General features: G+C 63.2%; 38 protein-coding genes and 1 other RNA gene. 11 read left to right on the forward strand and 28 right to left on the reverse strand.

Annotated features, from left to right (window positions below):
• Positions 1-521: ABC transporter substrate-binding protein (locus DF196_RS10250; RefSeq protein ID WP_241519696.1), on the reverse strand; the 521-nt coding region annotated here is incomplete at its 3' end.
• A gap of 451 nt (positions 522-972) precedes the next feature.
• Between DF196_RS10250 and DF196_RS10255 the strand changes: the two genes are divergently transcribed.
• Complete coding sequence (locus DF196_RS10255; RefSeq protein WP_109057735.1) at positions 973-2,106, forward strand: ROK family transcriptional regulator; 1,134 nt, start codon at positions 973-975, stop codon at positions 2,104-2,106.
• A 150-nt stretch (positions 2,107-2,256) separates the two neighbouring features.
• On the opposite strand, the gene DF196_RS10260 is transcribed toward DF196_RS10255, so the two are convergent.
• From DF196_RS10260 to DF196_RS10280, 5 genes are all read right to left on the reverse strand, one after another.
• Positions 2,257-3,189 (reverse strand): ROK family protein, encoded by a 933-nt coding sequence (locus DF196_RS10260; RefSeq protein WP_109057736.1) that lies wholly within the window; start codon positions 3,187-3,189, stop codon positions 2,257-2,259.
• Positions 3,190-3,387: 198 nt separating this feature from the next.
• On the reverse strand, positions 3,388-5,640 hold the full coding sequence (gnpA, locus tag DF196_RS10265; protein WP_109057737.1) for a 1,3-beta-galactosyl-N-acetylhexosamine phosphorylase: 2,253 nt from the start codon (positions 5,638-5,640) through the stop codon (positions 3,388-3,390).
• A gap of 221 nt (positions 5,641-5,861) precedes the next feature.
• The gene (locus tag DF196_RS10270) at positions 5,862-6,821 is read right to left on the reverse strand and encodes a carbohydrate ABC transporter permease (RefSeq protein WP_109057738.1); all 960 of its coding nucleotides are present in this window, start codon (positions 6,819-6,821) and stop codon (positions 5,862-5,864) included.
• On the reverse strand, positions 6,818-7,789 hold the full coding sequence (locus DF196_RS10275) for a carbohydrate ABC transporter permease (RefSeq protein ID WP_109057739.1): 972 nt from the start codon (positions 7,787-7,789) through the stop codon (positions 6,818-6,820). Before DF196_RS10275 ends, DF196_RS10270 begins: the two co-directional genes overlap by 4 nt.
• Positions 7,790-7,968: 179 nt before the next feature.
• Positions 7,969-9,291 carry an ABC transporter substrate-binding protein gene (locus DF196_RS10280; RefSeq protein ID WP_109057740.1) on the reverse strand — a complete coding sequence of 441 codons (1,323 nt, stop codon included), beginning with the start codon at positions 9,289-9,291 and terminating at the stop codon, positions 7,969-7,971.
• Positions 9,292-9,672: 381 nt separating this feature from the next.
• Between DF196_RS10280 and DF196_RS10285 the strand changes: the two genes are divergently transcribed.
• The 3 genes from DF196_RS10285 to DF196_RS10295 all read left to right on the forward strand — a co-directional run bounded on the left by DF196_RS10285 (position 9,673) and on the right by DF196_RS10295 (position 13,320).
• Entirely contained in the window at positions 9,673-10,887 is a 1,215-nt protein-coding gene (locus DF196_RS10285; RefSeq protein WP_109057766.1) for an ROK family transcriptional regulator, read from the forward strand.
• A 68-nt stretch (positions 10,888-10,955) separates the two neighbouring features.
• Positions 10,956-11,852, forward strand: coding sequence for a carbohydrate kinase family protein (locus DF196_RS10290; RefSeq protein ID WP_109057741.1), 897 nt, complete (start codon positions 10,956-10,958; stop codon positions 11,850-11,852).
• 241 nt (positions 11,853-12,093) lie between these two features.
• On the forward strand, positions 12,094-13,320 hold the full coding sequence (locus tag DF196_RS10295; protein WP_109057742.1) for an MFS transporter: 1,227 nt from the start codon (positions 12,094-12,096) through the stop codon (positions 13,318-13,320).
• Positions 13,321-13,634: 314 nt separating this feature from the next.
• On the opposite strand, the gene ssrA is transcribed toward DF196_RS10295, so the two are convergent.
• The 13 genes from ssrA to mraZ all read right to left on the reverse strand — a co-directional run bounded on the left by ssrA (position 13,635) and on the right by mraZ (position 28,554).
• Positions 13,635-14,031, reverse strand: a transfer-messenger RNA (tmRNA) gene (gene ssrA, locus DF196_RS10300).
• Between the two features lie 92 nt (positions 14,032-14,123).
• Entirely contained in the window at positions 14,124-14,996 is an 873-nt protein-coding gene (locus tag DF196_RS10305; RefSeq protein WP_241519697.1) for a cell division protein FtsQ/DivIB, read from the reverse strand.
• A gap of 551 nt (positions 14,997-15,547) precedes the next feature.
• Positions 15,548-17,077 (reverse strand): UDP-N-acetylmuramate--L-alanine ligase, encoded by a 1,530-nt coding sequence (gene murC / locus DF196_RS10310; RefSeq protein WP_193852575.1) that lies wholly within the window; start codon positions 17,075-17,077, stop codon positions 15,548-15,550.
• Positions 17,078-17,167: 90 nt separating this feature from the next.
• Positions 17,168-18,346: a UDP-N-acetylglucosamine--N-acetylmuramyl-(pentapeptide) pyrophosphoryl-undecaprenol N-acetylglucosamine transferase gene (locus DF196_RS10315; RefSeq protein WP_109057744.1), complete on the reverse strand. Its 1,179-nt coding sequence runs from the start codon at positions 18,344-18,346 to the stop codon at positions 17,168-17,170.
• Between the two features lie 16 nt (positions 18,347-18,362).
• On the reverse strand, positions 18,363-19,580 hold the full coding sequence (gene ftsW / locus DF196_RS10320; protein ID WP_109057745.1) for a putative lipid II flippase FtsW: 1,218 nt from the start codon (positions 19,578-19,580) through the stop codon (positions 18,363-18,365).
• On the reverse strand, positions 19,567-21,012 hold the full coding sequence (gene murD / locus DF196_RS10325) for a UDP-N-acetylmuramoyl-L-alanine--D-glutamate ligase (protein ID WP_109057746.1): 1,446 nt from the start codon (positions 21,010-21,012) through the stop codon (positions 19,567-19,569). The genes ftsW and murD overlap by 14 nt, the downstream gene beginning before the upstream one ends.
• A 54-nt stretch (positions 21,013-21,066) precedes the next feature.
• Entirely contained in the window at positions 21,067-22,173 is a 1,107-nt protein-coding gene (gene mraY / locus DF196_RS10330; RefSeq protein WP_109057747.1) for a phospho-N-acetylmuramoyl-pentapeptide-transferase, read from the reverse strand.
• 42 nt (positions 22,174-22,215) lie between these two features.
• On the reverse strand, positions 22,216-23,682 hold the full coding sequence (locus DF196_RS10335) for a UDP-N-acetylmuramoyl-tripeptide--D-alanyl-D-alanine ligase (protein WP_109057748.1): 1,467 nt from the start codon (positions 23,680-23,682) through the stop codon (positions 22,216-22,218).
• A 114-nt stretch (positions 23,683-23,796) separates the two neighbouring features.
• Positions 23,797-24,666: a hypothetical protein gene (locus DF196_RS10340; RefSeq protein WP_109057749.1), complete on the reverse strand. Its 870-nt coding sequence runs from the start codon at positions 24,664-24,666 to the stop codon at positions 23,797-23,799.
• A gap of 26 nt (positions 24,667-24,692) precedes the next feature.
• A complete protein-coding gene (locus tag DF196_RS10345) occupies positions 24,693-26,495 on the reverse strand; it encodes a peptidoglycan D,D-transpeptidase FtsI family protein (RefSeq protein ID WP_109057750.1) in 1,803 nt (600 codons plus the stop codon).
• Positions 26,496-26,942, reverse strand: coding sequence for a cell division protein FtsL (ftsL, locus tag DF196_RS10350; protein ID WP_170115046.1), 447 nt, complete (start codon positions 26,940-26,942; stop codon positions 26,496-26,498).
• Positions 26,942-28,033 (reverse strand): 16S rRNA (cytosine(1402)-N(4))-methyltransferase RsmH, encoded by a 1,092-nt coding sequence (gene rsmH / locus DF196_RS10355; protein WP_109057751.1) that lies wholly within the window; start codon positions 28,031-28,033, stop codon positions 26,942-26,944. The genes ftsL and rsmH overlap by 1 nt, the downstream gene beginning before the upstream one ends.
• Complete coding sequence (mraZ, locus tag DF196_RS10360) at positions 28,033-28,554, reverse strand: division/cell wall cluster transcriptional repressor MraZ (RefSeq protein WP_109057752.1); 522 nt, start codon at positions 28,552-28,554, stop codon at positions 28,033-28,035. The genes rsmH and mraZ overlap by 1 nt, the downstream gene beginning before the upstream one ends.
• 305 nt (positions 28,555-28,859) lie before the next feature.
• On the opposite strand from mraZ, the gene DF196_RS10365 reads away from it, so the two are divergent.
• Both DF196_RS10365 and serA read left to right on the forward strand, forming a co-directional pair.
• Positions 28,860-31,139, forward strand: coding sequence for a HelD family protein (locus DF196_RS10365; protein WP_109057753.1), 2,280 nt, complete (start codon positions 28,860-28,862; stop codon positions 31,137-31,139).
• 11 nt (positions 31,140-31,150) lie between these two features.
• Positions 31,151-32,350 (forward strand): phosphoglycerate dehydrogenase, encoded by a 1,200-nt coding sequence (serA, locus tag DF196_RS10370; RefSeq protein WP_109057754.1) that lies wholly within the window; start codon positions 31,151-31,153, stop codon positions 32,348-32,350.
• 147 nt (positions 32,351-32,497) lie between these two features.
• Here serA and nrdR read toward each other — a convergent pair whose 3' ends face one another.
• Together nrdR and DF196_RS10380 are read right to left on the reverse strand one after the other, a co-directional pair.
• Entirely contained in the window at positions 32,498-32,953 is a 456-nt protein-coding gene (gene nrdR, locus DF196_RS10375) for a transcriptional regulator NrdR (protein ID WP_109057755.1), read from the reverse strand.
• Between the two features lie 51 nt (positions 32,954-33,004).
• On the reverse strand, positions 33,005-33,478 hold the full coding sequence (locus tag DF196_RS10380; protein ID WP_241519694.1) for a LysM peptidoglycan-binding domain-containing protein: 474 nt from the start codon (positions 33,476-33,478) through the stop codon (positions 33,005-33,007).
• A gap of 90 nt (positions 33,479-33,568) precedes the next feature.
• Here DF196_RS10380 and lexA point away from each other — a divergent pair, with 90 nt between their 5' ends.
• Positions 33,569-34,297 (forward strand): transcriptional repressor LexA, encoded by a 729-nt coding sequence (gene lexA, locus DF196_RS10385; RefSeq protein ID WP_109057756.1) that lies wholly within the window; start codon positions 33,569-33,571, stop codon positions 34,295-34,297.
• 150 nt (positions 34,298-34,447) lie between these two features.
• The gene (locus DF196_RS10390; protein ID WP_109057757.1) at positions 34,448-35,389 is read left to right on the forward strand and encodes a cation diffusion facilitator family transporter; all 942 of its coding nucleotides are present in this window, start codon (positions 34,448-34,450) and stop codon (positions 35,387-35,389) included.
• A 275-nt stretch (positions 35,390-35,664) separates the two neighbouring features.
• On the opposite strand, the gene DF196_RS10395 is transcribed toward DF196_RS10390, so the two are convergent.
• Together DF196_RS10395 and hflX are read right to left on the reverse strand one after the other, a co-directional pair.
• Positions 35,665-36,627: an L-lactate dehydrogenase gene (locus DF196_RS10395; RefSeq protein WP_109057758.1), complete on the reverse strand. Its 963-nt coding sequence runs from the start codon at positions 36,625-36,627 to the stop codon at positions 35,665-35,667.
• A 173-nt stretch (positions 36,628-36,800) separates the two neighbouring features.
• Positions 36,801-38,309, reverse strand: coding sequence for a GTPase HflX (gene hflX / locus DF196_RS10400; RefSeq protein ID WP_109057759.1), 1,509 nt, complete (start codon positions 38,307-38,309; stop codon positions 36,801-36,803).
• 216 nt (positions 38,310-38,525) lie between these two features.
• Between hflX and DF196_RS10405 the strand changes: the two genes are divergently transcribed.
• From DF196_RS10405 to DF196_RS10415, 3 genes are read left to right on the forward strand one after another with little or no spacing between them, the layout of a single operon-like run.
• Positions 38,526-39,182, forward strand: coding sequence for a class I SAM-dependent methyltransferase (locus tag DF196_RS10405; RefSeq protein WP_109057760.1), 657 nt, complete (start codon positions 38,526-38,528; stop codon positions 39,180-39,182).
• Entirely contained in the window at positions 39,172-43,311 is a 4,140-nt protein-coding gene (gene hrpA, locus DF196_RS10410; RefSeq protein WP_109057761.1) for an ATP-dependent RNA helicase HrpA, read from the forward strand. Before DF196_RS10405 ends, hrpA begins: the two co-directional genes overlap by 11 nt.
• Entirely contained in the window at positions 43,245-44,366 is a 1,122-nt protein-coding gene (locus tag DF196_RS10415) for a hemagglutinin (protein ID WP_421728484.1), read from the forward strand. Before hrpA ends, DF196_RS10415 begins: the two co-directional genes overlap by 67 nt.
• 77 nt (positions 44,367-44,443) lie before the next feature.
• Here DF196_RS10415 and DF196_RS10420 read toward each other — a convergent pair whose 3' ends face one another.
• The 5 genes from DF196_RS10420 to DF196_RS10440 all read right to left on the reverse strand — a co-directional run bounded on the left by DF196_RS10420 (position 44,444) and on the right by DF196_RS10440 (position 50,753).
• Complete coding sequence (locus tag DF196_RS10420) at positions 44,444-46,303, reverse strand: beta-L-arabinofuranosidase domain-containing protein (protein ID WP_158276314.1); 1,860 nt, start codon at positions 46,301-46,303, stop codon at positions 44,444-44,446.
• A gap of 155 nt (positions 46,304-46,458) precedes the next feature.
• A complete protein-coding gene (locus tag DF196_RS10425; protein WP_109057763.1) occupies positions 46,459-48,531 on the reverse strand; it encodes a glycoside hydrolase family 31 protein in 2,073 nt (690 codons plus the stop codon).
• A gap of 25 nt (positions 48,532-48,556) precedes the next feature.
• Positions 48,557-49,372 (reverse strand): carbohydrate ABC transporter permease, encoded by an 816-nt coding sequence (locus DF196_RS10430; protein WP_109057764.1) that lies wholly within the window; start codon positions 49,370-49,372, stop codon positions 48,557-48,559.
• Between the two features lie 5 nt (positions 49,373-49,377).
• Entirely contained in the window at positions 49,378-50,301 is a 924-nt protein-coding gene (locus DF196_RS10435) for a carbohydrate ABC transporter permease (protein WP_109057765.1), read from the reverse strand.
• A gap of 185 nt (positions 50,302-50,486) precedes the next feature.
• Positions 50,487-50,753 (reverse strand): hypothetical protein, encoded by a 267-nt coding sequence (locus tag DF196_RS10440; protein ID WP_241519695.1) that lies wholly within the window; start codon positions 50,751-50,753, stop codon positions 50,487-50,489.
• Positions 50,754-50,829 lie beyond the last annotated feature (76 nt).

Consider the following 50,829-nt stretch of genomic DNA (forward strand, 5'->3'; position numbering starts at 1 on the left):
GCCGGGCTGGAGAGCACCTGCTTCAGGGTCACGTCGAAGGGCACGGAGTCCTTGAAGCCCACGGTGGTGTCGTCCTTGGCGGTCACGGACTCGATGTTGGCCAGCAGCGAGCTCGGGCCGTTCGGGTCGTTGATCTTCTTGATGCGGTCGAAGGAGAACTTGACGTCGGATGCGGTCAGGTCATTGCCGTTGGCGAACTTCAGGCCGTCCTTGAGCTTGACGGTGAACTCGCTGCCGTCGTCGTTCCAGGTGCCGTCATCGGCGGCGATGTCCGGGCTCAGCTCGGAGGTGTTGTAGTCCTGGGCGTACAGGAACGGGAAGATGTTGATCTGCACGGCGTAGGAGCCGTTGTCGTAGGAGCCGGCGGGGTCGACGCTGGTGATCTTGTCGGTGGTGCCGACGGTGATGGCGTTGGAGCCGGAAGCGGTGGTGCCGCCATCGTCCTTCACGCCGCCGCAGGCGGTCAGCGAGACGACGGCCGCCGCGGAAGCGACCACGGCCAGAATCTTCTTGGAATTCACGAGAATCCTCTCTCTATGCTGTTCCATGCCATTGCGTGGTATGGATTACCGCTGACTATGGTGCCGGTTTGTTACCCATGCGTTTCCATATGCACCGGCCGGATGATGCTTGTGGCGGGGAAGGCCTGTGTTTATGCGGTGTTGAGCAGTATCGCGGATACGTGAACGGCTTTGACTCATATGACCGAATGGTGAGATAAACGGGTCTGTGTTTCACTATGCGGACATTGGTGCGATGTCACTCTACCGAGCTGTTCGATATTCACGCATACCCGCCCAACAATGATTGTTAATGTTGGTTACATAAATCAAAATGGCTATTTTGCAACGCTCTGAGGTTTCTATTGTGACCGTTTTCATCTATACTGAAAACAGTATTGATAAATAGGACGTCAACGACGACGGTTGAGCGAAGGATTCGTCGCCAGCGAAGGCGTACAGGGAAGGCATTATGTCATCAGGTTTCGAACACGGGGGCACCGCCACCGGCCGGCAGGGCAAGGCCAGTCCGGCGGACATCCGGCGCACCAACCGGGCGCTGATCTTCAATCTGCTGTTCCCCGCGCAGCGCCGTTCCCGCGCCGATCTGGGCCGACTGACCGGGCTGAGCCGCGTGGCCATCTCCGACGTGATTTCCGACATGCTGGACGAGGGTCTGCTGTGCGAGACCGGATACGCGGCCAATCCCACCGGCAAGGGCAAGCGCGGCGCGCTGCTCGGCATCGACACCTCGCGTCTCAAGATCATCAGCATCGACCTGTCGCATCCCCAGCTCATCCAAGGCGCCGTGACCGATCTGCTCGGCATTCCCCAGGACTGCATGGAGGTCGCGCTGGGCCCGGACAATCACGTCGAGACCGACGCCATCGTGCAGCTGATCGACCAGCTGCGCTCCGATCTGGATTTCGGCGACGTGCTGGGCATCGGCATCGTGGTCTCCGGCGTGGTGCAGGAGGGTACCGTGCGCGATTCCACGATGCTCGGCTGGCATAACGTGGAATTGGGTCCGCTGCTCGAACGCCAGTTCGACCTTCCGGTGGTCATCGTCAACGACGCCATCGCGGCGATGCTCACCGAACGGTTCTTCGGCCAGGCCGGCCCCGATCTGATCTTCACCACGTTCGGCCAGGGCGTGGGCACGGCCACGCTAATCCATGACATGCCGGTCATCGGCGACCATCACGCCGCAGGCGAGATCGGCCACATCGCCATCGATCCGAACGGCCCCGAATGCCCGTGCGGCAAGCGCGGATGCCTGGAGATGCTGATCTCCGCCCATGCGTTGCGCGAACGGATGCGCCACCATGACGCGCGGGGCCGCGCGGACGTGATCCGCCAGGCCGGCGATTTGTTCGCATCGGCGCTGGCCATGCCCGTGGGATTGCTGGACATCGCGGACGTGTGCGTGGCCGGCCCCGCGGACATCATCAACAACACGTTCCTGGAGGCGGCCCAGCAGCGGTTCGACGCCGCCACCGGCTCCTCGTTCCATGTGCGCACCATCATCCGCCGCTGCCAGGTCGGCGGCGACCTCACCCTGCGCGGCGGCGCCATCGCCGTGATCCGCCGCTATATCAACGGGTAGTTATATCAAGTAGTGAATTTCCGGCTCCCCTGTCCGAAGGGAATTGACAGCGAAGACGACTGAGGGGAGCAATCCACACAAAAGGATGCTCCCCTCAGTCGTCTCCGACGACAGCTCCCCTCAGAGAGGGGAGCCAGGTAAAAAGCGTCTTCACACCGCCAGTGCGGCGCCGAGCGCGCCGATGGGCTGGTCCACGGGGGCGAGCCTCAGGCGGTCGGCCAGATGCAGGCCCTTGAGGAACGGGCAGTCGGCCTCGCGGCGGAACAGCTCGTCGCTCATCACATCCAATAGCGGCTCGCCGGTCTTGGCCATGCCTCCGCCCACGATAATCACGCGCGGGTCGAACGCCTGGCCCACGATCTGCAGCGCATCGCCCATCGCGTGCGAGACGATGCCGAGCACCCGCACGGCGTCGGCCTGTTCGCAGTGCGCGCGTTCGATGAGGTCCGGCATGGCGGGCCTGCCGTCCGCGGGCCACAGCCGTTGCACCGAAGCCCCGGAGCACACGGTCTCCAGGCAGCCTCGCTGACCGCACGGGCATGCGAACCGGTTCGGATCGATCGGGATGTGGCCGACCTCCCCCGCCGCTCCGCTGAAGCCATGCTGCAGCACGCCGTCCACGATGACCCCGGCGGCCAGACCGGTGCCGAAGTTCAGGAACACCACGGTTCCCTCGCCCCTGGCACCCGGCACCAACTGCGCCGCACCGAGCGCGGCGGCGTTGACGTCGTTCTCCACGCGGACGGGAATCCCGCCCAGCCGCTCCCCCACTTCAGGACCAAGGGCGAGCGTGTCGATGTCGAGATTGACCACATGGGACACGGTGCCGGCCTCGGAATCGACCTGACCGGGCGTGCCGATGCCCACGCCGGCGAGTTCGCCGAGATGCTCGCCGGCCACCGTGCGTACCAGTGCCGTCACATCCTCGACCACGTTGCCGGCGCCGCGGCGGGCCGGCACACGATGGCTTGCCGCGACGCTGCCGGCGGCGTCCACCAGCACGGCCTCGATTTTGGTGCCGCCGATATCCACGCCGACCCGATATGTTCCCTCATGTACGTTGTTCCGCGTTGGTTCACCCATGCTTCCTTGCCTTTCCGAAGTTCCCAACCGTGTTCCCCGGCCGTCGTTGGCCGGATACGCATGCACTCCCGCTCAGTCCGGCCCGCGCCCGACATGCTCCGACGGGCGACGAACCGGCACACATACAAAGCCGGCCTGCGGGAGGAGTAGGTACCGCAGGCCGGACGTTCATGGCGTGATCCGCAATCTGTCGTCGATTTACAGTTCGCGCCAGGCGATGCCGCTGGGGCCGAGATCGAAGTGCTCGATCTCGCCGGAGGGCAGCGCCACATCGGTGGACTGCGCACGATCGGTGTTGTTGATCACGCAGTACCAGTGCTGTTCGGGGAATCGCGCCACCTCGCACTCGGGGTTGGTGGAGCTGAACGCCGCGTACTTGCCTTCGTTGTGGGAGGCGTAGAACAGGATGCGTTCGAGCAGGCGGGCGTTGGCCGCGGAGTACGGCAGGCCGGAGACGTACACGCCACGTCCCTTGCCGTATTCGTTGACCGCGAGCTGCACCTCGCCGCCGTCGGCCCTCAGCAGGGTCACGTTCTCGTTGATCGGGAACGTGTTGGCGATCGCCTCGCCGAAGTCGATGCCGCTGAGCGGAGCCTTGCCCTGGCCGCCGCCGCAGCCGGACAGCGGGATGCGGTAGCCGGCCTCGCTCCAGGCCTCGCGCGCCGCCGGATCGACGTGCACGTCCTCGGTGATGAAGTGGTCCGGGGTGACCGGCGGGAAGTACTTGTCCACCGACAGGGTCTGGAAGCGCTCCTCGTCCACGCCGAGCACGTCGGCCAGCTGGAAGAAGCGGCCCTGGAACCACTGGGAGCTCGGCTCACCCACGCCCACGAGGGCGCCGCCGCCGCGCACCCAGGCGCGCAACGTCTCGGCCAGCTTGGGCTCCCTGGTCCACACGTCGCCGCCGGAGTAGGCGGTGTCCACCGGGCCTCCGGTGATCACCACGTCGATGTCCGGATCCACGCCGTGGTCCAGCACGTCGTCGAAGCTGATGAACCGCACGTTGACGCGCATGCCGGAGAGGGCTTCGAGGATGCCGTAGTACGAGTAGGTCTGCTTGTTGGGCAGGGCGTGGGCCACCGTGTATGCCATCCAGGAGCGCATCTTGCCCCAGGAGTTCAGGATGGCCACGTTGAGCTCGCCTTCGGCCGCCGCTCCCCCGGTGCGCTCGTGGATGTCGCGGAATTCGTCGGCGATGTGCGTCACCGCGTCCACGAACTTGGGGAACTTGGCCGCGAGCGAGAGGTAGCCGCCGTAGCCCATGCGGGCGATCGGCGAACGCAGGATGGCACGGCGGGCCTTGCGCCAGTTGTCCCATGCCTCGATGCTCGGGTCGTTGCCCTCGTAGAAGGTGTCCGGGAAGAAGTACGGCAGGAAGCGGCCTTCGGTGTACTTGACGCCCTTGATGTCCGCGATCATGCGGGTGGTGGTGCCGTCGCCGATGGAGCCGACCACGGCGTCCAGGCCGAGGTCGCCGAAGCCGTCCTTGTAGGGTTCGGTGCCGATCCACTGGTCGCCGAGGAACATCATGGCTTCCTTGCCGGCGGCGTGGGACATGTCCGCGAGCTTCTTGACGTTCTCACGCACGAAGCCGGAGAGGAAGTCGATCCAGTCGCGCTGGGCCTTGCGCGGCACGCGCCATGCGGAGTTGTAGCAGCCGCCGTCCACGAAGTCCTCCGGACGCAGACGGTAGCCGTACTGCTTCTCGAAGTCGTCCAGGGCCTGCGGGCTGACGGTGCAGGAGCAGCCGAACCAGTCGACGATCTTCTCACGGTGCTTCTGGTCGAACAGGAGCGTGAACTGGTAGAAGAAGGTGGTGAAGCGCACCACGTCGGTGGTGGGGTTCTCCGCAAGCCATTTCTCGAACGTGTCGAACACGAACTTGCGGGTGGCGGGATGGTAGATGTCGAACGGGATCTCGTGTTCCTTGTCGCCCCAGTCGTTGGTGAGATGGTTGTACATCTCGACCGGGTCCCAGATGATGTAGGCGAGGAACGAGGCCGTGTACTCGTGCATCGGGGTCGCGCCGGTCACGGTCACGCTGTGGGAGTCCTTGTCCACGGACCAGTTCGCCGGGTCCACGACCTCGCCGGTGGTGCGGTCGATGACCTCCCAGTACTTGGCCGGGTCGGCGTCATAGTTCGGGGTCAGCTGCTCCTCGTAGAACGTGGCCATGAGGTCGATGGAGACGGTGTCCGTCTCGGCGAGCACGCGCTGGGTCAGCAGGTAGACCTGCGGCGTCTCGTCCATGTGGAGGGTGATCCACTCGTTGTGCGCGCGGGTCGGGAAGTAGGCGCTGTAGATCTTCTTGCCCAGCGCCAGGACGGCGTCGTCCAGATGGGTGCCGTCCGAGTTGCGGATGGCGTCGGCGCCCCACAGTTCGGCCAGTTCCTTGGTCTTCTCGGCGAAGTTCTCCTCGCTGGGAAGCGTGAAACGTCCAGTGGTGGTCATGAAAGTGTTACTCCTTGTAATTTCGGTAAGAGGTGGCTCCCCTGATTGAGGGGAGCCACCGAGACAATCGGTTCGGCACCGGGCTGTCCGCTTCACGGCATCGCCTCCGGCCCCCGCAAGAACGGACTCGCCTTCGGCGAGGCTCAATCCGACCTTCGCTCGGCTGTCGCCTCGCTCAGGCTGAGCCTACGGACAGTCCACTGGACTGTCCGCTTAACGGCTCAGCCCTTGACCGCACCGGCCGCCAGACCGGCCTGCCAGTAGCGCTGGAGGCCGAGGAACAGGACGATCACGGGCAGGACGCCGAGCAGGGCACCCATCATCAGGGCACCACGATCGGTGAACGTGGCCAGCGAGACCATGCCGTACAGGCCGAGGGTCACGGGCTTCAGGGTGTCGGACGAGACCATCATCAACGGCAGCAGGAAGTTGTTCCAGGTGGCCACGAACAGGAACAGGAAGATCGTGACCATGGCCGGGGCGAGGATCCTCAGCACGATGGTGAAGAAGATGCGCGCCTCGCTGGCGCCGTCGATGCGGGCCGCCTCCAGCAGTTCGTTCGGCACCGAGGTCTGCGCGTACACGCGGCCCAGGAAGAAGCCGAACGGGGAGACGCAGCACGGGATGATGATCGAGAGCATGGTGTTGGTCAGGTGCACGGCGTGGAAGATCGAGTACTGCGGGATGGTCAGCAGCGCGGCGGGCATGAGCATGCAGCCCATGATCACGCCGATGGCGATGTTCTTGCCGCGGAAGTTGAACTTGGCGGTGGCGTAGCCGGCCATGACGGCCACGAGCGTGCCGATCAGGGCGGAGACACCGGAGTAGATCAGCGAGTTGAGCACCCAGCGCCAGAACTGGCCTCGGGTCCAGCCCAGCAGCGTGGAGTAGTTCTTGGCGATGGCGCCCGGCAGGTCGGTGATGCCGACCGCGAACCACAGGCCGTTGCTGCCGGTCATCTCGCTCGGGGTCTTCGTGGAGGCGATGATGGCCCAGTAGATCGGGAACAGGAAGTAGATCAGCGCGGCGACCAGCACCACGACGGTGACGGTCTTGACCAGCGCGGAGGGCTGCATGGAACGGGGCAGGTCGTTGGCATGCTGGTCACGGATCTTGTCGGCCTTCTTGCGGGCACGCGCGGCGGCGCGGGCCTCCTTGCTATCGACGTTCACGGTGCTCATTCCGCGTTCACCTTCCTTTCAACCAGCGTGTACGCCACGGCGAGCACGCCTGCGATCAATGCCATGACGATGGCCACGGCGGATGCGGGTCCGTCGCCGCCCGGCGTCAGGGTGCCCTGCGAGGTGTTGAGGGCCATCATCATCGGGGTGTACGACTTGGAGATGCTCGGGTCGGAGATGGTCATGACCTGCGGCTCGTTGAACAGCTGGATGGTGCCCACGATGGACAGCAGCATGGCGAGCAGGGCCGCGGCACGCACATTCGGCAGCTTGATCTTCATGGCGATCTGGAAACCGTTGGCGCCGTCGATGCGGGCCGCCTCGTACAGGTCGTGCGGGATGGCCTGGAGGGCCGCGAGGAAGATCAGCATGTTGTAGCCGGTGAAGGTCCAGGTGGTGATGTTGGCCATCGAGCCGAGGACCACGTTGTCGGCGAAGAAGTTCACCTTGATGCCCAGGGCGGCAAGGCCCTTGACGATCGGCGAGATCTGGCCGTTGTACAGGTAGACCCAGATGATGGAGGCCACCACGCCGGGGATGGCGTACGGCAGGAAGTAGCCGAGACGGAAGGCGGTGATGTGCTTGACGATGTACGAGTCGACGAGCATGGCCAGCGCCAGCGCGGCGATGATCATGATCGGCACCTGGATCAGGGTGTAGATGACCACCCTGCCCACGCCGGCCCAGAACGCGCCGGACGTGATCACGTACTGGAAGTTCTGCAGTCCGACGAACTTGTTGACCAGTTCGCCGCCGCCGTAAGCGCCACCGCCCACGGTGACCTGGCGGAAGAAGCTGGAATAGATGGCCCAGACGATGGGCAGGATGAACACCAGGGCGAACAGGATGGCGAAGGGCGCCATGAAGGCCCAGCCGGTGCGGTTCTCACGCCGTGCGGCATCCGACCGCTTCGGCTTGGCGGCACGCTTGGCGACCCCCGTCTTCGCCGGTTGCGTTGTTGCAGTCATAGGAAACCTGTCTTTCAAAGAACAGTGCGGGATACAAAAAGATTCGTTGCGGGCGGCGGCGACGCCTCGAACGGCCGCCGGGCCGCCCTTCATAAAGAAAGGCCGGAGCGATGAACTCCGGCCTTTCGGTGTGTGGAACAGTCAGTCTCTTTCCGGTAAAGGCCCCGGCGGACCGACCGTTACTCGGCTACGGACAGGCCCAGGTTCTTCAGCGTGTCGACGGACGTGGTCTGTGCCTCGGAGAAGATGTCCGCGACCTTGCCGGAGCCGTCGGAGGCCTTGGCGGCGGTCTCGTTCATCTTCGCGGCGACGGCGGAGAAGCCGGGCATGTAGGTGAAGTCGCCCATGTTGTTGTTCGCGGTCTTGAACTCGGACATGATGTCCTGGCCGCCGAAGAAGGTCGACCAGTCATCCGGGGTCTTGGCGTCCTCGGTGGTGGCGGCCGGGACCAGGCCCTGGGAAACCAGGTCGGAGATCTGGGTGTTGAACCAATCCAGGAACTCCATGGCTTCCTTCGGGTGCTTCGAGTTCTTCAGCACGGCCACGGCGGAGCCACCGTCGGGGCCGGTCTTGCCGGCGTTGCCGAACCAGTCGCCGAGCTGTGCGACCTGCCATTCGCCGGAGCCGGTGCCGCCGGAGGAGGTCATGAACAGCGGGGCCTCCCAGGCGGCGGCCACGGTGCCGATCAGCTCGCCGTTCTTGATGGAGGCGTCGAAGGTCGGATCCCAACGCGGGTTGGTGGTCACGGCCTTGGCGTCGAGCAGCTGCTGGTAGAAGTCGGCCACGGCCTTGGAGCCGTCCGTCTCGGTGTTGACCACCCAGGCGTTGTCCTTGACCTTGTACCAGCCGCCGGAGGCGCCGGCCAGGCCGGAGATCATGTTGCCGGCCTCATCGGGCTGGTAGGACATGATGTACTTGCCGGCGGCGGCGGCCTTCTTGGCCGCGGCGATGAAGTCGCTGGCGCTCTGCGGGACCTCGGTGATGCCGAGCTTCTCGAACTCGGCCTTGTTGTAGAAGTAGACCAGCGGGCCGGTGTCCTGCGGCAGGCCGTAGGCCTTGCCATCCACCTGCACCAGGGAGTACGGGCCGGAGGCGAAGTCGTTCTTGTACTGCTCGGCGTACTGGGTCACGTCCTGCAGCATGCCCTTGGTGAAGACCTCGGGCAGCTCGGCGTAGCCGACCTGGGCCAGATCGGGGGCCTCGCCGGACTTGACGTCGGTCTCGAGCTTCTTGATCATCTCGGAGGCCTTGCCGTCGAACTTGGTGGCCTTGACCTGGATGTCCGGGTGCTCCTTGTTCCACTTGGCCACGATGTCGTTGACCAGCACCATGCCGTCGTTATCGGGCAGACGATGCATGTAGGTGATGTTCACGACGCCGCCGTCGGACGAATCACCCTCGCTGGTTCCGGTGTTCGACTGGGAACCGCATCCGGCCAGTCCCATGGACAGAGCGGCCACCGCGGCCAGACCGGCCATAAGTCGCTTGTTGAATGAAACCATGTTCCTACTCCTCTTCGAGCTTGGTTCGTTGCCGTTCTTCCTTGGCAACTACGTTCAGGGTACGGCGCGAAAGCGTCAATGTCAACTACCTTTACATTAACCGCGTGTCCACTTCCCCGGCCTTGCCGTGTAAACGGTGACATTTCGCGATACTCCGCGAAATCGGCCTATTTGTCAACATTCTTTACATCAAACGGAAACACTCGTAAAACATGTGATACACCGCTGGACCCCAGTCCCCGCGGGCGCACACGCGACACGCCGCCACATCGCTTCGTTGCGTTAATACATTAACCGCGTTAACATCTTAACCAAGTTTAGATTCAATGCTGAGTGTGAACCACTCGCGACGACGCACGGCAAGGAGGACACATGACCATCATGGCGATCGAAGCCAACCCGGCCAAGTCCCGTGCCACCGTCTCCGAATCGAACCGTTCCCGCATCCTCAAGCACCTGTACCACAACGGCATCAGCTCCCGCGCCCAGATCGCCAAGGCCCTGGACCTGACCCCCGCCGCCATCACCAAGATCACCGCCCGCCTCATCGAGGCCGGCGTCATCGAGGAGACCGGCGACATCGAAGGCTCCAAGAACCGCCGTTCCATCGGGCTGGAGCTCGACACCGCCCGATTCCGCATCATCGGCATCAAGTTCGCGCGCTCGCTCGTCCAGATCGGCGTGTTCGACCTGTGCGGCAACGCCCTGAGCCTTGAGAACCTGCCCACCGTCTACGACGACACCATCGACGACACCATCGCCATCATCCACGAGCGCATCACGCAGCTGCTGGCGGATGACCCGTCCATCGTCGCCGTCGGCATGGCCGTGCCGGGCCCCTACCTGCGCAACGAAGGCCGCACCGCCGTGGTCTCCAGCATGCAGGGCTGGCGCAGGATCAACTTCATCAAGGAATTCTCCACCGCCTTCCGCGTGCCGGTGTTCACCGAACAGGACGCCCGCGCCGGTGCCCTGGCCCACTACCTGTTCGACCCGGCCGTCCACACGGAGGCCAACCTCTCCTACTATCTGCTCGGCGAGGGCGTCGGCCTCGGCGTCATCGACAACGGCCGTCTCATCAACGGCTACCTCGGCGCCGCCACCGAAATCGGCCACATCTCCATCGACGTCAACGGCCGCTCGTGCGACTGCGGCAACGTCGGCTGCCTCGAGCGCTACTGCTCCACCCCCGCCATCCATGACATGCTCATCGAGGACGGCGAGGTGGTGCCGGGAGCCGCGGCCATGACCCACACCGATGCGGTGCGCGCGCTGTTCGCCAAGGCCCGCGAGGGCGACGAACGCGCCCGCGAGATGATCCGCGAGATCGGACGCTACGTCGGCTACGGTTGCGTGACCATCTTCAACGGCTTCAATCCCCGGCACATCATCATCGGCGACATCGTGGCCGAAGCGGGCCCGCTGCTGCTCGACGAGGTGCGCCGCACGGTGGACGAACGGTCCATCCCCGAACTCAACGAAACGACTTCCATCACCCTGTCCACACTGTCGGCGGACGCGGCCGTCTCCGGCGCCGCGGCCGTGGCGGTCACACAATTCCTGGAACATCCCTCGATGTTCTTCGACGTCTCGTGACGACGCGGGACGCGGATAAAACAAAGATTTTCCTACGGAAGAAACCAAACAAAGGAAAGGAAACAACCATGTCTAACCCGATCGTTCTGAGCCTGGGTGAGCTGCTGTGGGATATGCTGCCGGGCGGCAAGCGCGCCGGCGGCGCTCCGGTGAACTTCGCCTACCACGCGATGAAGAACGGTGCCGAGGGCTGGTCCGTCAGCGCGGTCGGCGAGGATGAGCTCGGCGACGAACTGGTGGCCAAGGCCGAGGAAGCCGGCATCAACACCATCATCCAGCGCAACGCCTGGCCGACCTCCACCGTCGAGGTGGCCCTGAAGAACGGCATCCCGGAGTACACCATCGTCAAGGGCGTGGCCTGGGATCACATCGCCTACACCCGCCAGCTCATCGACGTGGTCTCCAAGGCGGACGCCGTCTGCTTCGGCACCCTGGCCCTGCGCTCCCCCGAGTCCCACGCCACCATCACCGAGCTGCTCAAGCAGACCAAGCCGGGCGCGATGAAGTTCTTCGACATCAACCTGCGCGGCGACCACTACTCCAAGGAGCTCATCGAGGAGCTGCTGGGCTACTCCACCGTCTTCAAGATCAACGACGAGGAGCTGCTGCTCCTGCGCGACATGTTCGACATCCGCGGCACCTCCGGTGAGGACGCCTGCCGTTGGTTCCTGGACGAGTTCAACCTGGACTACGTGATCCTGACCGCCGGTTCCGCCTACTCCACCATCATCTCCCGCAAGGGCGAGTCCTCCACCGTGGACACCCCGCACGTCGAGGTCGTGGACACCGTCGGCGCTGGCGACTCCTTCTCCGGCACCTTCACCGCCCGCACCCTGCTGGGCGACTCCCTCTCCGAGGCTCACCGCAAGGCCGTCAACACTGCCGCCTTCGTGTGCACCCAGGCCGGCGCCTGGCCGGACTACCCGGAGCAGATGCCCGACTACCTCGCCGAAGCCGGCAAGTGAGTCGACCCCTTCCATCCCATCCCGCGGGTCGTTAGCACCCGCCCGATAACCTCCTTTCCTCCCCGCTTTCGGGTATGGCTCACGCCGAGGCAACGCCGCTTCGGATGCACAACCAAAACACGCTTCCCCAGCGTGAGCCATACCCGATTGACGCGGAAAACCCGGCCGACGCAGGCCGGATCATAACTGAATATCGAAACAGATTCATTGCCTCATTGCAGTTAAGAAAAAGGGATTCATAATGAGCAACGAAACCACCAAGACCGGCAACGCCGGATTCGCCAAGATCCTGCCGGTGATGTTCGCCTTCTTCGTCATGGGCTTCGTCGACCTGGTCGGCACCGCGACGAACTACGTCAAGGGCGAGTTCGCACTGGCCGACGGCACCGCGAACCTGTTCACCACGATGGTGTTCTTCTGGTTCCTCATCTTCTCCGTGCCCACCGGCATGCTGATGAACAAGATCGGCCGCCGCAAGACCGTGCTGTGGTCCATCCTCGTGACCCTCGTGGCCATGGCCCTGCCGATCATCGCCTACGTGGCGCTCTCCGGCACCGCCCGCCTCGTCCTGATCGTCATCTCCTTCGCCTTCCTCGGCATCGGCAACACCCTTATGCAGGTGTCCCTGAACCCGCTGCTGACCGTGTTCGTCAAGGGTGACAAGCTCGCCTCCACGCTGACCACCGGCCAGTTCGTCAAGGCCTTCGCCTCCCTGTTCGCCCCGTACATCGCCATCTGGGGCGCCACCAAGCTCGGCATGTGGTGGATCCTGTTCGTGATCTACTTCGTCATCGGCATCATCGGCTACATCCTGCTGGCCTTCGACAAGATCGAGGAGCCCGCTCCGGACGCCGGCACCACCACCATCGGCCGCTGCTTCAAGCTCCTGTTCTCCGACGCCATCGTGTTCCTGTGCTTCCTCGGCATCGTCGCCCACGTGGGTGTGGACGTCGGCATCAACGCCCAGGCCCCGCGTATCCTGACCGAGCACACCGGCGACCAGTTCACCGAGATCGCCGCCACCGCCACCATGGTCTACTTCATCGCCCGTATGATCGGCTGCTTCACCGGCGGCATCGTGCTCCAGAAGATCTCCAACAAGGTCGGCCTGCGTATCTGCGGCGTCATCATGACCCTGTCCGCCGTCTGCTTCGCGATCTTCGCCCTCGTGCAGGACAACCCGCCGGTCTGGCTGTTCTGGGTCGCCGTGGCCCTGGTCGGCTTCGGTAACTCCAACGTGTTCTCCCTGTTCCTGTCCCACGCCCTGATGTACCGTCCGGATCGTCAGAACGAGATCTCCGGCCTCATGCTCATGGGTCTGATCGGTGGCGCCATCTTCCCGCCGATCATGGGTGTGGCCGCCGACGCGGCCGGCCAGTTCGGTGGCATCCTCGTGATGGCCGTCGGCTGCCTCTACGTGCTGGTCATGGGCTTCGGCTACAAGATCCTCGAAGGCAAGAAGGCCTGATCGCCTTCACCGGTTCCCGGTCGGTCCGCGCTGACTGACCTCGGACTTTGAAAAACCGCCGCTCCCCATCGGGACGGCGGTTTTTTCGTAGGTTCTGTTAGACCAAGATTGACATGAACCCATGTCTGGCTACCCCTCAGTCGGCTTCACCGACAGCTCCCCTGACAAGGGGAGCCAAAATGAGGGCCATGTCAATCTTGTCTTAACAGAGCCTTTAACGTATGTCCCGACCGTGCCGCCAAGATCGGGCCCGGTCGGGACAATGTTTCAATACGAAAAGGCGCCGCTCCCCTTTCGGGGAACGACGCCTTTCATGGTGGAGTCGCGGGGAATTGAACCCCGGTCCGATGACCGAGCCCGCAGTCTTCTACGTGCGTAGTCTGCTGGCCGTGCGGCGGTTTTTCTGCCCCCATCTGTGTCGCAGACAACCGATGGCGAGCATATCCGCAGTACAAGTCCCGATGCAGCCCTGAGGCTCAGCTACATCAGCAAGTCTTCTTAACGACGCTCAGCATCCCCCCAAAGACGAGAGAGAGTGAACGGAGCGGCTGCTCACTGGTTAATCCTGGCGCGAAGCTCAGGCAGCGAGAGCGAACTCAGTGCGGTTAGATTTAGCACTTATTCTTTTGCCGGGGTCATCCACGAGCGGACCCGGCGTTCTCGGCACGCTTCCCTGCAGCGAACAGGTCACCGTCGAAACCGATCGACCCCAATCTTGAATTATCAAGCATCCGACTTTTCGGCCGGACTTTTCAAGATACACCCGTTCGTCCGGCCGCGCAAGCCGTACGCGCTGGACGAAATCATTTGATGATCGGTTTGAGCGGCGCGGAGACATCCACCTGATGCCGCTCCCCTATCACGTTCGGATCGTTGATGATCTTGTCCACCACAGCCATCTTGAGCTTGAGCTGGGAGGAGTCTCCCCAGACGATCACCCGTTCGCCGCCGTCCAGCGTGGTGGTCACGGAGTCCTGCGTCTCGGCGGTCACCTTGGTGATCTGCTGGCGCATCGATTCGGGCAGGGCCCCGAGGATGGTCAGCGCCTCCTTGACCGAGCGGTTCTTCAGGCTCGTCTCCACGTCCTTGACCTCGATGACCGGAATGCCGTCCACGTCCTTGGACGAGACCGAATTGAGCACGCGGGCCTCGGCATCCACCGCGGTCAGCGTATCGCCGCTTTTGAGCATGGCGGCGGGTTTCTGCGCGGTGATCTCGACGCTCATGGCCTTCGGGAATCGCCGTGAGACCTTGGCTTCGGACACTCCGGGAATGTCCTTGAGCTGGTTCGCCACGTCGTTCGTGGAGACCAGGAACAGCGACTTGCCGGCCTGCTTGTCCGCGATGGCGTGGATGGTCTGGGCGCTCACCCATTCGTTGGCGCCGGTCACGCTGATCGCCCCGGTTTCCAGGCGGAACACGGTGGAGAAGAACAGCAACCAGGTCAGCCCGGCCAGCACCGCGATGCCGGCAAGGGCCGCGAGCACACGGACGGCGATCACACGGGCGCTGGCGCGCTTGCGTTCCTTGGCACGCTCGGTGAAGTCCACCACCTTCGGACGCGATGCGATGCCGAGCATGCCGGTGGTCTGGTGCAGGGTCTCGGTCACGTAGTCCTCGCTGCGCAGGCGGCGGGCATCCACGAATGCGCCGGCCTGTCCCTTGGCCACCGTCACGTCGGTGGATGAGGGGCGCTCGACCGGGGCAGCGCCACGCCCCCGGACACTCGCCGACTCCCCGTCATGATGCGAGGCCACCGCACGTGGCTTGCCGGCACGGGACGTCGCGGGCTTGGACACGGTCCTTGCGAAGGGATTGAACGAGCGGGACGCATTGCGTGAAGGTGACTTGGCGCCCTGGTGCGTCCCGGACGAAGCCGAAGCGGCGGCACCGACCTGTCCCGAAGGCTTCGAGACGAACCGCGCGCCGGACTGGGCGGTGGACCGCGTCACGCCTCGCGCAACGGACTTGGTCGGCGATTTCGTGGCGGACTTGCCCGCCACACGCGCCGCGGCACGCACGTTCTGCCGGGTCACGGCGCTGGCGGCCGGTTGTGCGGGGAACGACGAGGACGGCATGGAGACCGAACCGGTCTGACGGACGGTCCTGCCTGCGCGCCCCGTCTGTTCCTCGCCCTTCAGGGGCTTCTCGTTCACATGCGAGGCCACCGTGCGCGGACGTCTGGCGCCACCGGAGCCGCCGGCGGAGCGTACGGTACGTCCCGCCATCACTCGCAGCTTTCGCGATGCGCCTCGAGCGCGGTCAGCAGCACCTCGTCCATATCCGTGATGTCGCCCGCGCCCACAGTGAACACCACGTCGCCGTGATGGGCGCGCATGGCCATCATCTTGGCGGCCAGGCACATGTCCCCCACCGCCTGGATCCAGGTGCCGGCGGAGGCGTCCTTGAGCCCCGCGGCGGCGTCCACGATGGTCTGCGGGCCGACGTCAGGGAAATCCTCCTGCTTTTCACGGGCAGGGAAAATGCCGGTGACGATCACGTCGTCCGCCTTGGCCAGCGCCTCGGCGAATTCGCGGGCGAAGAACCTCGTGCGGGAGAACAGATGCGGCTGGAAGATCACGCGGATGACGGATTCCGGATAACGGCGTCGTGCGGCGTCGAGCAGCGCGGCGATCTCCGTGGGATGGTGGGCGTAGTCGTCCACCACGGTGACCTGCTTGACCGTGCCGCGCACCTGGAACCGGCGGGATGCGCCCAGGAAGCCGGCGATGGCCTGTGCGGCGGCCTCGGGGGCCACGCCGAGCAGCACGGCGGCGGTGATGGCGGCCGCGGCGTTGCGCGCGTTGTGGATGCCGGGCACCTTGAGCACCACGTTCTGGGACACGGATTGGTCCCCGGTCACCGCGGCGGGCAACTCCAGCGTGAACCGTTCGCTGCCGCTGCCGGCGGCCTCGGTCTCGGAGACGATGCGCACGTAGGCGGCGATGGCCGAGAAGTCCAGATCGGAGGCCAGTTCGCCGGCCGGCGCGGTGCCGTAGGCGATGACGCGGGCCTTGACGTCGGCGGGCATGGCGGCGATCACGCCGAGATTGTCCTTGTCGTCGGCGCAGATCACCACATGGTCGGCGGCGTGGCCGGCATGGTTCACGAACGCGGCCTGGTAGTGAGCCTCGTCGCCGTAATGGTCAAGATGGTCGGCTTCGGTGTTGGTGATGACGGCGATGGTGGGATGGTATTTGGCGAAGCTGCCGTCGGATTCGTCCGCCTCGGCCACGAGCACCCGGCCGGCTCCGGCATGGCCGCCGTCCAGCGTGGTGCCGTCCGGCCCCTGGATGGAGCCGCCGATGGCGTAGCTCGGGTCTTCGCCCGTGTTCACGAGGATGTGCGCGAGCATGGAACTGGTGGTGGTCTTGCCGTGCGCGCCCGCCACGGTGACGGCCTGCTTGCCGTTCATGAGCAGGGCGAGGATGTCGCTGCGGTGCACGATGCGCGCGCCGGCCTCGGCGGCGGCAACGATTTCGGGGTTGTCCGGCTTGATGGCGCTGGAATAGACCACGGTGGACGCTCCGGCCACGTTCTCGGCGCGCTGGCCGAATTCCACGGTGATGCCGAGTGCGGCGAGACGGTCGGTCTTGGCGCTGCGTTCGCGGTCGGAGCCGTCCACGGCGACCCCTTGGGCGTGCAGCATCTCGGCGAGCACGCTCATGCCGGCGCCGCCGATGCCGATGAAGTGGGTGGGACCGAGGTCCGCCGGCCTCGCCGATGCGTCGAACGCGGCATGGGTGGGGTCAAGCACGATGGGTTGAGTCAATTTCTGACGCTCCTTACACAGATGTTCCGGAACATATCTTAGGTCGCCCTCGCCGTCCGTCCGGCGGGATGCGTATCAGCGGCGACCGGCGAGGGCGAGCACATGGCGGGCCATGACTTCGGCCGCGTCACGGATGCCGTATTCCCAGGCCTTGCGGCCGAATCCCGCGAGTCGTTCCCGGTCGGCGAGCAGGGCGGGCACATGGCCTTTGACCCAGTCGGGGGTCAGATCCCTGTCCACCACCATAAGGCCGCCGCCCGCGTTCACCACGGGCTCGGCGTTGAAGCGCTGCTCACCGTTGCCGATGGGCAGGGGCACGTAGATGGCGGGCAGGCCCAGCGCGGCCAGTTCGGAGACGGATCCGGCGCCCGCGCGGCAGATCACCAGATCGGCGCAGGCGAAGGCCAGGTCGATGCGCTCCAGGTATTCGGCCGTGTGGTAGTCGCCGGAACCGGCCGATTCGGGGCCGAGTCCGGTCAATACGTCCGCTCCCGCGGATTCGGTGGCCAGCGTGCGGACCTCGTCGATCTTGCCGCGGCCGGTCAGATGGATGATCTGGGCGTGTTCCAGCAGCTCACGGGCCGAGGATGCGATGGCGCGGTTGAGGCTTTGCGCGCCGAGGGAGCCGCCGGTGACCAGCACCAGCGGACGGGCGGGATCCACGCCAAGCTGTGCGGCGGCTTCGCGGCGCAGACCGTCGCGGTCCTCGCCGATGCGCTTGGCCAGCCGGGCGATGGCGGGGCGCAGCGGCAGTCCGACGCGCTCGATGTCCGCTCCCTGGCGTGGTTTGAGGCCGGTGCCCTCGTAGACGGTGCCGATGAAATCGGCCCAGCGGGCGCCGAGCTTGTTGGCCATGCCGGCACGGGCGTTCTGCTCGTGGATGGCGATCGGGATACCCATCCTGTGTGCAGTGGCGTAGACGGGCGCCGAGGCGTATCCGCCGAATCCGGCCACCACGTCGGCCTCGCGGCTTTCGAGGATGGAGCGGACCTTGGCGGTCTCGCGCTTCCATTTGGCCGGGAACCTGAGCATGTACAGGTTGGGCCGGCGAGGGAACGGCACTTTTTCGATGGTGTCGAGTTCGTAGCCCGCCTGCGGCACGAGATCCTTTTCGAGGCCCACGGCGGTGCCGATGACGGTGACCTGGGCCGCCGGCTCGATCTCACGGATCGCGCCGGCCACGGCGAGCAGAGGATTGACGTGACCGGCGGTTCCGCCGCCGGCCAACACGATATGGGGTGTGCCTTGAGTCATGGTTATCGAGTGTACTCTACACCGTCTGTCGGGCCTGTTTGATCTGCGGCTGCGCGCGCATAAGCCCCACAACGAGGCCCGCCGCGGACAGGCACATGATCATGGACGAGCCGCCGGCGGAGACGAACGGCATGGGCACGCCGAGCACGGGGAACACGCCCACCACCACGCCGATGTTGACGAGTGCCTGGCCCACGATCCAGATGGTCACGCACATGAGCACCATGGACACGTAGCGGTCCGGCACCTGCAGCGCCACGGCGATCATGCACCAGCCGAGGATCACGAAGAACAGGATCACGATGGCGCAGCCCACGAATCCGGTCTCCTCGCCGATGATGGCGTAGATGAAGTCGTTGTGTGCGGCGGGCAGGTAGTTCCATTTCTCGCGCGAATTGCCGATGCCGAGACCCAGCAGGCCTCCGGAGGCGATGGCGTATTTGGCGTGAATCGACTGATAGCACACCTGCTGCGCGTCCGCGGCCGAACAGTCGCCGTAGGTGGCCAGGATTCGTTTCATGCGGTTGGGGCTGGAGACGGCCAGGACGATCACCATGGCGACCGCCAATCCCGCGCCCACCGCCATCCATTTGCCGGGGAAGCCGGAGACCAGGAACGCCACGCCGCCGATGAAGATGAGGATCATGGCGGTGCCGAGGTCCTTGCCGCCCACCACGAGCGCGAGTCCGATGCCGTAGACGAGCAGCGGGAAGCGGTACGCCTTGATGCCCTCCTTGCGGTAGAACCTGCCGCAGGCGTGCAGCGATGACGGCAGCCAGACGCACATGGCGAACTTCATGAACTCGGCCGGCTGGATGGTGGTGAAGCCCAGGTTCAGCCAGCCCCTGTTGCCGTAGACGTCGATGCCCAGGGGCGTGAAGGTCAGCAGCTGCAGGATCTGGGCGGCCAGCACGATGCCGATGCCGGCCCTGCGCCAGAACGACACCGGCATCATCATGGCCATGAAGCCCAGGATCAGGCCGATCACGCAGAAGCCGCCCTGGCTGATGAGCTGGACGAACGGTGACTTGCCCTGCGCGGCCATGGTGACCGTGGAGCTGGAGAAGACCATAATCAGGCCGAAGACGGTCAGGCCCACCACGGCCATGCGGAAGCCGTGGTAGCACCACAGGGGGTTGAGCAGGCTGCGCCAGCCGGTGTAGTCGCTGATGACCAGAGCCGGCTGGTCCGAAGTCTTATGCAGGGCGCGCAGGCGGGGATCAGTGGAGGCCATGCACCTCGCTCCAGGTGCGGGCGGCGGCTGCGAAACGGTTGCCACGGTCCGCGTAGGACACGAACTGGTCCATGGACGCGCAGGCGGGTGCCATGAGCACGATGTCTCCGCCGGAGGCGTACTTGCCGCACGCCTCGACGGCACGGTCCATCACGGTGTCGTTGTCTGCGGGATCGATGACGGTGAGCGGGATGTCCGGTGCCTGGCTGGCGAAGGCGTCCAGCATGGGCTGCTGGTCCTTGCCGATGATGACGGCGGCCTTGATGGTGTGCGCCTGGTCCTTGATCAGATCCTCGAAGCGGCTGCCCTTGGCGAGTCCGCCGGCGATCCACACCACGGACTTGGCGGGGAAGCTGGAGAGCGAGGCGCGTGCCGCATGGCCGTTGGTGGCCTTGGAGTCGTCCACGAAACGCACCACCCCATCGGCGAGCCTGGCCTCTGCCACGGTCTCGATGCGGTGGCCGCCCGGCTTGAACGCCTTCAGCGCGTCCAGCGCGGTCGCGAGGTCCGCGCCATAACCCAGCACGAGCGCGAGGGCGGTCAGGGCGTCGGCCACGAGATGCGGGTAGAGCGAGCCGTCCGGTTCCATCAGGTGCTTGAAGTCGGTGATGGGCGCGATGCGCCTCGTCTCGCCTTCGGCCCCGCCGGCCACGCCGCTCCTATCGACGATCCAGCCGTCCTCGATGCCAATCTGCCCGGCTTCGGGGGCCGCGAGCGTGAAGCCCACCTTGCGGCAGCCTTCGGCGACGTTCGCCTCGGCGGCCAGGGCGCTCACTTTGGCATCCTGCGCGTTGTAGACGATGACGCGCCTGGCGCCCCGGAACACCTTGGACTTGTCCGCGGCGTAGTTCTCGCGGCCGCCGTGCCAGTCGAGGTGATCGTCGGCGATGTTGGTGATCGCGGCGCAGTCGAGGGCCAGCGAATCGGTGAAATGCAGCTGGAAGGAGCTCAGTTCCACGCACAGTACGTCGTGCGCTGGATTGGTGGCGCAGCGAGACAGGCTCATGGACATGTCCCCGGAGGCGATGTTGCCGGCGGTGGGCGCGTCCAGGCCGCAGGCCTTGAGCATCTCGGAGGTCATTTCGGTGGTGGAGGTCTTGCCGTTGGTGCCGGTGATGCCGATCCACGGCGCCGGATGGCCGGTGCGCGCGTTGTCCACGCGCAGTCGCCAGGCGAACTCGACCTCGCTCATTACCGGGATACCCCGGCGCTGGGCTTCGAGGATGAACGGCGTGCGCGGGTTGAACACCGGCGAGGACATGACGTAGTCGACCTTGTCCCAGTCCACGTCGTCGAACGAACGCAGGTCGACTTCGGGCTTGCGCTCATCCACGCCGATCACATGGGCGCCGCGTTCCTTCAATACCTCCGCCAGCGAGGTGCCGGACACGCCCAGTCCGGCGATCACCACCGTCTTGTTCTCGATTTGCATCGTTCCTCCCTAGAAATCACTGCCGCGGACGAGCGTAGGCCGTCCGCGTTTCCGCTAGCTGAACAGCAGCCCGGAGCGGGTCACCCAGTCGCCGTAGAAGATGGTAAGCGCCAGCAGCACGAAGAGCAGCTCGATCATCCAGAATCGGACCACCACCTTGGTTTCGGTCCAGCCGAGCAGCTCGAAATGATGATGGATGGGCGCCATCTTGAATACGCGCTTGTGCGTCATCTTGAAATAACCCACCTGGATCACGTCGCTCATGGCTTCCATGACGTACAGGCCTCCCATGATCACCGCCAGGAATTCGGTGTGCGTTGCGATGGACAGGGCCGCGAACAGGCCGCCCAAGGCCAGCGAGCCGGTGTCGCCCATGAAGATGGAGGCGGGGTTCGAGTTGTACCACAGGAATCCGAAGCAGGCCACGGCCGCGCACACGGCGATGATGGTCAGATCCAGCGGGTCGGACACAGCGTACGAGTAGCCGCCGTGGTCACCGCCCTTGATGTGGTAGCTCTCCCAGAAGGCGATGATGCCGAAGCCGGTGAAGGAGATCATCGAGGAGCCAGCGGCAAGGCCGTCGAGGCCGTCGGTGAGGTTCACGGCGTTGGTCCAGGCAGTCATCAGGAAGTTCACCCAGATCACGAACAGGATGATGGCCACGGCGCGGCCGGCGAAGTCGAAGCTGAAGAACGGCTTCTCGATGAAGCTCATGCCGGGCTGCGCGCTGGGCAGGCCCGTCTTGGTGGGGATGATGAGCGCCAGCACGGCGTAGATGGTGGCGAAGATGAACTGGCCGATGAACTTGCCGCCCACGGTCAGGCCCTCGTTCTGCTTCTTGCGCACCTTGGCGAAGTCGTCGATGAAGCCGAGCACGCCCATCGAAAGCATGGCGAAGAGCACCAGCACCGCGGACCAGGAGGGCACGTCGCCCGAATGCAGGTAGCGGTAGAGCGCGGAGGCCGCCCAGCCGAACAGGATGGCGAAGTTGATGACCACGCCGCCAAGCGTGGGGGTGCCGCGCTTGACCAGATGTGACTGCGGTCCGTCCTGGCGGATGTACTGGCCGTAGTGCAGTTTGTGCACCAGCCGAATCAGCAGCGGCGTGCCGGCCAATGTTACGATCAGCGACACCAGCATTCCAATGATCAGAGCAATCACGTGGATCTTCCCTTTATCTCGTTATCTCGTTGTTCCGTTGGTTCAGTTCCTGGCCCAGCGTTCGGCCAGCGCGCTCAGTCCCGAGGCGTGGGAGCCCTTGAGGAGCACCACCATGTCCGGGTGCTCGGCAGCGAGGTCCAGCACGATGCGTTCGGCCTGATCGATGTCGTGCGCGCAGTCGACCGGAATCACGGGGTCCGTTCCAGCGACTGCCTCACGGGCGCCGGCGGCCAGCGCTTCGGCCAGCGAGTCCAGATGCGGGTCCTTGGCCGAACCGACGGCGATGATGGCGTCCAGTCCGAGTCCCGCCGCGTATGCGCCCACCTGGGCGTGCAGGTTCGTCTCATCCGGGCCGAGTTCCAGCATGGCACCCAGCAGGACGACGCGGAAGGGCGTGCGGCCGTCCGCCGGCCTCCACGCCTTGAGTCCGTCAAGGCCGGCTTTCATGGAATCGGGGTTGGCGTTGAAGGAGTCATCGATGAGGGTGAAGGAGGCGTCGCCGCGGGTCACGGTGCTCAGCGCCATGCGGTGCGGGCTGATGGTGTGCTGCGCGGCCAGGGTCTCGGCCACGGCCTTGGGCGTCATGCCGTAGCGCAGCGCCACGGTCGCGGCGGCCAGCGCGTTCATCACGTTGTGGCGGCCGGGGATGCCTAGATGCACCGGCACGCTGTTGCCGGAGGCGGTCACCAGCGTGAATTCGGCATGGTCGGACTCGTCGGACGTGATGTCGCGGGCCACGACCTCGTGCTCGCAGCCGCCTGCCAGACCGAACCAAGCCACCTCGCCGGGAGCCAGGGCTGCCATCGGCGCCACGTGGTCGTCGTCCGCGTTGAGCACGGCCACGCCACCGGGCAACAGGCCTTGCACGATCTCGCTCTTGGCCTGGGCGATGCGTTCACGGGAACCGAATTCGCCAAGGTGCGCCACGCCCACCTTGAGCACGATCGCCAGGTTCGGCGGGGCGATACGGGTCAGGCGCGCGATCTCGCCGATATGGCTCGCGCCCATCTCGGCCACGAAGAATCGGGTTTCGGGACCGACCTTCAGCGCGGTCAGCGGCAGGCCGATCTCGTTGTTGAACGAGCCGACCGGGGCCACGGTGGGGCCCACGGTGGACAGCAGCGCGGACAGGAGGTCCTTGGTGGTGGTCTTGCCCACCGAGCCGGTCAGACCGATCAGGTCGAAGTCGCCCGGCAGCTCACGACGGCGAGCGATGTTGTGACGGGCCAGTTCGCCCAACGCATCGACGGTGTCGGTCACCACGATCTGGGGCAGGCCGGCGGATTCGACCTCATGGTCCACGATTGCGGCCACCGCGCCCTGGGCGGCCACCTTGGCCACGAAGTCATGGCCGTCCACATGTTCGCCCTTGATGGCCACGAACACCGATCCGGCCTTGGCCTGACGCGAATCACTCACGGCACCGGTGGCCGTTCCGAAAGGTCCCTCCCCCGCGATCACACGGCCGGAGACGGCCTGGGCGATCTCCTCCACACTCATCGGCACCATAATGTCATCTGCTCCTTTTCGTTCTTCCTGCTCATGTCCGTTCATGCCGTTCATGCCGGCCACGTCATCCGCACCCTTTCATCGGCGGCATGGACGGCATCCATACGTTCGGCACTATTTCAGGTTGTTGGCCACCCTGAGCGCACTGCGCACGTTGTTCCTGCGCACGCCGGCCGCCAGCACCATGGCGATGGCGAGCGACATGTGCCGCATGCGCATGATGTTCGAGCCGACCGGCGATTCGGCGGCCATATCATCCGATTCCCTGGTGGGGTGGATCATCACGAGATCCTCATCCGCCACGAAGGCGTACTTGCTTTTGAGGGATGCCAGATCGCCGATGTTGGCCGAACGCTGAGATCCCAGCACGTCCACGTTCACCGACTCCAGGGCGTGAGGCTGCAGCGTCTCGTCATCCATGGCGATGATCACCGCCGCGACGCCGTCCTCGGCGCACACCGCAAGCGTGCGCTGCATGTCCAGGATGCCCAGCGGATAGGTGAGGCTCAGGGGCCGGGTCATCGAGGTGGATCCGGAGGAACTGATGATGGCCACGGGATTGCCCAGCATGTGCAGGAAATCCGCGAGTTGGCTGGCGCCCGCATCGACCTCGCCCTTGTCGGTGCCGGCCACCACGAACACGGCCATCGTGCTGGAGGGAGAGCCGGCGAATCCCGCCGCCAAATCGCCCAGCAGCGACGTATCGAGAGTTCCGAACAGCCTCGGGATGCCGATCTCCGGGCACTTGCTTTTGAGGCTGTACGGCAACAGGGCGGCATAGGCACCGGCCTGCTCCGCCTGCGTCAGATCGGCGGTATCCTTGCCGCAGATGAACAGGGAGCCGGGCACCACGGTGTCCACGCTGTCGCTGAGGGAGGTGACGGTGACGTTGACCGCGAACGGCGGATCGATCTCAAGACCGTACCGTTGGGACAGCATGCCCAAGGTCATCCGCTGGGCGATGGATTCGCTCACTGCACTCATGGATTGTCGCCTTTCTACCGCGCCATTCACCACGTGACCGGGATAGCATTTTTACGCGGTGATGAGACAGGAACCTCGTATTTCTGCATAAGGAACTCACAGATCTGGGCGGAGACCGGGCCGGCCGTCAGACCGCCGTAGACGCCGCTCGGATCCTTGAGCACCACGGTCACCGCGTACCGTGGGTTGTCGGCCGGAATCACCACCGAGTAGTCGGAGATGATCGAGGAAAGCGTGCCATCCGCGCCCTGCACCTCGGCGGTGCCGGACTTGGAGGCCATACGGTAGCCATCGACCTTGACGAACTTGCTGTAGCTTTCCGCCACGGATTCCATAGCGTTCATCATATCGGCCGCCACATCCTCGTCGATCACCCTCGTGGCCGTGTCCTTGCCGGTCTTGGACGCGGCACCGCCGGACGAGGTGGTGGACTTGATGATGGATTGCTGCTGCTTGACGCCCTTGTTGGCGATGGTGGCCACCACGTTGTTAAGCTGCAGGACGTTGACGGTGTAGCCCTGGCCGAACAGGATGGTGTTGCGAGTGCGCAAATCCCAGGAGGACGGGCTGGTGAGCATGCCCGATGACTCTCCGGGCAGTCCCAGACCGGTAGGCTGGCCAATGCCGAACTTGGTCAGGAACTCGTAGCGCTGCTCGTCGGTGAAACCGAGTCCGGCGAGCACCATGCCCACGTTGGAGGAGTTCTGCAGGATGCCGGCGAGCGTCCAGCGTTCGCTGCCATGGTCGAACGAATCCTTGATGGTCTGGCCGTCCTGGGTGGTGTGATCGGGCACCGTGAGCTGGTCGCTCATCTTGTGCAGACCGGTCTGCAGGTAACCGGACATGGAGATGACCTTGCCCACCGAGCCGGGTTCGAAGGTCTCGGAGACGGCGCGCGAGGTGCTCATCTTGGCCTCGTCGCTGCCGGCCTCCACCTCGTCACTGTCGGCGAGCGCCAGGATCTGGGCGTTCTGGATGTCCTGAACCACGGCGATGCCCCACGGCGAGCCGTACTTGGATTTGGCTTCCTTGAGGACCTTCTTGACGTACCACTGCACGTCGCGGTCGATGGTGAGCGTCACATCGGAGCCGTCCTTCGCGGCCACGGATTCGGTCATCGTGCCGGGGATCTCCTCGCCGCCGTTGCCGCGCTGGTAGGTCTGGTGGCCGTCGGTGCCGGTGAGTTCCTTGTTCTCCATCTGTTCGATGCCGGCCACGCCGGTACCGTCGTCGTTGACGCCGCCGAGCAGGGAGCCCAGGATCTCGCCGTCCGCGTAGAGGCGTTCGCTGCTGAGCTCGCCCCAGACGATGCCGCCGAGGTTCAGCGCGTCGATGCTGCGCTTGACCTGCGGGGTCACGTCCTTCTTGAGGACCACGTACTGGCCCGTGCCGGACATCTTGGCGCCCAGTTCCATGGCGTTCATATCCAATGCCTTGGCCAGGAGACGGCCTACGGCCGCGGCACCGGTGGCACCCACGGGTTTGCCGTCGATCTCGTCGCAGTAGTCGCGGGTGGTGTCGTTGCAGGTGATGGGCACGAACTCCTGTGCGGCCTCGGGGTTGGCCACGATGGTGTAGCGTTCCACGCTTTGGGCGAGCACGTTGCCGTTGGTGTCCAGGATACGTCCGCGCTTGGCGCTCAGGGTCACGGTCAGCGTACGGCTGGCGGTGGCCGCTTGCGCGGTCTGGCGTCCGCCGATGAGCTGGGTGGAGGCCAGCTGGGCCACGCATGCGGTGGCCACCAGGGCGAGTGCTGCGCCCACGGCGATGCACTTGAACGCGAAGGTCTTCACCTTGGCGAACCGGATGATGCGCTGGATGGTCTTCACTTACTTCCCGCTTTCGTTGGACTTGTATCCGTTGAGGTCGATGGACACGGATCCCTGCTGCGGCACCATGCCCATGTCGCTGGCCTTGTCGGGCAGGGAGGCCACGAGCTGGTCGAGCTTGGCCTGGTCGTCCTCCACGTCCTGGGTGAGCACGTTGATGTGCGCCTCGATCTGCGCCGCCTCGAACGAGTTCTGGACCATCTGGGTGCGCAGCATGAGCGCGCCGAAGAGCGTGGCCATCAGGAAAGCCACGGCCACGACCACGTGGACGAGCGGCGCGCTGCGGGTGCGCGTCCATTCGATGACGCGGGCGACCATATTGCCCTGTGCCTCGGAGCGCTGTCCGGAGATCAGACGCAGCTGCGGCCTGGAGGAGGTCTGCGTCTTGGATTCGGGTCGGCTGGACGAGGCGGCGTTCGACCGGACGCTGCGTGCGCTGGCTGCCATCAGCCCCTCCTAGTGCGGCGTTCGCCGCGATTGGATCGTGTATTGGAACGTGTTGCGTGGTGTGCGCCGGACTTGCGCGCCGACGGATTCGGGTGTTCGGCGGTTTCGGCGAAGCGGGAGCGCCATCGTGCGGGGATCTCGCGACTGACCTCCACGGCCCGCAATCGCACGGATGCCGATCTGGGGTTGGATGCGATCTCCTGCTCGTCCGCCTTGATGGCGCCTCGGGTCAGTTCCTTGAAGAATGGCTGGGCGTCGGGCGGCACGATGGGCAGGTCGGCGGGGGCGTCGATTCTCAATCCCTGCGCCATGAACGATTTGACGGCCTTGTCCTCCAGTGAATGGTAGGACTCCACCACGAGGCGACCTCCCACGTTGAGGCGGTTGGCGGCCTGCGGCAGCGTCGAGGCAAGTTTGTCCAGCTCGCCGTTGACCTCGATGCGCAGCGCCTGGAACACGCGCTTGGCCGGGTTGCCTGCGGGACGATGAGCCTGCGGCACCACTTCGTCCACCAGCGCGTTGAGCTGGCTGGTGGTGGTGAACGGCTGCCTGTCGCGGCGGGCCACGATCTCGCGGGCGATCTGGCGGGAGAAGCGCTCCTCGCCGTATTCCTTGAAGATATGGGTCAGCCGGTCGGCATCGTAGGTGGCGAGGATGCGTGCGGCGGTCAGTTCCTGGCTCACGTCCATGCGCATGTCCAGCGGCGCGTCGTGGGAGTAGGAGAAGCCTCGGTCCGCCTCGTCGATCTGCAGGCTGGACAGGCCCAGATCCATGAACACGGCGTCCACGCGATCGATGCCCTGATCCTCGAGCACCTGGTCGAGCTTGTCGAAGGCGGCATGCACGGGTGTGAACCGGTCGGCGAGGCCTTCCTGACGCATACGCTCGGTGGCGAGCGCCAATGCCTCGCTGTCACGGTCGATGCCGATGAGACGGGCCTGGGGTGCGGCCTTGAGGAATGCGGTGGAATGGCCGGCCAGGCCGAGCGTGCAGTCCACCGCCACGGCGCCTTCGCGCTGCAGCGCGGGCGCCATCAGCGCCACGCAGTCGGCGAGCAGCACCGGCTGGTGGATGGCCGTCACATCAATCATCAGAATTCAACCTCCGGCAGAACATCATCGGCAATATCGGCGTATCCCTCTTCCTTCTCGGCCAGATAGGCCTCCCAGGCGTCCTTGTTCCACAGTTCGGCGCGGGTGCCCACGCCGATGACCACCACTTCGGAGCCGAGGTGGGCGTAGTCGCGCAGCATCTGCGGCACGAGCACGCGGCCCTGCTTGTCCGGTTCCTGGTCCACGGCGCCGGACAGGAACACACGCAGGTATTCGCGCGCCGCCTTGTTGCCCACCGAGACGCGCTGGATCTGCGAGGCAATGCGGCGGAACTCCTCGAAGGGCAGCAGATAGACGCAACGCTCCTGTCCGCGTGCCATCACCAGCCCCTTGCCCAGCTGTGCTCGAAATTTTGCGGGCAGGGCCATACGGCCCTTCGCGTCGATCTTGGGAGTGTAGGTGCCCAGCAGCAGCGGTGGCATGCCGTTCATGAGATCGGCGAACGACGAGGACCCCTCGGTCTTGGCTTCGGCGTCCTGCGCCGGCCGCTCGTCGACCATGGTTCCACCTCCTTTGCCGCGCCTGATGGATACACTTCACCCAACTGGCTCACCACTTTACCCCACGCTTCCCCATTCTTCCCCACTTGCACACGATTTGCTCACACTTTTGGATGATTTTCCCTGTAAATCGCGCGTGTCGGGGACTTCCGGGCCGATTGCGGACCGGCCCCGATCCGCGATGCCGGCAAATTCACCCGAATTTCATCTGCGGGCCCCTGATCGCGGGCGGCCGACGTAGGGGCCGTGCGGTAGATTTGAATGCCTTGAAGTTTTGACCCCACGGATTGGAATCGAAGAAAAGCATGTCGAGTTATGCCTCACAGCTGCATGAGGAACAGCAGGCGGTGGATCGCGCCTACGGACGTCTGGACGACCTGCGTGCCGAGATGTGGCAGCGTCTGGACACCGTGCGCGCGGCGGGATCGCACGGCTCCCCCACCCAGCGCAGCGAGCGGGACTCCTTCGCCACGATGTACGAGAACCGCCTCACCCAGTTGCGCAGCGTGGAGGACCGCCTGGTGTTCGGCCGTCTGGACGCCAAGGACGGCAGGCGCCACTACATCGGGCGCATCGGCCTGTCCAGTCCGGATCATGAGCCGATTTTGACCGACTGGCGAGCGGAGGCGGCGCGTCCCTTCTATGAGGCGACGCCCTCCAATCACGGCGACATCGTGATGCGACGCCATATCACCTTGAGCTTCCGTGAGGTGGTGGGCGTCGAGGACGAGGTGCTGGACGTGCACTCCGACCAGGTGGGCCAGGCATCCTCCGCCGGCACGCTGACCGGCGAGGGTGCGTTGCTGGCATCGCTCAGCTCGCGCCGTACCGGCAAGATGACCGATATCGTGGCCACCATCCAGGCCGAGCAGGACCGCATCATCCGTTCCGCCCTGAATCGCGTGGTGGTGGTCCAGGGCGGTCCCGGCACCGGCAAGACCGCGGTGGCTCTGCATCGTGCGGCGTACCTGCTGTACACCCATCGCCGCACGCTGGAGCGTTCCGGCGTGCTCGTGGTGGGCCCCAGCTCCACGTTCCTGCACTATATCGACCAGGTGCTGCCCTCGCTGGGTGAGACCGGCGTGGTCTCCCGCACCATCGCCGATCTGATTCCTGGCGTCAGTGCCACGGCGGTGGACTCGCCGCGCGCCGCCAAGCTCAAGGGAGACCGCCGCATGGCCCAGGTCGTGGCGAACGCCATCGCGGCCCGTATCCGCGTACCCGCCAACCTGCCGGTCGTGACCATCAGCGGCATTCAGGTGCCGATGCTCGCGGCGGACATCGAGCAGGCCCAGACGGACGCCAAGCGCACCCGCCAGTCGCATAACAAGGCCCGCGAGACCTTCATCCGTTCGATGCTCTCCAGCATGCAGGCCCGCTACGCCGAACAGCTCGACTACACGCCCGACCAGGCGGAGCTCAACCGCGCGATGTCACTGCTGCGCATGAACGACCAGGTGCGCAAGACGCTGAACCTCTGCTGGCTGCCGATGACCGGCCCTTGGCTCATCGACCAGCTGTTCGCCCATCCCGAACGCCTGAAGTCCCTGGCCGGCTGGCTCACCGACGAGGACGTGGCCGCGCTGGCCCGGCCGAAAGGCTCCCCGCTGACCCGTTCCGACATCCCTCTGCTGGACGAGGCGATGGATCTGCTGGGCCCCGACCCGAAGATGGTGGCCAAGCAGTCCGCCGCCGATGCGCGCCGCGCCGCCGAGGAACAGTACGCCAAGGACACGCTGGCGTCCACCGGTCTCGGCCAGGGCATCGTGTCCAGCCAGATGCTGCTCGACCAGATGAACGGTGACGATTCCGAGCTCACCTCGCAGCGCGCGGCCGCCGACCGTGAATGGACGTACGGCCATATCGTCGTGGACGAGGCACAGGAGCTGACGGCCATGGATTGGCGCATGCTCATCCGACGCTGCCCTTCCCGCTCCTTCACCATCGTGGGCGACGTGGCGCAGACCTCGGCGCTGGGCGGCACCCGCCGTTGGGACAAGACCATGAACCGTCTGTTCGGTCCTTCGCATTGGGATCTCAATGAGCTGACCATCAACTACCGCAATCCCAAGGAGGTCTCCGACCTGGCCTCCCACTTCGCCGAGGACGAAGGCCTGTACATCTCCACCGTCAACGCGGTGCGCAGCGTCCCCGAATCGGTGGCCAAGCATGTGGTGGCCGACGAACACGCACTGCTGGACGCCACGGCCGATCAGGCTGTGACCCTGGTCGGACAGTTCGTCTCCTCGGATGGCACGGGCCGTATCGCCGTGATCTGTCCGGACGATCTCATCGCCCCGGTGCGCGCCGCCGTGCGCGAGCGTCTCTCCGCCAAGCTCGACCCGGCCGAGTTCCGCCGTCTGGCCGACCAGCCAGAGTGGGACGAGCAGATCAGCGTCTGCGGCACGGAGACGGTCAAGGGTCTTGAGTTCGACGCCGTGGTGGTGGTAGAGCCCGGCCGTATCGAGGATGACGCGCCAAGCCGTCTGGTGGCGGCCTCGGACCTGTATGTGGCGATGACCAGGCCCACCCAGCGTCTGGTTATAGTTCGGACAAACGCGGACGAGACGTCCCTGAACATCTAAGGTGAGGAAACATGCCCAAAGCATTGTTATTGGAAAACATTCATCCCGACGCAGCCTCCTCGTTGCGCGACCACGGATTCGAAGTCGAGACCATGAAGGGCGCGCTGAGCGAGGATGAGCTCATCGACGCGCTGGACGGCGTGGATCTGGTCGGCGTGCGTTCGAAGACCAGCGTCACGGCCCGTGTGTTGGACGCCCGCCCGAATCTGAGCGCCGTGGGATGCTTCTGCATCGGCACCAACCAGGTGGATCTGACGCATGCCGGCAAGCGCGGCATCGCCGTGTTCAACGCCCCTTATTCCAACACCCGCTCCGTGGTGGAGCTGGTGATCTGCGACATCATCTGCCTGCTGCGCCGTGTGCCCGCGCACACGCATCACATCAAGCATGGCGTATGGGACAAGTCCGCCTCCGGCTCGCATGAGGTGCGTGGCAAGACGCTCGGTATCATCGGCTACGGCAACATCGGCTCCCAGCTGTCCGTGCTGGCCGAAGCGCTCGGCATGCATGTGGTGTTCTATGACATCGAGGAGAAGCTGGCCCTAGGCAATGCCCAGCGCTGCAACACCCTGAACGAGCTGCTGGAGCAGTCCGACGTAGTCACGCTCCATGTGGACGGTCGCAAGTCGAACACCGGTTTCTTCGGCGAAGACCAGTTCGAGCACATGAAGCAGGACACGATCTTCATCAACCTCTCGCGTGGCTTCGTGGCCGATCTCGACGCGCTCAAGCGTCATCTCGATTCCGGCCACCTGTCCGGCGCGGCCGTGGACGTATTCCCCGTGGAGCCGAAGAAGAGCGGCGACCCGTTCATGACCCCGCTGGCCGACGAGGACAACATGATCCTGACCCCGCACATCGGCGGTTCCACGCTGGAGGCCCAGGAATCCATCGGCCACTTCGTGTCCCAGCGTCTTGAGGACTACTGGTTCAAGGGTTCCACCTCCCTGTCCGTGAACATGCCGCAGATCAACCTCGGCGACTGCAAGGGCGTGTGCCGCATCGCCCACCTGCACGACAACCTGCCCGGCGTGCTGGCCCGCGTGAACCGCGTGCTCGGCGAGGAGAACATCAACATCTCCTTCCAGTCGCTGGCCACTGAGGGAGAGCTCGGCTATGTGGTGACCGACGTCGCCCAGAAGCCCAGCGCGGCCACGTTGGAAGCCCTGCGCAACATCGAGGGAACCATCCGCATGCGCGTCATCGGCTGACGCCTGCATGGTTCCTCCCTCGCATCAACAACGGGTGGGCATCGCAACCTTGCGATGCCCACCCGTTTTCGTTTCGATCGGCTCGGACGTGGAGATCCATGGACCGTTCAGCCGGCATCCATGAACTGCACGGCCATAAGCGCACACCTACTTATTGTTGCCGTACTCGCGCAGCGCATCGATGGCCTTCTGGAAATCCTCCAGTCCGGAGAAGTTCTGGTACACGCTGGCGAATCGCAGATACGCCACTTCATCCAAGTCGCGCAAAGGTTTCAGAATGGCCCGGCCTACCTCGTCCGAGCTCACCTCGGCGAGTCCCCTGGAGCGCAGGTCCTCTTCCACTTTCTGTCCCAGCTTTTTGAGGTCCTCTTCTCTGACCGGCCTTCCCTGGCAGGCCTTGCGCACGCCGGTGATCACCTTGTCCCTGCTGAACGGTTCGGCACCACCCGAACGTTTGGTGACCAGCAGCATGCTGGTCTCCACCGTGGTGAAACGACGGTTGCAGACCGGGCACACTCGGCGGCGGCGAATGGAATGGCCATCATCGCTGATACGGGTGTCGATGACCTTGGTGTCTGGATTCTGGCAAAAAGGACAATGCATGCCATCCACAATAACGTGACCTGCTGGAAAAACGATATCACGGGGTTTCGCTCACTCGGCCGGCACAATGATCCGCTGCCCCGCGCGCAGTGAACTGGACTCCAAACCATTAAGCGCCATGAGCCGATCCACGGTTTGGGAGACATCCTGCCCCGCAGGGGTGATCCGCGATGCGTACAACCACAATGTATCCCCCGGACGCACTATGTAGCTGGTCACCCGCATGGCACCTGGCTCGGACTGCGCGGGCTGTACCGTCCATGCGGCGAGTCCGGCACAAGCCATCACCAACGCCAACAGCCCCGCGATCAGCCTGCCGCACAGCCGACCGCCCTTCCCACCTTCGACGGACGCCGATGCGATGGCATTCCTTCTTTCCGCACGGCGCACGGCAACGACCCGCATGGACGCGCGACGCACACCGATGGCTCGTCCACCATGACCTTGGCTCATCATCGAACAAAACATAACCACACCCTCCTCGAACAACCGTTCTATCGAACAGTTGTTCTTATGATGGCACATCTGTTCGAATACGTCAAGACGACACTCGAACAGATGTTTGATTTTACCTGGTGTTCACGGTATGCTGGTTTCAGAACGAAAGGAACCGACGTGAGCACCATCCCCTTCTCCCCCAAGCAGCCGGACGAATCCCTGCTGACCGAGCGCCAACGCAAGGTGCTGGACGCCATCCGTTCCCATATCAACGAACAGGGGTTCGCCCCCTCCTTCCGCGAAATCGGTGAGGCGGCAGGTCTCAAAAGCCCCTCCTCCGTCAAGCACCAGCTGCAGACCTTGGAGGAGAAGGGCTTCATTCGCATGAACGCCAACAAGGGCCGCGCCATCGAGGTGGTGGCCGGCGCCATGGCCCCGGCCGAGAACCCACGCGCCAATACGACGGTTCCGGGCATCACCAACGTCGAAGGCAGCGCGGAGATCTATCAGTTCCCCAGCGCCTCGATCAGCCAATCGCGGGATGTGCCTCTGGTGGGCCGGATCGCGGCCGGCGTTCCGATCACCGCCGAACAACATGTGGATGACGTCATGCGGCTGCCCGAACGGCTCACCGGCACCGGCAAGTTGTTCATGTTGGAGGTGCATGGCGATTCCATGGTGGACGCCGCCATCTGCGACGGTGATTTCGTGGTGGTGCGCGAACAGCAGTCCGCCGTCAACGGGGATATCGTGGCCGCGTTGCTGGATGACGAAGCCACCGTCAAGACCTTCCGCGAAGACAACGGCCATGTCTGGCTGATGCCCCACAACCCCGCGTATTCCCCCATTGACGGCACGCATGCCACCATCATGGGCAAGGTGGTCACCGTGTTGCGCAAACTGTGACGATCATTGAATTCGAAACGGTGCTACACTGGCACCCAGCACATGGAACCCCGGTCCGACGACCGGGGTTCCGTCGTATCGGCATCAAAACGCAAATGGTATTGAGAAGCGATTTCATTCAATACCCTTGGTAAGGAGTCAATCGCGATCATGGCCCATACGCATTCAACTACGGCATCACCGTCCACACCGGCCACGAAAGCCCATCAGCATAGGCTCATGGCCACCCTGGCGGTCACCGGCACGGTGTTCCTTGTCGAAGTGGTGGCGGCTTTCCTCACCGATTCCCTGGCGTTGCTGGTGGACGCCGGCCATATGCTCACCGATATGTCGGTGCTCATCGCCTCGACGGTCACGGCGATGCTCATGCGCCGCAAGCCGAACAGCACCCGCACTTGGGGCTGGGCCCGTCTCGAGGTGCTTACGGCGGCCGCGGGCGCGGTGGTGCTGCTCATCGTGGGCATCTATGCCCTGGTGGAGGCCGCCATGCGTCTGTTCGGCGGATCGCACACGGAGATAGCGGATGTGGATCTGCTGCTGTTCGTCGGCATTCTGGGCTTGGCCGCGAACGTCGTTTCCATATTCATTCTCGCCTCGCAGCGTGAGGACAACATGAACATGAAGGCCGCGTTCCTGGAGGTCATGAACGACGCACTCGGTTCGGTGGCGGTCGTGGTCTCGGCCCTAGTGATGCTCTCGACCGGCTGGAGCGGCTTCGATGCCGTGGCCGGCGCGGCGATCGCCCTGCTGATGATTCCTCGCGCCATCAAACTGCTGCACAATGCGGTGCGCGTGCTGTTGGAGGAGACGCCGGAAGGTCTGGACTTGGACCAAGTCCGCAAGCATATGGAAAACGTGCCGCACGTGGTGGCCGTCCACGACCTGCACGCCAGCACCGTGTCCACCGGCATGCCGATCCTCATGGCGCATGTAGTGGTGGAACGTGGTCTCACCATGGATCAGGCCGGGCAGATCCTCACCCAGCTGCAGGACTGTCTGCGCGAGCACTTCCCCGTCTCGGTTCCCCACACTACCTTCCAGCTCGAGCCCGAAGGTTACACCACCCCTTCCGCTCCCAACCTCCATAAGTAGTACGCCATCACATACGACAAAGGGGCTGATTCGCAATCGAATCAGCCCCTCATCACGGTATAAAGAATCGCTCTGCGCGTGCGACCTCCAACTACAGCAGACGAAAGCGTACGGAGGTACGTCAAGTCTGCCGCAATAACGAGGACGCTCCGCAGAGCGTTTTCAGAAATAAATATTTGATTGATGCGTGCGTCCTCTAGGAGCGTGAGCGAAGGCGTACGAAGGTACGTCGAGCGAACAGCGACAACGAGGACGCTCCATCAATCAAATATTTATCAGAAGCCGAACTGGGCGGCGGTTTCCTTCAGCGTCTCAGCGGAGCGCTTCAGGGCGGCGAGCTCCTTGTCGGAGACCGGGGTGTTGATGGCGGTGTTGACGCCCTGGCGGTTGAGGAGGGTCGGCACGGACATGCAGATGTCGGAGATGCCGTGGAAGTCCTTGAGCATGGAGGACACCGGCAGGATGCGGTTGGTGTCGTGCAGGACGGCCTCGACGATGTCGACGCCGGACATGCCGATGGCGTAGTTGGTGGCGCCCTTGCCGTTGATGATCTTGTAGGCGGCGTTCTTGACTTCCTGGTGGATCTCCTCGCGCTTGGCGGCATCCAGCGGCTCGTGGCCCGGCAGCGGGGTCCAGTCGCACATCGGGACGCCACCGATGGTGGCGGAGGCCCACAGCGGGACTTCGGAGTCGCCGTGCTCGCCGGCGATGTAGGCGTGGACGTTCTTGACGTTGACACCAGTCTGCTGGGCGATCAGGAAGCGCAGGCGGGCGGAGTCCAGGTTGGTGCCGGAACCGAAGACCTGGTTCTCGGGCAGGCCGGTGAGCTTCTGGGCCACGTGGGTGGCGATGTCGACCGGGTTGGTGATGAGCATGTAGATGGCGTTCGGGGCGACCTTGACGAGGCCCGGCATGATGGCCTTGAGGATGTTGACGGTGGCGCCGACGAGCTCCAGACGGGACTGGCCGGGCTTCTGACGCGGACCGGCGGTGATGACGATCATGTCGGCGTCACGGCAGATCTCGGGATCGTCGGAGCCGTCGATGGAGACGGTCGGGTAGAAGCTGGAGCCGTGCTGCATATCGAGCACCTCGGCCTCCACGCGCTCCTTGGCGATGTCCTCGAGCACGATCTCACGGGCGACGCCACGCTGGGCGGCAGCGAAAGCAAGGGTGGAACCAACGGCACCGGCACCGATAATAGCAAGCTTCGTGGGCTTAACGGTAGTTTCCGCCATGATAGGTAAACCTCTCTTCAAAGGCGGTCTGCATCAAGGGCAGGCCTGATCTATTACGCCTTTACTCTATAAGCCCAGTGAGACGTTTTTCTTACGGCACGCACGCCCTTTTTATCACGAAACTGCATATTTTCCAACGATTGTTAGCGCTCACAAACAAACTGTGATTTACGTCACTCTCCGATGGATTCCCCGACCACCTGCGCGGCAAGATGCGCGTCCACGTCCGCCTCGAGCAGCACGCCGTCGTCGCGGTATTCCACCTTGGACACCATGCCGTATTCGCGCACGCGCGAGAGCAGCGCGCCGGCCGTGTAGGGCAGCAGCGCATGCACGTGCACGTGCGGCACCGGCAGCAGTCCCTCCACCGCATAACGCAGTTCATCCAATCCCTCGCCGCTGAACGCCGAGACGATATGCGCGTCCGGCTGCAGCGCGGCGAGACGTTCGCGCGCGGCCTGATCGATCTGGTCGGCCTTGTTGAACACCAGCACGCGGGGAATCGAGGCGGTTCCCTCGATGTCCGCCAGCACGTCGTTGACGGCGTCGATCTGGGAGAACGGATCGGGGTGCGAGCCGTCCACCACATGCAGGATCACGTCGGCCTCGGCCACCTCCTCCAACGTGGATTTGAACGCCTCGACCAGCTGGGTGGGCAGACGGCGCACGAAGCCCACGGTATCCACGTAGGCGTAGGCGCGCCCGTCGCGCGTCTTGGCCCGGCGCACCGCCGTGTCCAACGTGGCGAACAGCGCGTTCTCCACGAGCTCGCGCGAACCGGTCAACCGGTTGGTCAGGGACGATTTGCCGGCGTTCGTATAGCCCACCACGGCCACGGTGGGCAGGCCGAACCGACGGCGTGAACCGCGCTTGATCTCACGCGCCGGCGCCATTTCGCGGATCTGCCGCTTGAGACGGGCGATGCGCGTACGGATCACACGGCGGTCCATCTCGATCTTGGTCTCACCGGGGCCTCGGGATCCGATGCCGGCATCCGCACCGGCCGCACGGCCACCGGCCTGGCGGGACAGCGAGCCACCCCAGCCACGAAGCCTGGGCAGCATGTATTGCAGCTGCGCCAGCTCCACCTGCGCCTTACCTTCGCGCGAGGTGGCGTGCTGCGCGAAGATGTCCAGAATCACGGCCGTGCGGTCCACCACCTTGACCTTCGCCGCATCCTCCAGGGCACGGCGCTGGGACGGCGCCAGATCGTCGTCCACGATGATGGTGTCGGCCTCCTCGCGGGCCACGATGTCCGCGATCTCGCGGGCCTTTCCGCTGCCCACATAGGTGGCCGCATCCGGGCGGGCGCGGTGCTGCAGCAGACCGTCGCACACCACGGCACCGGCGGTCTCGGCGAGCGCGGCCAGCTCCCTCAACGATTCCTCGGCCTTGGCCTGCGTGGTTTCATACGAGGACCACACGCCCACGAGCACCACCCGTTCAAGCCTGACCTTGCGGTATTCGACTTCGGTGACATCCTGCAGCTCACCCAGGCCCGCCACATGCTTGAGCTGGTTGCGGGCCTCGCGCTCCTCCCATTCCTGGTTGGAGTCCTCATGCCAGCCCGCCACGCGCCGGCTGTCGTCCAGCAGGACCTCGGATTGGTCCGCCAATACGCCGGACGGCGTGGCGTCGGTGTCGCTGCGGGTGATGTCGGTGTACTGGCTGTGGTCGGTCAAGGGCGCCTCTCGGGTCGTGATTTCGCGGTTTTCTCTGGCTCCTTATTATCATCAGGTGAGGTGACATGCCGGCATTGCCCGGCATGCGACGTGATACGGCGACCAGTGGAAGGCCATGGAAGGCGCTTGCATGGGGCCGTGCAGGACGAATCAGGGCCGGCCCGGACCATGGGCCGCGGATCGCGGACGAACCGCCGCGGGAATGGAGCAGCAGACATGGCCGAACAGTATTTCGCCGCGGACCCCGCGTCCAAGGACGTGCGCCGCACCCTCAATGTGACGTTGCGCGGCCGCGAAACCGCCGTGCAGGTCTCGAACGGCGTCTTCTCCGCCTCGCGCGTGGATCTGGGCACCTCCGTGCTGCTGAAGCATGCCCCGGAGCCGCCGGCCGAAGGCGATTTCCTGGATCTGGGCTGCGGATGGGGACCGATTACCCTGTCCCTCGCCTTCGAGTCCCCTGAGGCGCGGGTGTGGGCCGTGGACGTGAACGAGCGCGCGCTGGATCTGACCCATGCGAACGCCCAGTCCAACGGCTGCATGAACGTCCATACCGTACAGGTGGACGAATCCAGTACCCCTCTGCCCGCGACGGACCAGCCTCAGTTCTGCGAAGGCGTGCCCGACGATCTCGCGTTCGATGTGATCTGGTCGAACCCGCCGATCCGTATCGGCAAGGAGGCGCTGCACACGCTGCTCATGGCCTGGCTGCCGCGGCTCAAGCCGAATGGTGCCGCCTATCTGGTGGTGCAGAAGAACCTCGGCTCCGATTCGCTGATCCCCTGGCTGGACGAGGCGCTGGGCGAGGACTTCACGGTGGGCAAATACGCGAGCTCCAAGGGCTTCCGTATCATTGAAGTCCGTCATGAAATTTGAGTATCCCGCTGAACTTCCGGTTTCCTCCGCGCGCGATGAGATAGCGGACGCGGTCAAACATTCCCAGGTCGTCATCGTTTCGGGCCAGACCGGCTCGGGCAAAACCACGCAGCTGCCGAAGATCCTGCTCGAGCTGGGCCGCGGCACGCACGGCCGTCAGATCGTGCACACGCAGCCGAGGCGCATCGCCGCCCGCACGGTGGCCGAGCGCATCGCCTCGGAGATGGGTGTGCGTCTGGGCGACGAGGTGGGCTATCAGGTGCGTTTCACGGATGAAAGCTCGCCGAAGACCCGCCTGCGCGTGGTCACGGACGGCATCCTGCTGGCCCAGATCCAGCGTGACCCCCAGCTGAGCCAGTACGACACGATCATCATCGACGAGGCGCATGAGCGCAGCCTCAACATCGACTTCCTGCTCGGCTACCTCACGGCCCTGCTGCCCCGCCGTCGCGATCTGAAGCTCGTGATCACCTCCGCCACCATCGATTCGGTGAAGTTCAAGGAGCACTTCGAGCACGCGCTGCATGAGAAGGTGCCGGTCATCGAGGTGTCCGGCCGCACGTTCCCCGTACAGGTGGTGTACGAGCCGCTCGGCACCGCGCCTGCGCTCATGCGTGAGGTGCCGGGGTTCGCCGTGGGCGCCCGCCCCGGCGACGCCGATTACGAGGAGCTTGCGAACGCCATCGCCGAATCCGATGCGGACCGTCCGCGTGGCTCGCGTGGTTCGTCCTATGCCGACGACGGCATCACGGACATGCCTACGGCCGTGGCCCGCGCCTGCGCCGAACTGGTCATCCACTCCTCGCACGAGCGGGGCCCCCGCGACATCCTGGTCTTCGCCTCCGGCGAGCGCGACATCCACGAGTTCGAGGCCGCGCTGCGCCACCATTACGGCCCCCGCGCCGACGATATGCGTCGCCCGGACGCCATCGAAATCATGCCGCTGTTCGCCCGCCTGTCCGCCGCGGACCAGCACAAGGTGTTCGAATCGCACTCCCACCAGCGTATCGTCATCGCCACGAACGTGGCCGAGACCTCACTGACCGTGCCCGGCATCCGCTACGTGGTCGACCCCGGCACCGCGCGCATCTCCCGGTATTCGAAGACCGCCAAGGTACAGCGTCTGCCCATCGAGCCGATCAGCCAGGCCAGCGCCGACCAGAGGAGCGGACGATGCGGCCGTGTGGCGGACGGCATCGCGATCCGCCTGTATTCGCGCGAGGATTACGAGACCCGCCCGCGCTTCACCGAGCCGGAGATCCTGAGAACCTCGCTGGGCGCGGTGGTGCTGCACATGCTGTCGGTGGGCGTGGCCCGCACGGCCGAGGACGTCACGAACTTCGGCTTCATCGACCCTCCGGACATGAAGGCCGTCTCGGACGGTTTCAACGAGCTGACCGAGCTCAAGGCCATCGGCCGCAAGCGCGGCGAGGTGACGCTCACGCATATCGGCCGACAGCTGGCCCGCATCCCCATCGACGTCAGGCTCGGCCGCATGGTCATCGAGGCCGCGAAGACCGCCTCCCCCAATACTTTGGCGGCCGTGCTCGTGGTCGTCTCCTTCCTGAGCCTGCAGGATCCGCGCGAACGTCCGGACGACAAGCGCGAGGAGGCCGACCGCATCCACAACCGGTACGCGGACGAGACTTCCGACTTTCTGACGGCCCTGAACATCTGGGACCGCGTGTTCCAGGCGGACGGCGACCCGAGCAACAACGCGCTGCGCCGCATCTGCAAGACCGAATACTTCAGCTGGCTGAGGATGCGTCAGTGGAAGGATCTGGTCTCCCAGCTAAGGCAGATGTGCAAGGAGCTCAAGTTCACCGTGGGCGATCCCTTGCCTTCCACACGCCCGGGTCTGGAGATCCGCCAGTTGCCGTTGAACCAGCAGCCGGCGCATTCGTTGTGCTGCGCGTGGGATGCGGACGGCATCCATAAGTCCATGCTTGCGGGCCTGTTGTCCATGATGGGCATGCAGGTGGTGCGCGAGCCCAAGGCCTCCGATTTCGCGGGACTGACCGGGGCCGCGCGAGCCCGTGCCATGAAGCGTGCGCAGAAGCAGTCGAAGAACGAGTATCAGGGTGCGCGCGGCACGCATTTCGCGCTGTTCCCGGCCTCCGCCGTGGCCAAGAAGACGCCCTCGTGGGTGATGAGCACCGAGCTGGTGGAGACCTCGCGCCTGTGGGCCCGGTATTCCGCGGCCATCGATCCGGCGTGGGCCGAACCGCTGGCCGGCCAGCTCACGCGCACCACGTACGCGGAACCTCACTGGTCCGGTTCACGGGGCTCCGCGGTGGCCACCGCCCGCGTGCTGCTGTACGGTCTGCCGATCGTGCAGGACCGCACGGTGCAATGGGGACGTATCAATCCGCTTGAGGCCCGTGATTTCCTCATCCGTCAGGGTCTGGTCGAAGGCGACATCCAGCAGCGCTTCAGCTACGACGAGTTCGTGGCCGGCAACCGCGACATCCTCGAGGACGCCGCCGACGACGCGAGCCGCACCCGCCAGTTGGCGGACACCGTCTCGGACGAGGACCTGTTCGACTTCTACAATGCGGTGATCCCCGTGGATGTGACGTCCGTGGCCGATTTGGCGAAATGGTGGAAGCGGGAGCACGACGAACATCCGAACCTGCTCACCTTCGACCCCGCCAAGGTGGAGCGACTGGCGTCCAGCGAGTCGGTGAGCCTGGACGACTACCCGGACCACTGGCATACGCTCGGCTCGGACAGCCAACCCATCGACCTGCGGCTGAGCTACGTGTACGATCCGGCCGATCCGGCCGACGGCGTTACCGTGCATGTGCCGTTGAAGGCGCTTTCGCGCATCAGCCCGGAGCAGTTCACGTGGAATGTGCCGGGTCTGTTGGACGAGTTGATCCTGTCGATGATCAAGGCGCTGCCCAAGCAGCTGCGCGTGCAGTTCGTGCCCGCCCCGGACGCCGCCCGCAAGATCCGCGACTGGATCGACGAGCAGTACCCGGACCTGCCCGGTTCCGGTTCGCAGCAGAAACCGAACCTGCCGCCCGAGCGCGAGGACGGCGAGGCCGCGGGCGTCTGGCCCGATCTGGCGCATGTGTTCACGAAGGCGGCCATTGCCACCGTGGGCGCGCAGATTCATCCGGAGGTACTGGGACAGGAACTCATCGACCGGCTCTCCCCCTATCTCAGGGTCACGTTCGCGGTGGAGCAGCAGTTGCCGGCCGGACGCAACCAGCGCGGCCGCAGACATGCGCGCGGCCCGGTCAAGGTGTTGGGCACGTCCAAGGATCTGAAGGCCCTGCAACGCAAGTTCGCCGAACAGGCGGAGGCCTCCGCCCGCCAGATGGTCAAAAAGCAGGCCGAGCAGGCCGGCGAACAGGGCAAGCTTGTACAGAAGGCCAATCTGCTGCACAAGGCCGGCGCCACCACGGAGTCCCGTGCGGCGATGCTGTGGCGTGGCGCGTTGGACGCCCTGCGTCTGCCGGCCGAACGCATCTCCTCGCGTTGGCTGGGCACCGAGGCGCTCATGCTGGCCTCCGCGCCATACAAGTCCACCAAGGACCTGGTCGAGGACCTGCAGTTGGCCGCGGTCAAGCGTCTGCTGCCCAAGGTGGACAGGCTCACGGACGACGAGGCCCTGGCGAACGCCGTGCTGGACGTGCGCGAGGTGTATGAGGACACCGTCTACCAGGTGGCCCATGACGTCATCGCCATCCTCAAGACGTACGCCGAAGTGGACAAGGCCACGTCCGGCAAGGCCGACCTGCCGATGCTTTCGGTGCTCCAGTCAATCCGCGAGCACATCGCCACGCTGGTCTATCCCGGATTCGTGGGCCGCACTCCCCCGGATGCGCTCACGTCGATCAGCCGCTATCTCAAGGCGGATCTGAGCCGCCTCAACAAGGCGAAGTCGGACAAGAACCGTGACGTGAAGTGGGCGTGGCAGGCCGACGAGGCCAGGCAATTGGTCGACAAGGCCATGGTCCACGCCAAGGCCGAGCCCGCGGGCCCCAAGCACGAGGCGCTGATGCATCAGGCCGAACAGGCCCGCTGGATGCTGGAGGAGTTCTACGTGAGCCTGTGGGCGCAGGAGATCGGTACCAAGGGGCCGGTCTCCCTGAACCGCATCAAGAAAGCACTGGCGTGAGCGAACGGAAGGCTCCGAAGACCTCACGAGGCACCGGCAGCCGAGGACGCGGCACATCGGCATCCTCCGGAAAGACCGCGACCGGCCACGGGAAAGCGAGCACGATCCGCAGTGCCAAGCCGCGAAACGCATCCGTGTCCCGCAAGAAGGCCGCGAAAACGTCACCTTCCCGGAATCGGCGCCGGACAAGCGGCACGCGCCGGCGCAAGGCGGGACCGCTGAAGCGCGCCTGGCGTCGCGCGAACTGGTTCGGCAAGCTGAAGATGGTACTGATTCCCACGGTCGCGATCATCGTCATCGTGGCGCTTATCATCGCCGCCGTACGGTTCGTGCGCTGGCGCGGGGCGGTCATCGCGGCCGAGAAAGCCCAGCTGGAGCTGGCACAGACCTATGATTTCAACCCCGGCGACATCATCTCGGACGGCCAGTTCTTCAACGGTTCGGCCATGAGCGCAGCCGAGGTCCAGTCGTTCCTCGACCAGCAGGGCGGCTCGCTGGCATCCATGACGTTCGACACCACGAACGAATCAGGAGACGGCCTGTGTGAGGATTACGCGGGCGGCAAGGGACAGAGCGCCGCGACCATCATCGCGGCCGCGGGCGCGGCGTGCGGCGTGAGTCAGAAGGTGTTGCTCACCGTGTTACAGAAGGAGCAGCATCTGGTGACGGCCGTGAACCCAAGCGCGTTCCAGCTGCGGTCCGCGATGGGCCTGAGCTGTCCGGACACCGCCGACTGCGACCCCGCGTACGACGGGTTCGCCAAGCAGATGTACGGCGCGGCGAAACGCTACCGCTATTACCTGGAGCATGAGGAGCAGTATGGCTACCGTGCCGGCGACCTCAATTACATCCAATACCATCCGAACAAGGCGTGCGGCGGCACTCAGGTGTACATCGAGAACAAGGCCACAGCGCTGCTGTACATCTATACGCCGTATCAGCCGAACGTGGCGGCGCTCGCGGCTGGCACGGGCAGCGGGGACGCCTGCTCGAGCTACGGCAACCGCAATTTCTCGCTCATCTACACCGGCTGGTTCGGGTCGGCACGCACATAATGACATGATGGGAAATCCGATACTCCCATCCACAATAGTGGAATGGATAGAAGCACCACCATAACCGTGGTCTTCAATCAGTTCTCTCCTGCAGTCACTGGAATCCATGGCTCAGGAACGAGCTCATGGGTCTCATCAGCATTCAAATACACACTATAGGTCTCTTGCTTCACTTCATAAATCGGCTTGAGGCGCAAGGGGCGACGGTCGCCATTCCGGTGCAATGTGAATCGCAGCTCCGAATCATTCTCTCGAACAAGCAGGCTCCGGAGACCCTCAGCATTGCGGCATGCTTGTGATACATTTGCGTCGCTTCCTTCTGCGGCCAATACGATTCCCCCGTAGAGCACTGCAACGCGATTATCGTTCCCCGGCAATGGTTCAGCGGCAATATCCAAGCCTAGGTCAAGATCGAAAACATCTCCATCATGGAAAACACCTTCCACAGCAACGAACTCACCCATGTCATGCACCGTTACTCGATCGCGCATACCCGGAACCGTATCAAAACGAACCCTTTGAACACGATCCGAGCGCAACAGCAATCGCAGTCGATTCGTCCCGGCCTGATGAACAATCACGGTCGCATGATCGTCATATGGATAATTGGCGTGAAGTTCAAGATCCAATCTACAATCCACCCAATGGAGTCTCGAGGGAATAAACATTCCCAGCAGGATTTCTATCATTTCCTCTGAAGCAAGTGATCGGTACCAAATACCCTGCTGCAAGCTTGCGGCGGCTTCGATGCCCGTACCTGTGCAACACCAGAAGGAGTCATATGCCGTGCTGTAAAGACGTCTAACTCCTGCCCCTAACGGCTGGTGGTAGGCAGACAATCCATTATCCGGGTTGAGACAGGCAAGCACGGCATTGAATTTAAGACGCTCCACATGAGCGAGTTTGGCAGGGTCTCCATCCAACTCGAATAGTTCGCGTACAACCCGTTCGGTATTGTGCGCGCAGCATGATTCACATTCGCCACCTGTTAGCGACCGGCTCAAATCCCCGTATGTCCCCCAATGCTCCGCCCGATCGGAGACACCGTATCGTTTGGTGTAATGCTCAGCACGAGAACTATTGGAACCGTTGGCGAAGGTGCGGCCAAGCAAAAAAACATAACCATATTCAACAGCAGAACGATATCGTATGTCCTCGGTAATCCTGTATCGATGAAGTGCCGCAGCCAGCACCGGCAAATGTGTGTTGGCATGCAAATCCTCAAGTACATCGATTCCATGCATCAGGTTGCCGACAAAGTAGTCACGATCGAATAGTTGTGCGGTTTTGAGGATCGACTGGTCACCGGTCAGTTCATAGAGTGAATACAGCGAATCGCCGATACCGCCATATTCGTTCAGCGGGTTCAAACGTACCGGGCGAAGAATGTTGTCTATGTTCCAACGTCCGAGCCGTTCAAAGCGATGTGCGATGTAATGGGCCATGCCGATTGCCAGCTCCAATGCCTTATCGTTGTCGGCCAATCGATACGCATCCACCAGGCCCTGCATTATTTTATGTAGCGTGTAGTAGGGAGCCCACGCCCCATGAAACTCTTTAGTTTCCAGAACATCCAATTGTGAATCCGGAAACGCACTGAGATATCCATCTGGACGAGCACATTCGGATAGGTTTTCCACAATCCGATCAACGATGTGCATCATTTGCCCGTCTGAATCATCGCCTGCATGGTATTTTGCGGCGGCAGAAAGAAAATGGCCGACGAAATGTCCACGGATTCCCCCATCTTCACTTTCCCACCCTCCTAGTGGCTGTGCTCCGCTTGGAAGTCCAGCATTGCGCCTGAAAGTATGCATCAGACGATCAAGATTGAAGGAAAGCAGATAATCACGAACCAAGCGCTGCCGTCGGAGCCACTCTCCCCCAGTCAGCTCCACTTGTCCTAAAGCGAATGATTGGTATCGATCAGCCGTCATGATTACAACCCTTACGTGTAACGTATTCAACATCGTCTGATGGTTCATTAGGGAAAGGGGCGGAACACGAAGCAATCGCGTTTCCGCCCCAGGGTCACCATATCGGCGGGATTCAAACCGATATGGCTAGGTATTCACTTATTTCAGCGCTATGGTTACAGTGCGCCGATCAGTCCGTGATCGTGTCCATTCCGAGCGAATACAGGGAACGTGTCCAGCGGGGTCGAAGCAGAAATCGTCTGCCCACCGGTATACACGGTGCCATCACGCAAATCCGTCCATGTCGTGTTCTCGTCGCCCGGCAGGTACACGTCACGGACACGGGCGCCTTCCTCCACTACCGGGGCAACCAATAAGTCCGAACCGAGCATATACTCATCTGCGATGTCGGCGGCAGCGGAATCTTCGGGGAATTCGTAGAACAGGCCACGCATCAGCGGATGACCGGTCTCATGTGCCTCATTGAACAGCTCCCGCATGTAATCACGCAGCAGTTCACGAATCTGAATGAATTTGACCATGATCCGTTCGACATCCTCGCCATAGCTCCAAGGCTCATTATCGGCACCAGAGGGAGAACGGTGCTCACCAGCGGCGTTGGTAATGATCTCTTTCATCGTGCCATCAGCCTGGATTGCGGAACGATCGCCATGATTGCGCATCACCGGAGAGAAGCAGGAGAATTGGCACCAACGCAGGAGTAGCTCCTTGAACGATTCGCTGTTGATGTCTCCATCATGGAAACCACCCATATCGGTGGTGAACCAGGGGATGCCGGCCATACCCATATGGATACCGCAGGTGATCTGTGCCTTGAGATCGGAGAACGTGGATCCCACATCGCCGGACCAGACCAAAGCACCGTAGCGTTGGGAGCCTGCCCATGCGCATCGGGTCAGATTGACAATCTCACCTTCGCGCCCATAGTTAGTCTGCCCCTCGAAGAAACCACGGTTATACTCACGCGGATACACGTTGGCAACCTGTTGGTTAGGACCTGCATAGTAACGGTAGTTCTCGAAATCGTAAGTGCCGTATTCTGGTTCGGCCTCATCCAGCCAGAATGCATCAACACCATAATCGGCATAATTCTTCTGGCACTTGGTCCACACGTAGTTACGAGCGGCAGGATTGGTCGCATCATAGAACTGGCTCGGGCCCTCGAACATCATGCCGATGTCCTCACCTCGATCAGCACGGACCAGAAGGTTATTCGCCTTCATTTCAGCATAATTCTCGGAAGAGATAGCCACCTGAGGCCAAACGGACACCATGACTTTGACGCCCATATCGTGCAGTTCGTCGCACATGGCCTTTGGATCAGGCCAAAACTCCTTTTCGAACCTGAAATCCCCCATATATGGCCAATGGAAGAAATCGATGACGATAAGATCCAATGGGATGCCACGCTTCTTGAAACCTCTGGCGACCTCCAATAATTGGTTCTGATTCCAGTAGCGCAGTTTGCATTGCCAGAAACCCAGGCCCCATTCCGGCATAGCAGGCGCGTGACCCGTGGCATCGGCATAGTGCTCCATGATTGCCGAGGGGGTTTCGCCCACGGTGACCCAGTAATCTATCTGGCGGGTGGCATCGGCTTTCCATTCCGTGCGGTTTTTACCAAACACCACTGATCCGACAGCAGGGTTGTTCCAAAGGAAACCATAACCTGCGGAAGATACCACGAACGGCACGGACGCCTGGGAATTGCGATGAGCAAGCTCCAGAGTGCATCCCTTCAAATCCATGACATTCTGTTGGTATTCACCCATGCCATACAGTCTTTCGTTGGCAGGGCTTTCGAAGGATACGGTAACCGCATGATCGCCGCCGATAATCGGCTTGAACCGGCGGGCATGCAAATCCAACGAACCACCGCGGGATGCCTCACGGAATAATGGGGTTCCATCCTTCTTATAGAAGCTCAGTTCACAACGCGGTTCCTCATACCCCGAACCGCCATAGACATCATATGAGGCCTCAGCCTTGATCACGATCCCGCCATTGCACAACTGCGCAGTGGAATGCTCTTCATCGATGCTTACCGAAACATGAGAGGCATCATGCTCAGGCATATCCAGCAGCGCCCATGCCGGGTTCTCTACGTCATGCATCTGCGCAGCCCGAACACGAATGGAATCCTTGCCCCACGGTTCGATACGGAGGTATTCGCCATCTCCGGTCCAGGTCAGGACATGACCGTCGGTGTGGAATGTTAGTAGGGTCATTACAGTCTCCTTTGACTATGTGGTGTCAGTCCTTGATAGCGCCTGCGGTCACACCAGCGGCGACATACTTCTGGGCGACGATCAGCAGCAACGCAGTAGGGACCGAAGCCAGCACTGCCGTGGCCATCATCGGCCCCCATTCCTGGTTCTGCGAACCGATGAAGTCATAGATGCCCATGGTGATCGGACGCATTTTGCCGCCACCGGAATCAAGCGTGGACGCGAACATGAAGTCCGACCAGGCCCACAGGAACGAGAATAGCGATGTGGTCACAATCGTGTTGCGGGACAGCGGAATCACGATTTTCGTGAACACTGTCCACAGTGAGGCGCCATCAATCTGCGCTGCCTCAATCAGGGATCGGGGCATGCCTGCCATGAAGCCGGTCAGCAGCATCACTGCGAACGGTACTGCGATGGTGGAGTCCGCGACGATCAGGCCAGGGAGGCTGTCCAGCAATCCGATATCGCTGAAAATCTGATAAAAACCCAACGCCATGACCACTGCAGGGATCATCTGGGCAACGATCAGCAGGAAGTTCAGCGTCTTGCGGCCTTTGATATGCAGGATAGCAATCGCATATGAGGAAGGCAGGGCTATAAGCAATGTCACAATCACGCATCCCAAAGCGATGACCAGTGACGTTCCTAGATAGGGAAGCTGCGATTCGAATGCGGCGGCGAAGTTATCCAAGGTGAAATCCAATGGAATAAGATCGCCGGAGCGAATCGATCGACGCTGGGTGAACGCGATGTTGACCATCCAATACACAGGGAACAGCATGATAAGCGTCAATACGATGCCGATTGCTGTTTTCCACCAGGTAGAACGATGTTGCATGTCGATTACCTCTCTTCCTCTTTACCTTGGGCCCACAAGTAGATCAGGGCAAACACCAAGGCCACTACAATCAGGATCGTGCCCACCACTGAAGCTTCGGAATAGCGAATGGTCGCGGATGTTCCCTTGCCGAACGCCATTTCATATGCCCATGTGGCCAACGTGCGCGAGGTGCCGGTACCTTTGGTCATAATCCAGATGATGTCCACAGTTCTCAGTGTGTAGACGAAGCCAAGCAGCAGGGTGATCATCGTGACCGGCTTGAGCAACGGGAACGTGATTTTCCAGAAACGCTGCCATGCGTTGCAGCCATCGAGTGAGGCGGCTTCATACAAATCGCCATTGATGTTCTGCAGACCGGAGTACAGAATCACTAGATTGAAAGGGATGCCGAGCCAAATGTTGGCAATAATCACTGCCCACAATGATTTGTCCGCTTGAAGCCACCATACCGGGCTCATACCGAATACGCCAAGCAGGTTATTGATCAAACCGTTATCCGCATCCATCATCCATTGCCAGATGGTGCCGGAAATCATCGGAGGCAAAAGCCATGGCACCAGGAACGCACCGCGAAGGCCTGCTGAAAGTTTGAAATTTTGGTTGAAGAACACCGCAAGGGCAAGTCCAATCGAGTACTGGAAGATGATGGAGAGCACCACGAAGATCAGGGTCTGTCGCAGAGTCGTCCAGAACTCGGGAGTGGCTATTACCTCTTTGTACACGTCCAATCCGGTCCAAGGGGCTTCGCCGGTCACGAACGTCCTGCGTGTGTATCGATGCAGACTCATGGAGATGTTCTGCACCAATGGCGATACATAGAAGATAAGCATGTAGATGATAAGCGGGGCGGCGAATCCCCAAGCCGCCAATGTGGTCGACTTAATACGCCTTGCCGGCTTCGCCGTATGTGTTTGATGTGTTGTCATAACGTCACCCAGTAATGCATGAAAAAATGAGAAGAAAAACGGCTATGCTCGTGAGCCAAAATGAGGGTGCCCGGTCTCAGGACGATGCCCCATACCGGGCACCCGCTTTGAAGGAGGAGGAAGGAGGGTAAGAATGTTTTATGAACTGAGAGCTATACCGTGCCCCATTGCTGCGGCATATGCAATCAGGCCTTGTTCAGGGAAGCCTGGAGATCTTCGGAGAGCTGAGCGGAGATGTCCTCGTACTTGAGACCAACATCAGTGGTACGACCGGATGCGTTTTCCACAATCTCAACCCAAGGCTTCCATACTTCGTTTTCCTTGACCTGTTCGGCACGGACATCGCTCTTGGCGGCCAGATAGACCATTTCGTCATTCAGCGACTTGAGATTGTCGCCATCGACGAGGCATTCGATGACATCGACTGTTGCGGCAAGCTTCTCCTTGCTCACGAGGTGCCTCATTTGAAAATGAGCGCGTAATCCGGAGTGGTGCCTCACCTGTGGTGAGCGTGAAATCCTAGTCCGC

Origin of the sequence: Bifidobacterium callitrichidarum (genome assembly GCF_003129905.1) — a bacterium.
GTDB lineage: Bacteria > Actinomycetota > Actinomycetes > Actinomycetales > Bifidobacteriaceae > Bifidobacterium > Bifidobacterium callitrichidarum.

Coding starts and splice junctions, on each gene's coding strand:
- DF196_RS10255 (WP_109057735.1), top strand. CDS start 973: ATGTCATCAGGTTTCGAACACGGGGGCACCGCCACCGGCCGGCAGGGC.
- DF196_RS10260 (WP_109057736.1), bottom strand. CDS start 3,189: ATGGGTGAACCAACGCGGAACAACGTACATGAGGGAACATATCGGGTC.
- gnpA (WP_109057737.1), bottom strand. CDS start 5,640: ATGACCACCACTGGACGTTTCACGCTTCCCAGCGAGGAGAACTTCGCC.
- DF196_RS10270 (WP_109057738.1), bottom strand. CDS start 6,821: ATGAGCACCGTGAACGTCGATAGCAAGGAGGCCCGCGCCGCCGCGCGT.
- DF196_RS10275 (WP_109057739.1), bottom strand. CDS start 7,789: ATGACTGCAACAACGCAACCGGCGAAGACGGGGGTCGCCAAGCGTGCC.
- DF196_RS10280 (WP_109057740.1), bottom strand. CDS start 9,291: ATGGTTTCATTCAACAAGCGACTTATGGCCGGTCTGGCCGCGGTGGCC.
- DF196_RS10285 (WP_109057766.1), top strand. CDS start 9,673: ATGGCGATCGAAGCCAACCCGGCCAAGTCCCGTGCCACCGTCTCCGAA.
- DF196_RS10290 (WP_109057741.1), top strand. CDS start 10,956: ATGTCTAACCCGATCGTTCTGAGCCTGGGTGAGCTGCTGTGGGATATG.
- DF196_RS10295 (WP_109057742.1), top strand. CDS start 12,094: ATGAGCAACGAAACCACCAAGACCGGCAACGCCGGATTCGCCAAGATC.
- DF196_RS10315 (WP_109057744.1), bottom strand. CDS start 18,346: ATGACTCAAGGCACACCCCATATCGTGTTGGCCGGCGGCGGAACCGCC.
- ftsW (WP_109057745.1), bottom strand. CDS start 19,580: ATGGCCTCCACTGATCCCCGCCTGCGCGCCCTGCATAAGACTTCGGAC.
- murD (WP_109057746.1), bottom strand. CDS start 21,012: ATGCAAATCGAGAACAAGACGGTGGTGATCGCCGGACTGGGCGTGTCC.
- DF196_RS10335 (WP_109057748.1), bottom strand. CDS start 23,682: ATGGTGCCGATGAGTGTGGAGGAGATCGCCCAGGCCGTCTCCGGCCGT.
- DF196_RS10340 (WP_109057749.1), bottom strand. CDS start 24,666: ATGAGTGCAGTGAGCGAATCCATCGCCCAGCGGATGACCTTGGGCATG.
- ftsL (WP_170115046.1), bottom strand. CDS start 26,942: ATGGCAGCCAGCGCACGCAGCGTCCGGTCGAACGCCGCCTCGTCCAGC.
- rsmH (WP_109057751.1), bottom strand. CDS start 28,033: ATGATTGATGTGACGGCCATCCACCAGCCGGTGCTGCTCGCCGACTGC.
- mraZ (WP_109057752.1), bottom strand. CDS start 28,554: ATGGTCGACGAGCGGCCGGCGCAGGACGCCGAAGCCAAGACCGAGGGG.
- DF196_RS10365 (WP_109057753.1), top strand. CDS start 28,860: ATGTCGAGTTATGCCTCACAGCTGCATGAGGAACAGCAGGCGGTGGAT.
- serA (WP_109057754.1), top strand. CDS start 31,151: ATGCCCAAAGCATTGTTATTGGAAAACATTCATCCCGACGCAGCCTCC.
- nrdR (WP_109057755.1), bottom strand. CDS start 32,953: ATGCATTGTCCTTTTTGCCAGAATCCAGACACCAAGGTCATCGACACC.
- DF196_RS10380 (WP_241519694.1), bottom strand. CDS start 33,478: ATGTGCCATCATAAGAACAACTGTTCGATAGAACGGTTGTTCGAGGAG.
- DF196_RS10390 (WP_109057757.1), top strand. CDS start 34,448: ATGGCCCATACGCATTCAACTACGGCATCACCGTCCACACCGGCCACG.
- DF196_RS10395 (WP_109057758.1), bottom strand. CDS start 36,627: ATGGCGGAAACTACCGTTAAGCCCACGAAGCTTGCTATTATCGGTGCC.
- DF196_RS10405 (WP_109057760.1), top strand. CDS start 38,526: ATGGCCGAACAGTATTTCGCCGCGGACCCCGCGTCCAAGGACGTGCGC.
- hrpA (WP_109057761.1), top strand. CDS start 39,172: ATGAAATTTGAGTATCCCGCTGAACTTCCGGTTTCCTCCGCGCGCGAT.
- DF196_RS10420 (WP_158276314.1), bottom strand. CDS start 46,303: ATGACGGCTGATCGATACCAATCATTCGCTTTAGGACAAGTGGAGCTG.
- DF196_RS10425 (WP_109057763.1), bottom strand. CDS start 48,531: ATGACCCTACTAACATTCCACACCGACGGTCATGTCCTGACCTGGACC.
- DF196_RS10430 (WP_109057764.1), bottom strand. CDS start 49,372: ATGCAACATCGTTCTACCTGGTGGAAAACAGCAATCGGCATCGTATTG.
- DF196_RS10435 (WP_109057765.1), bottom strand. CDS start 50,301: ATGACAACACATCAAACACATACGGCGAAGCCGGCAAGGCGTATTAAG.